The following is a 55837-nucleotide window of genomic DNA, read 5'->3' as shown; positions in this document are numbered from 1 at the left end:
CGCGGACCAGTCGAACCGGACGGTGTCGGCCAGCCCGGGCGGCGCGTCCGCGCCGTACCACCGGGCGCAGGAGGCCCGGGCGAACTCGCCGACCCGCAACCCGTGCAGCCGCGCCGCGCCGAGCGGGGTCTCCTCGGTGCGTCCCTCGTCCACCAGCAGGTCCCGGCGGACGTCGGCGGCGGGGACGTAGTACTGCGGGTAGGGCGGCCACTCCCAGACGTACCGCGCCCGGCCGGTGTCCAGGACCAGTTCGCCGGCCAGGAAGGCGCGGACCCGGCGGGGCGCCGGCTCGATCCGGCCCACCTCGGCGGCCGGTTGGGGATAGTCGGGCACGGTTTCTCCTCCCGTGAAAAGTGCGGCGGACGGTTCAACGAGCCGGTGTGACCTGGGGCACCTTCGGCGAGGGCGGGAATGAGATCCGCCCTCGGTGATTTGCTGCCAGGTGTGACCACTGCGCAGTCCTCTCCCGCCCCGACCACCGACACACCGGGTGACCTGATGAGCCGCGGGCAGCAGCTGCGCCTCGTGCTGGTGCTCGGCTCGCTGATCGCGATCGGCCCGCTGACGATCGACATGTACCTGCCCGCGCTGCCGGCCATCACCGCGGACCTGGAGACCACCTCGGCGGCCGTGCAGCTCACCCTCACCGGCACCCTCGCCGGGCTCGCCCTCGGCCAGCTCCTGATCGGCCCGCTCTCCGACGCGGTGGGCCGGCGCCTGCCGCTGCTCGCCGGGATCGCGCTGCACATCGTGGCCTCGCTGCTCTGCGTGGTCGCACCGACCGTGCAGGTGGTGGGCGTGCTCCGGGTCCTCCAGGGGCTGGGCGTGGCGGCCACCTCGGTCGTCGCGACGGCCGTGGTCCGCGACCTGTTCAGCGGCGCCGCCTTCGCCCGGCTCTTCTCCCGGCTCATGCTGGTGATGGGCGCGGCGCCGATCCTGGCGCCCACCCTCGGCAGCGCGCTGCTGCGCTGGTCGGACTGGCGGGGCGTGTTCGTGGCCCTCGCCGTCTTCGGGCTGCTGCTGGTCGTGGTCGCGGCGGTCGGGCTCCGGGAGACCCTGCCGCCGGAGCGCCGCCGTCACGGCGGCGTCGCCGCCGTCGGCCGGGACTACCGCGCGCTGCTGCGGGACCGGACGTTCGTCGGGCTCGTGCTGGTCACCGGACTCGCCATGGCGGCGCTCTTCGCGTACGTGGCCGGGTCGTCGTTCGTCTTCCAGCAGCGGTACGGGCTGGACGAGCAGCAGTTCGGCCTGGCGTTCGGCGCCGGGGCGGTCGGGCTCATCGCCGCCACCCAGCTCAACGTGCGGCTGCTGCGCCGGTACACCCCGCAACGGATCCTGATCACCGCGCTCACCGTCGGCACCGCGGCCGGGCTGGTGCTGGTGGGCTTCGCCGCCACCGGCGTCGGTGGCCTGCCGGCCGTGCTGGCCACCCTCTGGGTGGTGCTCGCCGCGGCCGGGCTCGCCATGCCGAACGCGCCGGCCCTGGCGTTGTCCCGGCACGGTGAGGCGGCCGGCACGGCCGCCGCGCTGCTGGGCGCCGTCCAGTTCGGCGTCGGCGCGCTCGCCGCGCCGCTGGTCGGCGTGCTGGGCACCGGCAGCGTGGCGATGGCCGCCGTGGTGGCCGGTGGCATGGCCGTGGCCCTGGTCGTGCTGCTCGCCGTGGTCCGGCCGGCGCGGCTGGCCGCGGTCGACCCGGCCGCGGTCGCCGTCGCCGTGCACTGACCGCCGCGTCGCGCCAGGGTCAGCGGGGGGCCGGCCCGCCCATGGCCGCGCCCAGTTCGGCGCGGGTGGAGATGCCGAGCTTCCGGTAGACCCGGGCGAGGTTCGCCTCCACGGTCTTCGGGCTGATGAACAGCGCGTCGGCGATGGCCCGGTTCGTCTGCCCCCGGGCGGCGAGCCGGGCCACCCGCTCCTCCGTGGCGGTCAGCGCGGTCGACGTCGGGGCCCGCCGGCCGACCCGGGCCAGTTCCGCCTGCGCCCGTTCGGCGAAGGCGACGGCCCCCAGCGTGTCGAACTCGGCGACCGCCGCCTCCAGGGCCTCCCGGGCCTCCCGCCGGCGGCGGGCCCGCCGGTGCGCCCGGCCGGCGACCAGCAGGCAGCGGGCCCGGTCCAGGGGCAGCACGTCCGCCGGTACGGCGGCACGGGCGGCGGCCAGCGCGGCCAGCGCCGGGGCCGGGTCGGCGCCGCTCGCGCTGTCCAGCAGCACCCGGCTGCGGGCGAGGCCGAGGGCGGTCCACGGGCGGGCCAGCCGCGTGTGCCGCTCGGCGAGCCGGCCGTACGCCGTCGCCGCCGTCGCCAGGTCGCCCGCGCCGACGCACGCCTCGATCCAGTCCGGTTCGAAGCGCTGCGCCACCGGCTCGGCGATGCCCGAGAGGTCCAGCTCGCCGGCGAGCGCCCCGTACGCGGCCGCGGCCGCCCCCCACTCGCCGGCGGAGAGCGCGACCAGGCCGGCGAGCTGCCGGTGGATGCGGCGGCACCAGGCATCGTCGAACTCGTCGGCCCGGCGCAGCCCTGCCTCGGCCACCGCGCCGGCCTCGGCGAGACGCCCCCGGTACGCGTCCAGCATCCCGGCCAGCCAGGTCTCGCCGACCAGCCCGGTGCCGAGCTGCTCACCCAGGTCCCGGGCGGCGGCGATGTGGGTGCCGGCGGCGGCGAAGCGGCCGGCCAGCAGCTCCGCCTCGCCGAGGTGGGTGAGCGTCTCGTGCTGCCAGGGTTCGTCGCCGCGGGCCACGGCCCGGTCCAGCATCCGGTGCAGCCGGGACCGCGCCCGGTCGTGGTCGTCGATCGCCTTCCACCAGATGGCCGGGATCGAGCCGGCCAGGAAGGACGGTTCGCCGGCCTCCAGGGCCAGCGCCCGGTCGAGCAGGTCGGTGCGGGCCGGCCGGCCGGCGCGTACCTCGTGGAAGAAGAGCAGCAGCAGCGCGGCGGTGAGCAGCGGGCGGTGCTGGTCCCCGTCGGCGAGCCGGGCGATGGCCGCCTCGGCGTGCCGGCGGGCGGGCTCCGGCGTGTCGTGGAACATGGTCAGGTGAGCGTGGATCCGCCCGGCCAGCCGGCCGTCGGGATCCGCGGCGGCCAGCGCCCGCTCGGCGACGGAGAGTGCGCCGGGCAGGTCGTCGACGCACCAGGCGACCAGGGCGCGCAGCAGCAGCGCCTCGGCGTGGGCCGGGCCGGCCAGCTCGGCGGCAGCGGCCTCGGCGGCCCGGCCGGCCGCCGCGTAGTCGCCGCTGTCCAGGCGGCACTGCACCGCGTCGAGGCGGCGCCGGTCCCGCTCGGCCGTCGCCTCGGGCGGGGTGAGCCCGGCGGCGCGGTCGTACCACTCGGCGGCCAGGGCGGGCGCGCCGCGCTGCCGGTGCCGCGCCGCGGCGGCGGCCAGGTCGGCGGCGACGACGGCGTCCGGCGCGACGGCGCAGCGGGCGAGCTGCCGCGCCCGTTCGTCCGGGTCGGACACCGCGTCGGCCAGCACACCGTGCAGCCGGCGTCGCACCCCGGGCGGGATGCTCTCGCGCACCGCGGCGGCGTAGCGGGGATGGACGAACTCGATCCGGTCCGGCGTGACGGCGATCAGCCCGGCGTCCTCGGCCGCGTCCAGCGCCTCGGCCGGCACGCCCGCCGCGGCCAGGTCCTTGGCGGTGGGCACGGTCAGCAGCGCGGCCAGGCGCACCGCGTCGCGGCCGGTGCGGGGCAGCGCCCGCAGGGTGTCGGCGAGCAGGTGGCGCAGTGAGGACGGCACGGGCAGGTCCTCGTCCGGCCCGGGTGGCCGGGGCAGCCGCAGCACCGCGCGGGCCAGCTCGATGGCCAGCAGCGGGTTGCCGTCGGCGTCCCGGGCCAGCCGGGCGAGCAGCGGACGGCTGAGCGTGCCGCCGAGCCGGGCCCGGACGATGCGGTGCAGCTCGCCGGCCCCGAGCGGCGGCAGGCCCACCCGGCTCAGCGGGTGATGGCCGCTCGGGTCGTCGTCGAGGCCCAGCGGCACCGCGGGCGGTCCGGCCGCCCCGGTGCGGTGGGCGACCAGCACGGCGGGCCGGCGGGTCAGGCGGCGCAGCGCGAACCGCAGCGCGCGTTCGCTCGCCGGGTCCAGCCAGGGCGCGTCGTCCAGGGCGAGCATGACCTGGGTGTCGCCGTCGGTCGCGGCGTCCAGCAGGGTACGGGTGGCCGCGCCCACGGCCCGCTCGTCGACCGCCTCGTCGTGGTCGCCGGTCAGCAGCACCACGTCGGCGGCGGCCCGCTGCGGCGGGGGCAGGTCCGGCACCCGATCGGCCAGCGGCCGCAGCACGTCGGCCAGCGCCGCGTACGGCAGGGCCGCCTCGGCCTCGGTCGGCATGCCGGTCAGCACCGTCCAGCCGGCCCGCCGGGCGCGCGCCACCAGCGCCCGCCACACGGTGGTCTTGCCGATCCCGCTGGCGCCCTCCAGCAGCACCGGCGCCCCGCCGGCCAGGGCGCGCCACACCCGCTCGACCACCGCGTCTCGGCCGACCAGGGAGGCGTCCATGGCGGGATCCTGGCACAGCGGCGCCACCCGGCCCAGTGCCGGCCGGTGTCAGCGCGGGGCGTGTCCGCAGATCGGGACGCTCGGCACCACCTCCTCGTTGCGGTAGACCTCGCTGTGCCAGCTCGGGCCGGCGGTCGCCGCGACGGGTGGGATCGCCGGCGCGCGGGACGGGCTGAGCAGGCGGAGGAACCTGTTGATCACCTGGACGACCGGTTCCAGGATGCGGTAGCCGACGCCGAAGGTCGCCCGCACCCCGATACCGACCCCACGGCACTGGGCGTACGCGGCGCCGAGGGCCGAGCCCAGCGTGGCCCCGTACGAGGTGGTCAGCTCGAAGTAGACGCCGGCCGTGAACAGGAAGGCGCTGATGCCGACGGTGAACCGGACGCCGTGGCGGATGAGCAGGCCCATCACGCCCACGGGCACGCCGGTGAGCGAGTTGAGCAGGCTGCTGCGGCGCTGGAACGACTTCGTCACCCGGGGGCCGACGCGGCCGTCCGCCCAGCCGAAGCCGAGCTTCCCGGCCAGCGCGTACTCGCCCGAGCCCTTCACCGTGCCGCTGCGGGCGCCGAACGCGGTGGTCACCTCCAGCGTCTGGGTCACCGTCAACGACAGCGGGACGCCCGCCGCGTGTCCGATGGGGAAGGAGATGTCGACCGGGACCTGAAACACCTTCCTGTGGTTGCGCCCGTCGGAGATGCCGCCCTCGAAGGCCACCTTGATCCCGAACCCGCCGCCGATCTCCAGCTCGGCCCGGCTCACCGTGCCGCCCCCGATGTCCAGTCGGAAGGAGGCGTCCGGCCGGGCGAAGGTGAGCGTCACCGTCCCGACCAGGCGCACCCCACCGTCGTCGTACGCGAAGTGCGCACCGACGCCGTCGGTGCAGCAGGTGGTGTAGAGCTGGTAGCCCTGCGACCGGGCGGCGCCCCGGCCGCCGCGCTGCGGCGCCGGCTGGCTGGGCGGGGTGGCCGGTGCCAGCATCGGGCGGCTGCGGCCGAAGGTGCCGCGCGGCGCCGGCGGTTCCTCGGCCCACGAGGGCTCGCCCGCCGGGTAGACGACCGGATCGTCGAGGGTCAGGCCCCGGGCCGCGAAGCTGCCGTCCCGGACCACCTCGGTGATGTCCACCGGGCCGATGGTCACCAGCAGGTCGCCGCCGGACTCGGCCAGGTCCAGCACCCGGCCCACGCCCCGTCCGGTGACGAACATGACCACGCCGGGTGCGAGCCGGTCGGCGTTGCGGGCGGCGGCGTCCAGCCGCCAGGTGAGCCCGTCGGCGCTGACCGACCGCACCGACCGGCCGCCCCCGCCGACGATCACCACGTCGGGTTGCAGGGTCACGTCCGGTCCCGGTGCGGGCGCCGCCCCGTAGCGCAGGTCGGCGTCGCGGTCCGCGCCCGTGGCGCCGCCGGCCGCGCGGGGGCTGTCGCACCCGGTCAGCGCGAGCAGCACCACCGTCGCGGCGGCGAGCAGCCGGCGGCCGCGCACCGGCGGGCTCACATCCGTCCGGCGACGGTGCGGGCGAGGGCCCGCAGCGGCTCGCGGTTCTCCTGCGGGTCGTTGAGCCGCATGAGCCGCACCGCCACCCAGACGTCGCCCTTCCGGATGAAGAACGCCTCCGCGGTGAGGTGCGCCTCGTCGCCCACCCCGGCCAGCGGCAGCACCTCGTGTCCCAGCTCCCGCTCGATGTCGAGGTACTTCTTCGCGCCGTCGCCGACGTACACCTCCACCTGGGCGGTGGGGCCGGTCACCGGAGCGGTGTAGGTGCAGGACTCCCGGACCGGCACCGCGGCGTTCACGGGTGTGCCGGCCAGCCGCTGCGCGTCGGCCCGGGACACCAGGGCGCAGGCGTCGGGCGGCGCGGCGGACGGAGGCGCCTCGGTCGCCTCGGTCGACTCGGGTTCGGGCTGCGCGGGCGCCGCGGCTACCGGCGCGTCGGCGGCGGCCGGCGGGTCGTCGGCGCCGCAACCGGCGATCGGCGCGAGGAGGGCCACCGCGAGGGCGAGCGCGGGCAGAAGGCGGCTACGCATCACCGGCTCCCCTCACGCCGGGATCGCGTCGAGCAGGCGCCGCAGCGTCTGCTCGTAGCCGGCCACGTCGGCGCCGATGCTGCTCAGGGTCAGGGTGTACGCGCCCTTGTCGCTGATCAGCACGGCCTCACCGGCGACGTCCTTGGCGGCCAGGTACGACTGGTCACCCAGGTCCAGGTCGACCACCCGCTCGTACCGCTTGCCGGCCTGCTCGTGCTCGTAGTCGAAGGTCGCCCTGCCGGCCAACGTGGAGGCCGTGGTGACGGTCAGGCTGGCCACCCCCTTGCCGTCACCGAACAGGCAGTTGCCCTCGTCCCGCATCGGCTGTTCGAGCAGGTCGGACACCTGGGCCGCGGTGAACGGGCACGGCGGCCGGACGCTGTTCACCGCACCGGCATCGTCGGCGCCGGCCGCGTCGTCCCCGGCGTCGGCGTCCACTCCGGCCGTTCCGGCCGTCGGCGTGTCGCCCGCGTCGTCGCAGGCGGCCGGCCCGAGCAGGGCCAGCAGGAGCAGGGGCAGCACCCCGAGCCGCGCGGCGCGGGAGGTGCGGGGTCGGGTGCCGGTCCGGGCCGGCGGGAGCGCGTGACGTGCCATGCGGCCGACGCTAGGGCGACGGTGACCCCCGGGTAATCGGGTGTTTCCCTACGTCGTGACCCGCCGGCGGGGCCGGACGGCGGATAGGGTCGGGAACCGTGCGGACCAAGCAGGAGCTGGGAGCGGCGATCCGGGAACGGCGGCGGGCGGCCCTGGTCGTCAACGCACACTCCCGGCGGGGCCGCCGGCTCTACGAGGCCGTCCACTCCCGACTGCGCGCGGCGGGGTTCGAGCTGCTCGGCGCGTACCCGGTCGACCGGCCCGGCGAACTGGACCGGGTGCTCGCCGAGGCCGCCGGCCTCGGGCCTGACCTGCTGGTCGCGGGGGGCGGTGACGGCACCATCGGCACCGCCGCGCGGCTGCTCGCCCACCGGGACATGGCGCTGGGCCTGCTGCCGCTGGGCACCACCAACAACTTCGCCCGCACCGTCGGCGTCCCGCTCGACCTCGACGCCGCCGTCGGGCTCCTGACCGACGGCAAGGTGATCGACGTCGACCTGGGCCTGATCGGTGACACACGGTTCACCAACCACGTCGGGATCGGGCTGTCGGCCGACATCATGCTGAGCGCACCGCCGCGCCTGAAGCGGGTGGTCGGCCGGCTCGCGTACCCGCTGACGGCGCTGGGGTTGCTGGCCCGGCACCGGCCGCTGCGGGTCACCGTGCGCGCCGAGGGACGGGAGCACGGCTTCGACACCCACCAGGTGTACGTGGCCAACGGCGGCTTCCACGCCGGCCGGCCGATCACCGCGGACGCCAACGCCGACGACCGGCTGCTGGTCGCGTACCCGGTGGGTGGGCCGACCCGGCGCGGCCTGCTGCGGGAGACGGCGCGCAACGCGGCGGCCGGGCGCCGCCGCACCCTGGGCGACGAGCCGTTCCTGGCGGTCCGCCAGCTCTGGCTGGAGACGGACCGGCCGGCCCGGATCGAGGTCGACGGCGAGCCCTACGGCGAGACGCCGGTGCGCATCGGCCTGGACCCGAACGCGCTGCGCCTCATGGCCGCGGCGGACAGCCCGGACCGCTGAGCGTCAGGCCCGGCGGTCCTCGTCGGGGAGCGGGATCTCCTGGTTCTGCTCCACGGCGTCGGCCGGCGTGAGGTCGTCTCGGATTGCGTCGGGCAGGCCGGTCTGGTCGCTGGGCGGGCTCAGCACTCCCTGCTCGGCCAGGTCCGCCTCGGTCGCCTCCGGCACCGCGTCCACGATCCGGTCCGGCGGGCCGACCACCGTCTCGTCCTCCCGCTGCTCCTGCGCGTCGGCCTCCGGCGGCCGGCGCAGCGGGTCCTCGTCAGCCACGCTCATGGTCCGGCGCCCGTCACCGGCTGCGCTGAACGTACGGCGCGGTCTGGTCGGCCACGTCGCCGTACTCCGCCGGGAGTTGGGCGACCACGTCCGCGTAGCCGACCGGGTCGACGGCGTCGCGGAGCACGTCGAACACGGCCGTGACGCCGTCCCGGGCCCGCTCCGGGTCCAGGTCGGCGCGCCCGCTGACCCGCGCCACGAAGACGTCGAGCCCGAACCGCTCGCCGGTCTCGCTGCCGCCGAACGCGTACGCCCGCAGCGCCTCGGGGAGCCGGTCGGCCAGGTCCCGGGCCTCCCCGCCGTCGATCCGTTCCGCCAGTGTGGCCAACGTGGCGTGCGTGACGGCCGCGGCCTGCTCCGGCGACATGCCGCAGCGCTTGGCCACCGAGCCGATGAACTCGTCCTGGTCCACCTCGACGCCTCCCTCTCGGCTGGAGGAAGGCGTCTTCCCGCGCTCCATCGCCGCAAACGACCCGCGCGGCCCCGGCGTACCGGGGCCGGGCGGTCAGCGGTAGACGTGCACCGGGGTGCCGATGCGGATGGTGGCCCAGAGCCGGTTCATCGCCGGGACGGGCACCCGGACGCAACCGTGGCTGGCCGGGTAGGTGGGCACGGAGGTCGCGCCGTGCACCGCGTAGCCGCGGTAGAAGTAGTTCGGCCGCCACAGCAGGCCGAGGTCGCTCTGCCGCCACCCGTCGATGCGCCGTTGCACCGTCCAGTTGCCGGTCGGCGTGGGGGTGCTGGCCTTGCCGCTGGAGGCGTCCAGGATGCGAACCACGACCCCGTTCTTGGCCAGGTAGAGCACCTGCCGGGTGAGGTTGGCCTCGACCGAGTAGCCGGGATGGGTGTACTTCGGCTTCGGGACGACCGGCCGGTCGAGCGCCGCCCAGGTGCGCGGCCCCACGATGCCGTCGCGGACCAGGCCGTTGACCTTCTGGAAGGCGACGACCGCGTGGTGCGTCGACGGCCCGAAGATGCCGTCGACCCCGCCCACGTCGTAGTGCAGGGCGGTGAGCCGGGTTTGGAGCGTGGTGACCGCCGCGCCGCGGGAGCCCTCCCGCAACGTCGGCTGGCTGCTGGCGGCGAGCGTGCCGGCCGTGGCGGCGGCCGGGGCCGAGGCGGCCGTGGCGGGTGCGGCCGCGGCGGGCGCCGCCGGGACGGCCAGGCCGACGAGGCCGACGAGGAGCGCTGTCCCGAGCGCGGCGCGCGAGGCGGGACGGCGGTGACGACCGGTGTGTGACGAAGCGGGAAGCATCGTCCCTCCCTTCCGAAATCCTCTTCAGAAGGTAGTTCGCGGAAGGGGAAAAGTCCCCACCTTTGTCCGGTTGTGGCCCGGTCAGGCGACCCGGGGCGCCGGCACGGCCGGCAGGGCCACGCGCCGGGCCGTACCGGAGATGTCGCCGGTCCGCTCCACGGCCGGCTCGCCGACCGGGGTCGCCACCTCGACGGCGGCCGTCCCCGGCCCGTCCGGGTCGCCCTCGTCGGCGGCGGCCCGGACGGCGGTGAGCAGCCCGACCAGCCGGTCCACGTCGTCGGCGGGCATCCGGAACGAGCCGCGGCAGAGGGTGCCGCTCCACAGCGACAGCACCACGGCGCCGCGGTCCGGGTGGTAGCTGACCCGCAGGGTCCGGTCCTCACCGCGCAGGTCGGTGAACAGGTCTCCGAAACTGGGCATCGGTCGCACCTCTCCCATCAACCCAGGATGCCCCACCGCTCGCGTCCCCCGGAAGCCCTTGCCGTGCCGGTCCGCCGGCACGGGGGTAGCGTGCAGCGCGGAACGCGCAGCGCAGGGAGGTCCGGACAGTGCAGACGACGACCGTGGACGTGCCGACCGCCGACGGGGTGGCGGACGCCCTGCTCGCCCGACCCGACGGGGACGGGCCCTTCCCGGGCGTCCTGGTCTTCATGGACGCGTTCGGGCTGCGGCCGAGGATGGCCGAGATGGCCGGGACGATCGCCGCCCGCGGGTACGTCGTGCTGGTGCCGAACCTGTTCCACCGCTTCGGCCGCGCCCCGCTGGTCGATCTCTCCGGCCTGGCCGACGATCAGCGGCGCGGCGAGCTGTTCGCCAAGGTCGGCCCGATGATCGGCTCGCTGACCCCGGACGTCGTCGCCCGGGACACCGCCGCCTACCTGGACTTCCTCGCCGCGCAGCCCGGCGTCGCGCCCGGCCCGGCGGCGGTCGCCGGCTACTGCATGGGCGGCACCAACGCCCTGCGTGCCATCGAGGCGCACCCGGACCGGCTCGCCGCGGCGGCCGCGTTCCACGCCGGGCGCGTGGTCACCGACGCCCCGGACAGCCCGCACCTGGGCGTCGGCGCGGTCACCGGCGAGCTGTACTTCGGTCACGCCGACCAGGACGCGTCGATGACCGCCGAGCAGATCGCCACGCTGGAGAAGGCGCTCGACGCGGCCGGCGTCACCTACCGCTCGGAGGTCTACGCCGGCGCCCGCCACGGCTACACCCAGGCCGACACCCCCATGTACGACGAGGGGGCCACCGAGCGGCACTGGGCCGCCCTGTTCGACCTGCTCGACCGCACCTTCCGGCGCTGACCGCGGCGCCGGTCGGGGCGGACGGTTCACCCGCGCCGGGCCGGGTAAGCGCCGCCATGGCCGACGAGCGCCCCGACACCGTCCGCTCGCCGCTGGACCGGGCCGCCGCGCGGACCGGACGCGAACTGACCCAGCTGCGCGCCGAGGGTGGCGCCGCCGGCCGGCTGCGGCTGCGCCAGCTGGAGATCACCGTCGTGATCGCCGGCCAGGCCGGGCTGGCCGCCGCTCTCGCCGCCCTGCTCGCCCAGCACCTGCTCGGCCCCGGCGCGCACGTCTTCGCGCCCGCCGCCGCGGTCGGCACCATCGCCACCGCCATCGGCCAGCGGGCCCGGCGCACCCTCGAACTGCTGGTCGGGGTGGGGCTCGGCATCGTGGTCGGCGACGTGCTGCGCGACCTGCTCGGCTCCGGGTCGTGGCAGACCGGCCTGGTGGTCGCCCTGGCCGTCGCGACCGCGCTGCTCGTCGCCGGGCGCGGCGGTGCCCTGGTCGGCCAGGCCGGCGGTACGGCCGTGCTGATCGCCACCCTCGCCCCGGTCGAACCGGGCCTGGAGCTGCCCCGGATCTTCGACGCTCTGGTCGGCGGCGTGGTCGGCCTCCTGGTGGTGGCGCTGCTGCTGCCGGTCAACCCGCTGCGGGTGCTGGATCGGGCGACCGAACCGATCGTCGCGGTGCTCACCACCGAACTCGACGCCGTCGCCGGGGCACTGACCACCCGGGACGCCGACGCGGCGGTCCGCGCCCTGGAGCGGATGCGGGGGCTCAACGCCGACGTGGGACGGCTCAACGATGCGCTCAGCGGGGCCGAGGAGGTGGTCACGATCGCGCCGGTCCGCTGGCGCCGCCGCGACCAGTTCCACCGGTACGCGGCCGCCGCGCAGCACCTGGAGCGGATGGTCCTGTACGCCCGCTCGGTGGCCCGCCGCTCCGCCACCGCGCTCCAGTACGGCGAACCGATCCCGCCGGCCCTCGCCGACGCCGTGACCCGTCTCAGCCAGGCCGTCCGTGTCATGCGCCGCGAGTACCGCGAGGGCACGGGGGACCTGTCGGACACCCGGCGGCTGGTCCGGGAGAGCGCCGAGCTGGCCGGCCGGGCCTGGGCGCAGGGGGTCCACTCCTTCGGCGACGGCGTGATCACCGACCTGCGGACGGCGGACAGCGAGCTGCTGCGAGCCACCGGGTGCGACCCGGACGACGCCAACCGGATGGTGCGCACGGCGGCCGGCGCGGGGGAGGCGGAGCTGCGCCCGCCGCCGCGGGCACACATGGACCGGGCGGTCCGGCACGGCCCGCGGGCCCGGCGGCGGAGCCGGATGGTCCGGCGCGGCCGGAGCCGTCCCGCCGCGTTCCGCCCGCCGACGCGCACGCCCCGCCCGAACTGACCACGGGCTGTCCGGGTGGCGAGCCGGGGCCACGAGCCCGGAACTGGCCACTCCCACGGCCGCGCCCGGTGGCTAGCGTCGGCCCATGAGCATCGATCGAGCGGAGCTGTCCCGGCGGTTCGCCGCGCTGACCACCGCCCACGTCGCCGACGCCTGCCTGCGGGCCGCCGTTCCGGTGCGCTGCGCCCCGGCCGCCGTCCGGCCGGTGCTGGCCGGCGGCCGGTTGGCCGGCCGGGTGCTGCCGGCCCGGCACGTCGGCAGCGTCGACATCTTCCTGGAGGCGATCGACCGGGCGGCCCCCGGCGACGTCCTGGTGGTGGACAACGACGGCCGCACCGACGAGGCGTGCGTCGGCGACCTCGTGGTGCTGGAGGCGCAGGCCGCGGGCCTGGCCGGCCTGGTGGTCTGGGGCCTGCACCGGGACACCGGCGACATCCGGGCGGTCGGGCTGCCGGTGTTCAGCCTCGGCGCCACCCCCACCGGGCCGCAGCGGCTGGACCCGCGGCCGGTCGAGGCGCTGGCCTCGGCGCGCGTCGGGCCGTGGACGGTCGACCCGGGCGACGTGGTCCTGGCCGACGAGGACGGGGTGCTGTTCGTGCCGGCCGGCCGGGTCGGCGAGCTGTTCGGCCTCGCGGAGTCCATCCGGGACACCGAGCGGCGGCAGGCCGACCGGATCCGGGCCGGTGAGCCGTTGCGGGCGCAGGTCGGGTTCGGGGCGTACCTGGCGGGCCGGGCGGAGAACCCGGGGCTCACCTTCCGGGAGCACCTGCGCGCGGTGGGCGGCGCCATCGAGGAGTGAGACCGGCGCGGCTCAGGCGCCGCGGGCCCACAGGGCCAGGCGTACCCGGTTGGGGCTCCCGCTCTTGGTCATGAGGCTGGTGATGTGGGTCTTCACGGTGGTGACGCCGATGTGCAGCCGGTCGGCGATCTCGGTGTTGGACAGGCCCTCGCCCACCAGGTTCAGCACGTCCCGCTCGCGCCCGGTCAGGCCCTGCACCGGCCGGGGCGCCTCGGCCCGCGCGTGCACCGCCCGCTGGACGAGCCGCCGCAGCACGTCCGGGCTGAACGGGCTGTCGCCGGCGGCCGCCCGGCGCACCCCGTCGAGCAGGTCGGCGGGGGGTGCGTCCTTGAGCAGGAACCCGCAGGCGCCGGCGGTCAGCGCGGGATAGAGGTGGTCGTCGTCCCCGAACGTGGTGAGCACCAGTACCCGGGTGGCGGGACGCTCGGCGAGGATCCGGCTGGTCGCGGTGATGCCGTCGACGCCGGGCATCCGCAGGTCCATCACGACCACGTCGGGCAGCAGCCGCGCGGCCAGGGTGACCGCCTCCCGGCCGTTGTCGGCCTCGCCGACCACCTCCAGGTCGGGCTGGGCCTCGCCGAGCATGCGCAGGCCGGCGCGGATGAGGTGCTGGTCGTCGACCAGCAGGACGCGGATCACGCCGGCTCCGGCGCGTGCGGGCCGGCGGGCCGCGGCCGGGGCGCCGCCGGCTCCGGCGAGTGGGCCGGGGACCCGGAGGGCCCGGCCGGTGCGGCGCCCGCGACCGGCAGGACGGTCCGGACCCGCCAGCCGGCGCCGGTGGGCCCGGCCTCCAGCCGGCCGCCGAGCACCTCGACCCGCTCCCGCATCCCGGTGAGGCCGTGGCCGCCGCCGGCCGGCACCGCGGCCGGCGTCGCGCCCCGCCCGTCGTCCGACACCTCCCAGTGGACGGATCCGTCGACCACCGCCACGGTCAGCCGGGCCCGCGCCGCGGTGCCCGCGTGCTTGGCCACGTTGGTCAGCGCCTCCTGGGTCAGGCGCAGGATCGCCTGGCCCCGCACCGCGTCCAGCGACCCGACCGCCGGGTCGACGTCGGCCTCCACGGTGACCCCGGCCTGGCGTGCCCGGTCCACCGCCGCGTCCAGCGCCGCCGGGACCGCCGACGGCTCGATCGCGGTCAGCGAGGCGTCGCGCACCCCGTCGGGGTCGCGCAGCACCGCCACGAGGCGGCGCAGATCGGTCAGCGCCGCCGTCCCGGTGCCGTGCACGTCGTCGAACACCGCGCCCACCCGTGGATCCAGGTCCGGCAGCACGTGCCGGGCCACGCCGACGCGCAGCACCATCGACGCGACGTGGTGTGCCACGACGTCGTGCAGTTCCCGGGCGATGGCGGTGCGCTCGTCGGCGCGGGCGGCGCGGCTCTCCGACTCCCGCCGGCGCTGCTCCGCCGCCGCCCGCTCCTCGGCCTGGCGGGCCAGCTCCCGGGTGGTCCGGATGACAAGGCCGAGCAGCAGGGGCAGGCCGACCTCGACGGTCAGCCCGAAGGCGCCGGACAGCATCCGCCGGACCGGGTCACCGATCGAGTCGGTCAGGTCGACCGCGACCAGCAGGCCCGCGGCCAGCCAGATGGTCCGGGACCGTTCGGCCCACATGGTCAGCTCCAGCAGCGCCCAGCTGGCGCCGACCTGGTTGATCGTCACGTCGTCGACCAGCGGGAAGGCGACCGCCAGCAGGGCGGCCTGTGCCACCAGGTTCACCAGCGGTCGGCGGTGGCACAGCGGCGCGACGGCGAACGCGACCAGGGCCAGCGCCCACTGGGTGGCTGTTGGGGCGCGGTGGCTCTGGGTCCCGAAGACCAGGTAGCCGAGGCCGCTGAGGTCCAGCAGCAGCATCCGCGCGAGCGTGTCCCGCGCGTCGAACAGGCGCCCCACCCAGCTCACGACGCCAGCCTAGGCGCTGCGGCCGGCGGCCGGGGTGACGGCCCGCCGCTCCCGGCCGGGAGGCGGGGCCGCGGCCGGCCGCCACGCGGCGCGCAGTCCCAGGTGGACGGCCAGGCCGAGCGGTCCGAGGAGGATGGTCAGCACCAGCAGCGGCGCCATGACGAGTGCCGGCACGCCCCGCTCCAGGCCGTCCCGCCACATCCACCGGCCCACGAACAGGTCGAACCCGATCATGTGGGCCCAGGCCGCCGCCGCGCCGTCCACGCTGCCCAGCAGGTCCCGGACACCGGCCAGGGTCGGTGCGGTGACCACTGGCAGCACCCGGCCGAGCGCCGGGAGGACCAGGATCGCGTAGATCAGCAGGACCGGGAGCACGATCAGCGGCGATCCGACGATCCGGGCCGTCCAGGACCAGCGGGGCGTCAGGATCATCAGCGCCCAGAACGGCGCGGCGACGGCGAACGTCAGGGTGAACAGCGTCCCGGTCACGCCGCCACCACCGCGGTCGGGCGGCGCTGGCCGCGGGCCAGGACCGCACCGGCGGCCGTCGCGGTCGCCGCCACCAGGGCCGCCGCGACGGTCAGGGTGAGCGCGTCCGGGCGCAGCAGCGGCTGCCCGCGCAGCGCCTGCCAGGTGAGCAGCAGCGTGGCCGCGCCGTACGCCGCGCCGGCGACGAGCAGCAGGCGGGCCCGGGTCGGCTCGTCCAGCCGGGTGCCGAGGAAGCGGTTGACCAGGATCGCCAGCAGCGGCAGCGCCTGGAGGGCGTGCAGCCCGACGAAGTGCCCGATGCGCAGGTCGCCGCCGGTGGTGCTCCAGCCGACCAGGGGCAGCCCCGGCCCGCCGTCGGCCACGCCGACGCTGTGCGCCCCGCTGATCCCCTCGGCTGCCGAGTCCGGGGTACGGGCCACCATCGGGACGGCGACCAGCATGCCGAGCAGGGACAGGCCGAGGCCCAGCCGGACGGCGTACCCGGCCACCCGGTCCGCGGTGGGCCGCAGCAGCGCCACGACGCCGATGACCAGCTGGGCCATGAACAGCACCATGATCGCCGCGCCCATCGCCGAGAAGAGGGCGCCGTTCAGCGGCGTGGTGCCGTTGAAGTGGCTGGTGGTGCCGCGCAGCACCTGCGTCACGATGATCGCCATCTCCACCACGGACATCGCCACGATCACGGTGGCCGCCCACTCGGCGACCCGGCTGCGGCGCGGCAGCAGGGTGAGCATCCAGGCGAGGGTGGCGCCGTACAGCACGAACGAGACGGCGAACTTCAGCGGCTTGAGCCAGATCGGTGCGCCGGTGAGCACCCGCGGGTCGGCGACGGCGCCGACGGCCGCGACGACGGCGAGCACCGCCATCGCCGCGACGAAGAGCATCAGGGGGCGGTGCCAGCGCGCCGCCCGGTTCCACACGGTAGTCATGCCTGTAGATGCTGGTCAGCAGGCCGCCCGGTCGCGCCCGACCGCAGGCCCCGATGTCGGCCGCAGGTGCGGGGTGCGTCTCCTACCCAGGGAGGAGGCGCCGCGGTCGCGCGCTCATGCCGGGTCGGCGGGCAGGTGCTGGACGAGCTGGACGGGGTTGCCGTCCGGGTCGGCCGTCCAGGCGATGAGCAGCCGGTCCAGCCAGACGTGCGGGGCGGCGAGCGCCGGCGCGCCGGCGGCGGTCAGCGTCGCGTACGCGGCCGCGGTGTCGTCGGTCCAGAGCACGACGGCGGCGCGCTGCCCGCTCGGCACCGGATCCAGGCCGTGGTCGTCCCGGGTGGAGGTCACCGAGGCGATGCCGATGCGATAGCCGTCCAGCGTCAGGTCGACGTGGATCGGCGTGCCCTCGGCGGGCACCCGGAAGGTCTCGGTGAAGCCCAGTCCGGCGTAGAAGGCGGCCGCCCGGGGCACGTCCTCGCTGAACAGGATCACCTGCGGGGTGCGGAACATCGGCATCGGGGGACCGTACCGTCAGTCGGGCAGCATCGGCATCTCGAGACCGGGGTCCCGGCCGAGCAGCACCCCGCGGGTCAGCGCCCGCGATCCGAAGCGGTCCCGCACCGCGTCCACGGCGGCGTCCAGCGCCGGCCCGGGGTCGCGGGTGAACGGCAGGGTGAGCTGCACGTGCCCGTCGTCCAGGTTCCCGACGGCGACCCCGATGAGGGTCACGCCGCGGGTCTCGATCTCCGGCAGCGCGGCGCGCAGCAGCGACCGGGCGGTGGCCCGCAGCGGTCCGGTCTGGGCGGTGGGCTTGTCCAGGGTGTGCGCGCGGGTGGCCCGGGTGTAGTCGCCGAAGCGCAGCCGCAGGGTCACCGTGCGGCCGGTGCGCCGGGCGGCCCGCATCCGCCCCGTGACGCGGTCGACCAGCCCGGCCAGGACGGCGTCCAGTTCGGCGGGGGAGTGCGGCTCGCGGCCCAGCGCGTGCTGGGCGCCCATCGAGGAGCGCCGCCGGCCCACCTGCACGGCCCGCGGGTCACGGTTGTGGGCGAGGGCGTGCAGGTGGCGGCCGGCGCCCGCGCCGAGCAGCGACACCAGGGTCGGCTCGTCGAGGCGGGCCACCTGCCCGACGGTGCGCAGGCCCCGTTCGCGCAGCTTCGCGGCGGTGACCGGGCCGACTCCCCAGAGCCGCTCCACCGGCAGCGGGTGCAGGAAGGCCAGCTCGCCCTCCGGCGCGACGACCAGGAGCCCGTCCGGCTTGGCAACGCCACTGGCGACCTTGGCGAGGAACTTGGTCCGGGCCACGCCCACGGTGATCGGCAGGCCGACCTGCCGGCGTACCTCCCGGCGCAGCTCGGCCGCGATCCCGGCGGGCGGGCCGACGAGGCGACGCAGCCCGCCCACGTCCAGGAACGCCTCGTCGATGCTGAGCCCCTCGACCAGCGGGGTGGTGCGCCGGAAGATCTCGAACACCGCCCGGCTGGCCGCCGTGTAGGCCGCCATCCGGGGTGGCACCACGACGGCGTCCGGGCAGAGCCGCCGGGCCTGCCGGCCGCCCATGGCGCTGCGCACCCCGCGTGCCTTGGCCTCGTAGCTGGCGGCGAGCACCACACCGCCGCCGACGATCACCGGCCGGCCCCGCAGCCGGGGGTCGTCGCGCTGCTCGACCGAGGCGTAGAACGCGTCCAGGTCGGCGTGCAGGATGGTGGCCTCGCTCGACACGACCACATGTTCGCACAGATGTTCGAAGAATGGGCCGGTCAGGGCATGCTGACCGCGAGTTTGCCCAGCGTGCCGCCGAACTCGGCCAGCGCCCGGGGCACCTCGGCCAGCTCGTAGCGGCGCTCGACCGGCACCCGGACGCGGCCGGCCAGCACGTCGTCGGCGAGCCGGTCCAGCGTCGTCCGCTCCGGCCTGCTGAAGATCGACACGGCCGCCGGGTGCTGGTCGGGCCCGAAGCCGATGGTCGACGCCAGCCGCCCGCCGGCGGCGAGCAGCCCGGCCAGTGGCGCGCCCTCGCCGGCCAGGTGCACGACCCCGGAGACGCCGTCCGGGGCGAGCGCGCGCACCTGCCCGGTCAGGTCGCCCGTGTAGTCGACCACCTCGGCCGCGCCCAGGTCCCGGACGAAGTCGGTGGGCGGCCCGGGGCGGGCGGTGGCGACGACCCGGGCGCCGGCGAGCCGGGCGTACTGGACGGCCAGCGCGCCGACGCCGCCGGTCGCCCCGGCCACCAGCACCGTGTCGCCGGGGCGGACGGCCAGCGCGTCGAGCGTGTCGAGCGCGGTGGCACCGGCCAGCCCGAGCACGCCCGCCGTGGCGAGTTCGACGCCGTCGGGGACGCGGGCGAGGCCGTCGGCCCCGCCCACCGTCACGTACTCGGCCCACGTGCCGTCGCCCAGGTAGGGGCGCATGAGCACCCCGAACACCGGGTCGCCGACCCGGAACTCGCTGGTGCCGCCGATCGCCTCGACCTCGCCGGCGAAGTCCTTGCCGAGCACCACCGGGTACCGGTAGTCCATCGCCCCCCGCATCGCCCCGGCCGCCGCCTTCACGTCGAAGCCGTTGATCGAGGACGCCCGTACCCGGACCAGCACCTCGTCCGGGCCGGGACCAGGCCGGGCCAGGTCGTCCCGGGCGGTCGCCGGCGCCCCGTCCCGGTCGAGAGTGATCGCCTGCATCCGCTCGTCCCTTCCGCGTCAGGCGCCGCGGGCGCGGGGCCGGTGGGACAGCGAGCTCGGCGCGTTCACGCCCGCGTCGTCGCTCACGCTCATCCCCAGCCGCTCCACCAGCTCGCCGCCGAGCCACCCGGTGAACCCGGCCAGGATGATGCCGGCGAAGCTGCACACCAGCGCGCCGGCGTTCGGGTCCCAGTTGTCCGCGCCCCGGCGCAGCAGCCAGCTCACCGCGAACAGCACCAGCACGACCACGTTGCCGAGGCCGTGCGTCGCACCGACCCGCTTGGCGCGGGTGCCGGCCGGAATGGCCATCCAGTCGATCAGGCCGAACACCGCCGCGACCAGGCCGCCGATCACGCCGGCGGCGATGGTGTACGCGGCGGAGACCTGAAAGCCCGTCCGGTCGGTGATCAGGTACAGGATGTCGAAGATCACCGAGGTGGCGAGCAGTCCGAGCGGGAACACGATCAGGATGGGGTGGATTGCGTGCCCCATCGACTTCGCGCGACTCTCCATGCCGGTCCTTCCTTCTCGGCCCCCAGGCCGCGGCCGGTTTCCCCGTCCGGCGCCGGCTACACCTCGCGGCGGGCGAGGGCGACGGCCTGCCGGGGCGGCCGGCGGACCACCACGAGCCGATCGCCGTGCACCCGCAGCGAGGTACGCCCGCCGCGCCGCCGCCGCACCGTGAGATCCACCGTCGCGCCGCCCACCCGTACGCCCTCCAGCCGCAGGTCGGGCAGCCACTCGGGCAGGTGCGGGTCGACGAGGAGGGTGCGCAGCGGCGCGGCCGGGCGCAGCGCCAGCAGGGCCTGCACCAGGGCCACCACCGCGCTGGCCGACCAGGCCTGCGGGGAGCACGAGTTGGGGTAGACGCCCGGGTGCGGGTGGGCCGCGTCCCGGGGCAGGCCGCTGAGCACCTCGGGCAGCCGGTGCTCGGCGAACAGCGCCGCGGCGCCGAACATGCCCTCGGCCAGCCGGTGCAGGTGCGGCCAGCACCCGTACCGGGCCAACCCCAGCCCGATGGTGCCCGCCTCGACCGGCCAGACGCTGCCGCGGTGGTAGCTGAACGGGTTGTAGGCCGGGTGCTCCGCCGACAGGGTCCGCACCCCCCAGCCGCTGAACAGGTCCGGGGCGAGCAGCCGGTCGGCCACCCGCGCGGCGACCCGGGTGGGCACGATGCCCGTGGCGAGCAGGTGACCGTCGTTGGAGTTGGCCGAGCGGACCGGCCGCTTGTCCGGGCCCAGCGCCATCGCGTAGCAGCCCCGGTCCGGCAGCCAGTACGCGCCGTGGAACCGCCGGCGCAGCGCCCGGGCCCGGGCCAGCAGGGCGACGCCCCGGGCCGGGTGCCCGGCCACCGTGAACACCACGGCGGCGTGCCGCAGGGCGGCGTACCAGTAGCCCTGGAGCTCGCTGCTGGCGATCGGGTTCGGCACCACCTCGCCCCGCTCGTCGACGATCGCCGTGTCCGAGTCCTTCCAGCCCTGGTTCTTCAGCCCGCCGGGGGAGCGGCAGTGGTAGTCGAGGAAGCCGTCGCCGTCCGGGTCGCCGTACCGGTCGAGCCACGCCAGCGCCCGGCCGGCCGTGGGCAGCAGGTCCCGCACCGTGTCCAGGTCGCCGGTCCAGGCCAGGTACTGGCCCAGGAACACCAGGAAGTCCGGCGCCGTGGACCAGTCGCCGTAGTAGGCGGTGAAGGGGTTGAGCCCGAGCAGCGAGACGGGCCCCTGCCGGGCCTCGTGCAGCGGCTTGCCGGGTTCCTCGTCCCGCCAGTCGTCCAGCCGCCGGCCCAGGTGCTCGGCGTTGAGCCGGAGGCTGTCGGCCAGCATGGTGGGGCCCGCCAGCAGCGCCTGCCAGGAGGCGGTCATCGTGTCCCGACCGAAGATCTCCTGGTAGATCGGGAGGCCGGCGATGGGCGCCGCCGGGCCGGCCGGCTCGCCGAGCGGCAGCACGGCCAGGTCGCGTACGGCGCACCGCCAGGCCGCCGTGACGTCGAAGTTGCTGCTGGACAGCCGGGCCAGCTCGGCGTCCAGCCGGGCCCGGGCCCGGGCCGCCGGGTCGCCGGGCTCGGCGAAGGTGGCCGGGGGCGCGGGTAGCCGGTCCCCGTCGAAGACCGGCTCGACGAGCAGTTCCGTCCCGGCGCGGCCGCCCGGCGGCACGGCCAGGTCGACCGTGAACCCGCCGTCGGCGTACGTCACCGGGGCGTCCGCGCGCAGCCGGACCGCCACCGCCCGGTCCAGGCCCTCGTGCCGGTAGATGAGCCGCAGCTCGGCGGCATCCGGATCCCACACGCTGTCCACCTCGCCGACCTGGAGCCGGTGGCCCGCCTCGGCCTCGCTGGTGTCGGCGAAGTCCGCGTCGACCGCCAGCCCCAGCCGGAAGCGCAGCGGCCGGGCGGCGTAGCTCACGATCGTGAACCGGCTGCGCAGGCCGGGACCGACGAACCGCTCGACGGTCAGGTACGCGGCCCGCGACGGCAGCGCCTCCCCATCGCCCAACTCGGCGTAGGAGAGCTGGGCGTGCCCGCCCACGTCGGCGGTGGCGAACGGCACCGGCTCCCGGCCGTCCACGGTGATCCGCTCCCGGCTGAGCACCCGGGTGTTGCGGGCGAAGAAGCCCTGGGGGTCCGCGCCGGCGATCCGGCCGCGCACGTCGGTGACCAGGGTGCTCCACCCGCTCGCCACGTAGAGCAGGTCGGGCCGGACGCGCAGGTTGCCCACCCAGGTCATCCGCCCGCCGTTACCCCTTCGCGCCCCCGCTACACGGGGCGCGGTCAGGGTTGGGTGCGGGCCCGTCCCGGACGAGCAGCTCGACGGCCACCGCGATGGCCACCGCCTCCACGGCCAGCAGGGTGAGCAGGATCAGCAGCTGGGTGGCCCCGGCGCGGACCGGACCGGCCCCGCCGAGCAGCACGCCGACGAACGCGCCGGGCAGGGTGACCAGCCCGACCGTGCGGGTCTGGTCCAGCGCCGGGACGAGGGCCTGCCCGGCGGCCGGGCGGCAGATCTCCAGCGCGGCGTCGCGGGGGAGCAGCCCCAGGGCCAGCCCGGCCTCGTACTCGCCGTGCCGGGTGCGCAGCTCGTCGAGGGTCCGCCGGCCGGCCAGGCTGGTCGCGGTCATCGCCCCGCCGATCAGGATGCCGGCGGTCGGCAGCACCACCAGCGGGGTCGCCGGCAGGGCCCGGCTCGCCAGGAGAACGGCCAGGCTGGGCACCACCCCGGCGGCGATGGCCAGCGGGGCGACCCGGGCGGGCGCTCCGGCACCGATCCGCCGGCGTGCCGTGAAACCGGCGACGGCGTACATGAGCAGCACGAACGCGGTGGTGCTCCACCAGGCGCGGAGCACCGCGACGATGATCAGCGAGACGGCGCCGAGCTGGACGGTGGCCCGGGCCGCCGCGGTGAGCACGGTCCGGGCCCGGCCGAGGCCGGTGAGCCGCAGCACGGCGGCGCCGGCCAGGGTGAGCGCGGTGAGCGCGACGACCAGCGCCGGGCCGATCGGTACGGTGCCGCCGCTCACCCGATGATCGTATGCCGAGGGCCGGCCGGCGGGTGCGGTCCCGCCGGCCGGCCGCCCGGGTGTCACCGGCCGTAGACCTCGAACTCGTAGAGCGAGAAGCCGTACGAGGTGGCCCGCTTGACCCCGTACACCCGCACGTAGCGGGCGGTGACCGGGGCGAGGGTGACGTTGTCCGTCCCGCCGTTGCCGGCGGTGGTGCTGAACGCCGGCTGCCAGGCGCTGCCGTCGGCGGAGACCTCGATCCGGTACGCGCTGCCGTACGCGGCCTCCCAGCGCAGCACCACCCGGCCGATGGTGCGGGCGGCGCCCAGGTCCACCCGGAGCCACTGGTTGTCGTTGTAGCTGCTGGCCCAGCGGCTGCCCAGGCTGCCGTCGACCGCCTTGTCCGGGGTGTAGCTGGTGAGGAACTGGGTGCTCGACGCGGTCGCGGCGCGCCCCTGGGCCAGGTTGGTGACGTCGTCGCCGCGGCGCGCCGGGAACGAGACGACCTGCTGGTAGGTGGGGCGGTTCTGCCAGGCGATCAGCGGGTGGGTGATGCCGCCCAGACCGGACTGGGCGATGGCGTCGGCGCACCACTGGTCGCCCGCCCCGCAGGACTTGTCGCCCGGGTAGACGGTGGTGCCCGGCGCCGCGGCCGCCTGCGAGAGGGTGTCGAGCAGGCCCTGCCGGCAGGTGCCGAGGTCGCCGTTGCCGCAGTACGTCCGGCCCAGCCCGCCGGCCACCGGGTCGCCGAGCACGGCGCGGATGTCCTTGTCGACGTAGCCCCACCAGCCGTACTGGAAGGAGGAGCCCTTGTGCGGCTGGCCCGCGAGGGCCCAGACGGCGCTGCCGTCGCGGCCACCGTTCTGGCCGCCGGACGGCGCCTCGTTCACCTCGATGGCGTCCACGAGCGCGGCGTAGAGGTCGGGGCCGAGGCCGGGCCGGAACTCCGCGGCGGCCAGCAGCGGCCACCAGGCGTCGAAGATCCGGATGGCGTCGGCGTGCTGGTAGACCTTGGAACCGGGCGCGGTCTCCACCCGGCGGGCGCCGGCCTGCTGCCAGGCCCGCAGCTTGGCCACGGCGTCGGCCAGCGCCGGGTCGGTGACCGGCGCGCTGCCGAGCACCCGGAGCAGGTCGCCGAGGACCTGCTGGCCCCGCAGGTCGGTGACCGCGGCGTCGGCCATGATCCGCACGACGTCGGCCCGGCCCAGCTTTCGCTGGGCGATCGCGGCGCGCACCGGCCCGTCGAGGAGCTGGCCCCGGTGCACCGACCCGAAGCTGAAGTTGCCGTCGGCCGCGCCGAAGTCTCGGGCCTGCTTGTTGTTCCAGCTGACGTAGTAGTCCTGGTTCACCGACTGCGGGTGGGCGGCGGCCGGCGTGTAGGTGGCGGTGTTGGTGTCCGGGTTCCAGCCGACCCACTCGTTGGCCGCCTCGGCCCGGGTGGGCAGGTTGGGGTCGGCCGTGGCCGGCCGGACCGGGTTGGACCCGGAGTTGAAGTAGGCCGCCTCGGTCGAGTTGACGTAGAACCAGTTGAACGCGTACCCGACGTTCGCGGCGGACTGCTGGAACGCCGCCGCCGAGCCCATCGCGGCCGGGTCGTTGTACGCCTGGAAGCCGATCGCCGAGTCGGCCTCGTGCCGGTAGGTGGAGCGCAGCTTGGTGAACGCGGTGGGCTGCCCGTTCACCAGGCCGCGGTGTGCGACGAGCCCGTACCGGGTGCGCAGGGCGCGCAGCGTGTACGAGCCGGCCGGCGTGGAGTCGGCCAGCGTTGGCGACCAGGAGTTGCGGTGTTCGATGACCTCCATGGCCACGCACTGCCCGTGCCACAGGTAGCGGTTCGACGCGAGCGTCGGTGCGCTGCCGTCGGTGGTGCACAGCGGCACCGCGTACGTGTCGGTGAGGTCCTGGGAGGCGGAGGTGGCGCTCCACGCGTAGTCCTGGCCCCGGCCGAGCAGCACGTAGAGGTTCAGCCCGGCGAAGGCGGCGCCGCGGGCGCTGACCCCCGGCCCCTGGAGTTCCTGGAGCATGAGCAGTTGCGGGGCGAAGTAGCCGGTCTGCGGGCCGAACACGGCGACCGGGTTGCCGGTGGTGGTGTGCCGGCCGGAGATCACCACGGCGTTGGACATGCCGTGTGAGCGCAGCCCGGCGAGGCCGCTGAGCAGGCCGTCCGTGCCGGCGCTGCCGCCGCCGGCCTTGGCGGTGGTCGCTCCACCGGTCGGGTCGTAGGCGAGCGGCTCGGCCACGACGCTGCCGGCGTCGGGGAGCACCGCGCCGGTCGCGCCCGGCGGGGTGGCGCCGTAGGGGAAGCTCTGCCCGTCGTGCAGGGTGAGCACGGTCTCCGGGTCGTTCTGCGACCGGAACGCCTGCCAGACCCGGTCGCCCTCGGTCGCGCCGTACTTGGCCCGGGCGGCCACCCGGACCAGGGCGGACTGGATCTCGGAGCCGCCGCCACCGCCGAACAGCCCGCCGATGACGCCGGCCGTGGCGATGAGGTCGGTCATGGTGAAGTGCGTCGGCTTGCCCGCGCCGGCCAGCACGTACTCGCCGGGGTAGTTGTCGGCGCTGATGGACTGGTCGATGTAGGCGTTGACGCCGGCGATGTAGTCGGTGACGTCGTCGTAGAGCTGCTGGCCGCGGGTGCCCTTCTGGCGCAGCGCGTCGACCTGGGCCTGGAGGTCCGCCTCGGTGTAGGGCGAGTTGGCCCAGATGCTCTGCTCCAGCTCCCGGTTGCCCGGCGCGCCGCCGGCGAAGGAGGTGAGCGTGCCGCGGCCGGCGTGCCGGAGCAGGTCCATCACCCAGAGCCGATCCTGCGCCCCGGCGTAGCCGGCGCCGAACATGGTGCCCGAGCGGGTGGTGCCGGTGACGTGCGGGACGCCGGTCGCCCGGTCGCGCACGATGGTGACGTCGGCGCGGGGCCGCACGCTGCTCTCCACCTGCCCGTCGGGCACGCCGAACGAGGCGTCGTTGTAGAACTGCGCGATCTGCTCGTCGGTGAGTCCGGCGTAGCCGTAGACCAGGTTCGCGTACTCGTCGAGCTGGTCGCTGGAGTGCGCCGGCCGGGTGCCGAGCGCCTGGTGGGCGAGGATCGCGGCGAGGGTGGCGTTGCCGTTCTCGCCGGGCGGCAGGATGTCGGCGCACTGGCCGAGGCAGTAGTCGTTCGGCGCGAAGGTGGTGGCGGCGAGCGCCGGTGACGGTGGGACGACCGTCAGGGCGCTCGCCGCCGCGGTGAGGGCTGCGGCCAGGGCCGCGAGCCGGCTGCGGGTGGTGGGTCGGGGCATGGCGGATCCTCCGGGATGGACGGAGTCGGGCCGGGACTGCGCCCGGCTACCGCTTGCCGACGTCTCGCCCTCCGCGCCCGGGCGTCACACCCGGAGGTGAGAGTGACTCATGTCTACCTCCCGGTAATGATTGATGGCGTTCCATGCCTCGGGATAGGTGCCGTTCACCACGCGCGAATGCCGACGTTTCGGATTGCTCAGGACAGCGCGAGCGCGGCCTCGTGTCCCAGGTGGTCGGAGGCCCACCGGCCGCCGGGCGTCTGCCGCTCGTTGCCGAAGACCGCGCTGGACACCGGCACCACCGCGCCGCGGACCAGCACCATGTCGATCCGGTGCTCGACGTCGTCGGCCGGCTCGGTCAGGTCGTCGCCCAACCCCGAGGTGTAGCCGGGGTCGCCCGGGTGCAGGATCGGCCAGGTGTCGACCATCCCGCCGGCGACCAGGGCGAGGTAGGCCAGCCGGTTGTTCGGGTCGGGCAGCTCGGGCCCGCTGTTCAGGTCGCCCAGGAGGATCAGCCGGCCGGGCACGCTCAGCGGGCCGCGCAGCAGCTCCTGCGCCTGCAGCAGGCGCACGCCGGGGTGGAACGCCTCCAGGTGGGTGTTGACGAACCGGAAGGTGCGGTTGCCCAGCACGGCGTCCACGGCCGTCCAGCCGCGGGTGCTCGTGGCGGTGCCGCCGGTGGCGGCGAGCGGGAAGACCAGGTTGTTGACGAAGTTGCCCGACGAGCTGGCGTTCACCTTGACCCGGCCGCCGTGTCGCACCAGGATCACGTCGCGCATGGTGAGCCGGACGTCCCGCAGGTGGGGCGCCCCGGCCGGACCTTCCAGGTCCGCCTCCTCCTGCACCACCGCGACGTCGTACCGGTGGCCGGACCCGGCCAGCTGCGCCATCAACAGAGCCAGGTAGTCGTAGCGGACCTCGGTGGCCGGTGCCGGGTCGCCGAGCGGCCCGGTGCGCCAGAGCGCCACCTCCTGAAGCCCGACCAGGTCGGGCTTGCGCTCCCGGATCTCGTCGGCGATCAGCGCCGCCCGGGCCGGGAAGTCGACCAGGTCCACGTGGCTCAGCAGGGCCGCGTTCGCGGCCAGGAACGCCGGCAGGGTCGGCGCCCCGATCGACGGCGTGAGGTCGCCGCCGAGGTAGAGGTTGCGGGTCAGCACGGAGACCTTGGGCCCGGCCTCCGCCTGTGCCGGTGGGGCGACGAGCCCCAGGCCGGCCACCACGAGGGCGGCCGCGGTGGCCAGCCTGGCGAGGCGTCGGAGATGTGCGCGAAGGCTGCCGTCCATGGCTGTCGTCCTTCCGGCGGATTCCGTTGATCGGCGTACGCTAACGCCGGTCACACCACCGTGGACACCGCCGTTCGGGCCCCCTCCGCCCGGCGGTCAGGCCTGGGAGCCGGCGATGTTGACCATCCAGCCGATGCCGAACCGGTCGACGCACATGCCGAACTCGTCGCCCCACATCTGCTTCTCCAGCGGGACCGCGACCGTGCCGCCCTCGGTGAGCTGCTGCCAGTAGCCGCGCAGCTCGTCGGCGTCGTCGCCGCTGAGACTGATCGAGATGTTGGTGCCGGGCTGGTATTCCATCTCCGGCGGCGTGTCGGAGGCCATCAGCGTGTAGCCGCGGTCGGTCTCCAGCTGCGCGTGCATGACGTTGTCGGCCACCGACGGATCCGGGTTGCCGAACTCGCCGAAGGTGCTCAGGGTCAGGTTGCCGCCGAACACCTTCTGGTAGAACTCCATGGCCTGCCGCGCGTTGTCGCGGAAGTTGAGGTACGGGTTGAGCCGAGACGCCATCGTGCGACCCTCCTTCGTCCTTGGACGAGGGCCATCGTCGCAGGCGGGTCCGACGGTCACAACGATGCGTGACCGGTGAGTCGCAGCAGGTGCGACGGGAGCGGTGGAGGTGGCGCCGTTGCCACCCCCACCGCCTTTTCCCCGCCGGTGCGCCGTCAGTTCTCCTGGAACGACTGACGCACCACACCCCCCACCAGGGCGCACCAGGTGGTGGTGCTGACCTTGCCGTTCGTGTCGAGACCGTGCAGTTCCTGCAGGTCCTGGAGGGCCTTCTTGGTCGGGTGGTCGTACTCGCCGGTGATCGCCACGTCGGCGTAGCCCTTGGAGTTGAGCATGAACTGCACCGCCTGCACGGGGATGCCGGTGGCGTCCTTGCCCAGCTCCGGAGCCAGGGTCTCCCAGGTCGGCGCCGTGAGGGTGGCGTCGATGTCGACCGGGATGCCGTTGCGGGCCTGCCAGTCCTGCACGGCCGCCACGGTGGCGGCGTCGAACACGCCGGTGACCGGGACGGTGTAGCCGCGGAAGGTGAGCAGGTACTGCGCCACCTTCACCACCGGGCCGCCGACGAAGCGCCAGATGTCCGGCCAGCGGCGCGCCGGCACGTCGCCCAGGTCGGTGCCGAGCTTGGCGAACACCCGGCGGCGCAGGGCCGGGAACTCCCGGTAGAACATCGCCCCCGGGCACTGGGTGGCCCGGAAGTCCCAGTGGCCGAAGATGTCGTGCGCGTGCAGGCCGTACTGCCGGCAGATGGCGGTGCAGAGCTTCACCAGCGAGTCGAGCAGCTCGTCGGGCGGCGTGTCGGTGACGTAGGTGCCCTCGTTCTCGATGCCGATGGCCCGGCCGTTCTCGCCGGGGCAGTGCGCCGAGATCATCTGCCGGTCGCCGGCCTGCAACCGCTCCAGGCTGCCGTGCCGGCCCTCCAGGACGTGGCCGCCCCGGCTGACCGTGAAGTGCTGCCCCGTGTCCGACCAGCGGTTCACGTCCATGTGCAGGTCCTGGCAGTCGCGGGCGAGCTGCTTGGCGTGCTCCTCGGAGTAGTCCGTGCTGTTCGGGAACGCCATGTGGTGCACGATGATCTTGTTGGTCGCGATCGCGCTGATGGACAGCGGGTCCGCGGGCGGGCGGGCGGCCCACTCGTCGCAGCTGATGATCCAGTCGAGGTCCGCGCCCGGCGCCGCCTGCGCGGCGGCCGGGAAGGCGAGTTCGCTCCCGACGACCGCCACCGCGGCGGCGCCGAGGCCGGCCCGCAGCAGGGTACGACGGTCGAGCTCGGGGTGGTCGAAGTGCATGGCATCTCCTCGGTGGCCCGACGGGTGTGCGGGCATGTAAAGGAACTCCAAGTGCTGCGCGCGAAGTGGAGAATATTGCCAGGATCGGCCGGCGCGCCAGAGGACAAATGCGACGACCACCGATCGCCGGGACACCATTCCCACCACCGGGGTAGGCGATGTCACGTCCGGTGGATGGGACGGCGGCGCCCGCGGGGCGGGCCGTCGTGGCAGCCTGGACCCCGTGCAGCCACCTCGCCTGACCGGTCTCCTGGTGCTCGTCGCGGTGCTCGCGGCCGCGGGCGCCTTCGGCTGGTGGCGCCGGCGTCGCGACGGCCGGCTGCGGGCCGTGTCCCCGGACGGCGACGCGTCGCAGCGGGCCGCACTGGCTGCTCTCGGCGTCCGCACCGGCGCGGTCACGCTGGTCCAGTTCTCCGCCCCGGTCTGCGCGCCCTGCCGGGCCGCCCGCCGGGTGCTCGAGGACGTGGCGGGGCGGCTCGACGGGGTCACCCTGCTGGAGGTCGGCGTCGAGGAGCACCTCGACCGGGCCCGTGAGCTGGACGTCTGGCGCACCCCGACGGTGCTGCTGGTGGACCCCGCCGGCCGGATCGTCCGGCGGGCCGCCGGCGTGCCGGACCGGGCGGACCTGCTCGCCGCGCTCGCGCCGCTGGTCGCCGGGGCGCGGGCGTGACCGGCGTTCGACTGATCCGGCGGCGGGTGGTGGACCACGGGCGGCTCGCGGCGAGCCTCTGTGCGTCGGTCGCCAACCCCTGACCGACTCCCTCCGCCACCCGAACGGAAGCCGCCATGCTGCTCGACCCTCGCGGGCCGCGGTTCGCCGCCGCCCTCACCACCGTCGTCCTCGCCGCCGCCCTGGTCACCGGCTCCGGCTGGCTCGTCCTGGCCCAGGCCGTCGTCTTCGCGCTGACCGCCGTCGATCCGCGCCGCGGCCCGTACGGCCTGCTGTTCCGCGCGCTGGTCGCGCCTCGGCTGGCCCCGCCGGCCGAGCTGGAGCCGGTGGCCCCGGTCCGCTTCGCCCAGCTCGTCGGACTCGCCTTCGCCGCGGCCGGCGCGGTCGGCTGGCTGGCCGGCGTGCCGCTGCTCGGCCTGGTCGCCACCGCCGCCGCACTCGCCGCCGCCTTCCTCAACGCGGCCTTCGGGCTCTGCCTCGGCTGCGAGGGCTACCTGGCGATCCGCCGCCTCACCGGCCGCCCCCTGGCCGCGCGGACGCCGGCCCGGCCCGGCTGACCGGTCCCCGCCCAGCTCACCCCGCTTGGAAACGTTTTCGTAACGAGCCCTTGACCTGACCGTCGGGTCGGGCGCAGACTCCCGGAAACGTTTACAGCAGAGCAGCTGGAGGTGCGGGCGTGGGTCGTAAACGTTTACAGGAGTCGGCCGACGGCCGGCCCACCGTCCACACCGTCGCCGCCCGCGCCGGTGTCTCCATCGCCTCCGCCTCGCGCGTGCTCAACGGCGTCGGCGGCAGCCCGGAGACCATCCGCAAGGTGCGCGAGGCCGCGGCCGAGGTCGGGTACGTGCCCAACGCCATCGCCCGCTCGCTCCAGTCCCAGCGCACCGGCCTGGTGGCGCTCGCCGTCGAGGACATCGGCAACCCGGTGTACGTCGAGATGATGCGGGCCATCGAGTCCGTGGTCGCCGCCTCCGGCCGGCAGCTGCTGGTGCACGCCACCGGCGGGCGGATCGACAACGAGACCGCCCTGCTGCGCCGGCTGGCCCACCGCTACGTCGACGGCATGATCGTCTCCCCGATCCGGGTCACCGACGACCACCTGGCCGCGCTGGTCGACAGCCCGGTCCCGGTGGTCGTGGTCGGCCAGCTCCCCGCCGACGCGCCGGTGGACAACGTCCGCACCGACTCGCGTACCGGCGTGGGACTGGCCGTCGACCACCTGGTCGCGGCCGGGCGGCGGCGGATCGGCTTCGTCAACGGCCCGCTGGACACCGTGCCCGGCGCGGCCCGTGACGCCGGGTTCCGGGCCGCCCTCGCCGGGCACGGCCTCGCGCTCGACGAGCGCCTGGTCGAGATCGGCGACTTCCGCTACGCGGCCGGCCGGGCCGCCGCCGAACGCCTCCTGGCCCGCGCCGAGCCCGACGCGCTGGTCTGCGCCAACGACCTCATCGCCGTCGGCGCGCTGCACGCCCTGCTCGCCGCCGGCCGGCGCGTCCCCGACGACGTGGCGCTGGTCGGCATGGACGACACCGAGCTGGCCCAGATGACGTTCCCGCAGCTCTCCAGCGTCTCCCTCGGCTCGGCCGAGCGCGGTCGCCGCGCCGCCGAACTGCTGCTCCAGCGGATCGCCGACCCGGCCCTGCCGCCGCGCCGCGAGCAGGTCGCCCCCAGCCTCGCCGTGCGCGCCTCCAGCGCCGCGACCCCCCTGTTCCTCCCCGCGCCGGCCGAGCCGGCGCCCGCGCCGCGTACCCCGGAGGTGACGGCATGACCACGGTGGCCGAACGGCCCGACGTCGCCCGCGCCGACGGGCCCCGCAGGGCCCGGTCCCGGTCCGACCGGCTCGGCATCTACCTGCTGCTGCTCCCGTCGCTGCTGCCCATCGTGGTGCTGTCGGTCTTCCCGCTGGTGCGCGGCATCTACCTCGGCTTCACCGACGCCCGGGCCGGGCGCAACGTCGAGATCAGCTTCACCGGGCTGGACAACTACCGGGAGCTGCTCGGCGACGAGCTGTTCTGGAACTCGTTCAAGATCGGCCTGCTCTGGGCGGTCGGGGTGACCGTGCTCCAGTTCGTGCTCGCCCTCGGCCTGGCGTTGCTGCTCAACCAGCAACTGCGCTTCCGCGGACTGGCCCGGGTGCTCGCCGTGGTGCCGTGGGCGATGCCCCCGGTGGTGGTCGGCATCCTCTGGAAGCTGGTCTACCACCCGGACGCCGGCCTGCTGAACGAGTTCTTCTACCGCGTCGGCGCGGACGGGCTGCGCACCAACTGGCTCGGCGACTTCAGCACCGCCCTGCCCGCGGTCATCATCGTCGGCGTCTGGGCCGGCATGCCGCAGACCACCGTCGTCCTCCTGGCCGGCCTGCAGGGAGTGCCGCGCGAGCTGCACGAGGCGGCGGCCGTCGACGGGGCCAGCACCTGGCACCGGTTCCGCAACGTCACGCTGCCCGCCATCGCGCCCGTCGTCGTGGCGATCACCTCGCTCGACTTCATCTGGAACTTCAACTCGTTCGGCCTGGTCTACGTGCTCACCGCGGGCGGGCCGGGCGGCAAGACCATGCTGCCGATGCTCTTCGCCTACGAGGAGGCGTTCCGCTACGGCAACTACGGCTACGCCGCGGCCCTCGGCAACGTCATGGTCGTGATCATCGTCGCGCTGCTCGCGGTCTACCTGCGGCGCCGACTCCGGGAGGCGAACTGACATGTTCGGAAAGCCGAGCCGCACCGGGCGGACGCTCCAGTACGTCGCGCTGACCGGCTACCTGATCTTCCTCGGGTTCCCGCTGGTCTGGCTGCTCTCGACCGCGTTCAAGCCGCCGCGCGAACTGGTGCAGCTGCACCCCACGCTCATCCCGAGCAACCCCACGGTGCAGAACTTCGTGCAGGCGTTCACCGAGCAGCAGCTGGGCCGGGCCGCGCTGAACAGTCTCCAGGTGTCGCTCGCCTCGGCGGTGCTCACCGTGCTCGTCGCGCTGCCCGCCTCGTACGCCCTCGCGCGGTTCCGCACCAAGCTCGGCACCGTCGCGCTGGGCTGGGTGCTGCTGTCGCAGCTCTTCCCGTTCGTGCTGCTGATCATCCCGATCTTCCTGATCCTGCGGCAGGTCGGGCTGGCCAACACGCACGCCGGGCTGGTGCTGATCTACGTGGTCTGGGCCCTGCCGTTCGCGCTGTGGATGCTCCAGGGCTTCGTCCGCAACATTCCGCGCGAGCTGGAGGAGGCGGCCAGCGTCGACGGCGCCACCCGGCTCCAGGTGCTGCGCCGGGTGGTCTTCCCGCTGCTCGCGCCGGGCATCGTGGCGACCGCGCTGTTCTCCTTCATCTCCGCCTGGAACGAGTTCTTCTTCGCGCTGGTGCTGGTCAAGACGCCGGAGCTGGCGACCCTGCCGGTCGCCCTGGCCCGGTTCGTCGGCATCGAGGGCACCGCCCGCCTGGGTCCCCTGGCGGCCGGTTCCCTACTGGCCACCCTGCCGAGCCTGATCTTCTTCGCGGTCATGCAACGCCGCCTCTCGTCCGGGTCGCTCGCCGGCGCGGTCAAGGGCTGACCACACCCCCAACCACCACCACCAAGGAGGAATCCCCCATGCTCCGTAGCAGGTTCCGTCGACTCGCCGCGGCCGCCGCGGTCGCGGTCGTCGGGCTCGGCGCCCTCACCGCGTGCGGTGACGGCGGCGGCGAGGACGAGGCGTCGTCCGGCCCGGTCAAGCTGCGCTTCCTGAGCCTCGCCTGGCAGAAGGAGTCGCTGCAGGCCAACAAGGACCTGGTCGCCAAGTGGAACGCCGAGCACCCGGACATCCAGGTCGAGTACGTCCAGGGCGACTGGAACTCCATCCACGACCAGCTCGTCACCTCGTTCGAGGGCGGCGACGTGGCCGACATCGTGCACTACGAGGCCTCGGCCATCGGCGAGTTCAGCAAGCAGGGCTACCTGGCCGACGTCTCCAAGCTGCTCAGCGACGACTTCAAGGGCCAGATCGACCAGGGCGTCTGGGACACCGCGACCTTCGACGGCAAGGTCACCGGCGTGCCGTTCCTGCTGGAGTCGCAGGTCGTCATCGCCAACAAGAAGCTGCTCGACGCCGCCGGGATCGCCGTGCCGCCCGCCGACGGCGGCTGGACCTGGGACGAGTTCCAGGCCAACGCCCAGAAGCTCACCAAGCCCGGCCAGTACGGCGCCGCGTGGGCGCTCAAGTCGCCCACGAACCGGGTGCTGAACCTGGCGCTGAACTACGACGGCAAGTTCTTCTACAGCGACGGCGGCAAGACCGAGGTCAAGGTCGGCGACGCGGAGAAGGAGGTGCCGAAGCGGATCCACGACATGCTCTACACCACCAAGTCGGCGTCCCCGGAGGCGCTGGGCATGAGCGGCGCGGACACCCTGCCCGGCTTCTTCGGCGGCAAGTACGCGATGCTCCCCGGCTCGGTCTCGCTGCGCCAGCAGATGGTCGAGCAGGCCCCCGCCGGCTTCGAGTGGGTGACCCTCCCGCCGATCAAGGGCCTGTCCGCCAAGCAGGCGGCCAACCCGCAGACCCTGTCCATCGCCGAGGACAGTAAGCACAAGAAGCAGGCCGCGCAGTTCCTGGAGTGGTTCCTCAACCCGGCCAACATGGCCGCCCTGGCCAAGGGTGACTGGCTGGTGCCCACCGGCAAGCAGGCCAACGAGGAACTCGTCAAGCTCACGAACGGCAAGCAGGGCTGGGACGTCGCCGCGGACAGCGCCGCCGACCTGACCGTCGCCCCGTTCCAGAAGGCCGACGGCTACCCGGAGTGGAAGACCAAGTACGCCACCCCGGCCCTCCAGCAGTATTTCGCCAACAAGATCACCCTGGACCAGCTCGGCACGCAGCTGGTCGACGGTGGCAAGCAGGTTCTGAGGTAACCATGTCACTCTTGCTCGACACGTCGGTCGGATGCCTGGTCGGCGCCGCGGTGGGCGACGCCCTCGGCGGGGCCACCGAGACGGCCCTTCCGGAGCAGATCCGCGCCCGCTTCGGCGGCTGGGTCGAGGGGATCGTCCCCCCGTACCACGCCGACTGGGCCACCGCGCGGCCACTCGCGCCGTACCACAAGGGCGACGGGCACATCACCGACGACACGTTGATGACCCACGCCCTGGTCCGGGCGTACGCGGCCAAGCGGGACCACCTCGACGCGTACGACGTGGTGGAACTGCTCGTCCCCGACCTGATCGAGCGGGTGGTGTACATCCCGGACCTGGAGCGGGAGGGGGTGACCTTCCACCGCCTGGCCGCGGCCGAGCGGTGGCTGGTCACCCGCCTGCACCACGCCCACGCCGACCCGCGCGAGGCGGGCGTCGGCAACATCGTCAACTGCGGCGCCGCCATGTACATGGCGCCGGTCGGCATCGTCAACGCCGGTGACCCGGCCGGGGCGTACGCCGAGGCCGTGGAGATCGCCGGGGCGCACCAGCACAGCTACGGCCGGGAGGCCGCGGCGGTCTTCGCCGCCGCGGTCGCCGCCGCCGCGACCCCCGGAGCGGGCGTCGACGACGTCGTGGCCGCCGCCCTCGACCTGGCCCGCGACGGCACCCGCGCCGCCATCGACGCAGTGGTCAAGGAGGCCCGCGGGCACGACGACTGGAAGGCCGCCATCCCAGCGCTGCGCGCCGCGGTGGCCCCCTACGACACGGTGGGGGAGGAGTACCGCAGCCCCGGCCTGGGCGCCCGCCGCCCGAGCCGGCTGCACGCCATCGAGGAGCTTCCCGTGGCGCTGGGCATGCTCGTGGTGGCCGGCGGCGACTACCGGTCGGCCGTGCTCGGCTCGGTGAACTACGGCCGGGACGCCGACTCCACGGCCACCATGGCCGGCGCCATCGCCGGTGCCCTCGGCGGCGCCGCGGCCGTGCCGGCCGAATGGTCCGAGGTGGTCGCGACGGCGTCCCGCACCGACCTCATCGAGCCCGCCCGGGTCCTCGCCCAGGTCGCCACCGAGGTGTTCGACCGCGACCGGGAGCGCTTCGCCCGGCGCGCCGAGCGGTTCGGCGGCCTGGCGTGAGCGCTGCGGACGCGGCGGTCGCCGGCCGGCCGAGGGGGACGGCCGGCGGCCTGCGGCTGACCTGGGTACAGCCGGAGGACCTGCTGCCGCACGAACTGGCCGCGAGCCGCGACGAGGGCCGCGACGTCACCGCCCTGGCCGACCGCTGGGCGGCGGCCGGCGGCGACGTCACCGCCCCGGTCAGCGGGGCCTCGCCGGTGCCGGCGCCACCGGAGCTGCGCGCCCTCGCCGTCGACCTGCTCGATGCCGCCGACGCGCTGCCCGGCCCGGACGCCGCCGACGAGCCCGCCGACCTCGATGGTGTCCGCAAGACCTGGCCGGGCGCCTGGGACCTGCCGACCACCGTCGAGCGGGACCGGCTGCACGGCGCCTGGCTCGGCCGGGCGGCCGGCTGCCTGCTCGGCAAGCCGGTGGAGAAGATCCCCCGCCACGGGATCCGGGAGATCCTCTCCGCCACCGGCCGGTGGCCCCTGCGTGACTGGTTCACGGCGCAGGGGCTGCCGGCCGACGTGGCCGCCCGGTGGCCGTGGAACCGGCGCAGCGCCCCGACCAGCCTGGCCGAGAACATCGCCGGCATGCCGGAGGACGACGACCTCAACTTCCCGCTGCTGGCGCTGCGGATCCTGGAGACCCACGGGCCCGGCTTCACCAGCGCCGACGTGGCCCAGGCCTGGCTGGACTGGCTGCCCGCCGGGCGGGTCTTCACCGCCGAGCGGGTCGCCTACCGCAACCTGCTGCTCGGCCTCACCCCGCCGGACACCGCCCGCCGGCACAACCCGTTCCGGGAGTGGATCGGCGCGCAGATCCGCACCGACGTGTACGGCTGGACCAACCCCGGCCGCCCGGACCGGGCCGCCGAGGCCGCCTGGCGCGACGCGGCCGTCAGCCACGTCCGGGCCGGGGCGTACGGAGCGATCTGGGTGGCCGCCATGGCCGCGGCGGCGCCGGTGGCCGGCGACGTCGACACGGTGCTGGACGCGGGCGAGTCGGTGCTGCCCCCGGGCAGCCGGTTCACCGCCGCCGTCCGCGAGGCGCGCGCCCTCGGCGCCGCCGGCGACGACTGGGAGAGCGTCGTGGACACCCTCTACGCGCGGCACGGCCACCTGCACTGGGTGCACGTCCGCAACAACGCCGCCCTGGTCGCGGCGGCCCTGGCGTACGGGCGGGGCGACCTGGAACGGTCCATCTGCGCGGTGGTCGCGGGCGGCTGGGACACCGACTCCAACGGCGCGACCGTCGGCGCGGTCACCGGGGCGCTCACCGGCGCCGCCCGGCTGCCGGGGCGCTGGGTCGCGCCGCTGCGCAACCGGCTGGCCAGCAGCATCGCCGGCTTCGACGGCATCGGCTTCGACACCCTCGCCGACCGCACCCTCGCCCTGGCCCACGGGAGCCGGGCATGAGCGCGCGGGTGGTGGTGGTCGGCAGCGCCAACCTGGACCTCGTGGTCACCGCCCCGCAGCTGCCCCGCCCCGGCGAGACGGTGCTCGGCGACGACTTCCGGATGGTCCCCGGCGGCAAGGGCGCCAACCAGGCGGTGGCCGCCGCCCGGGCCGGCGCGGACTGCGCCTTCGTCGGCGCGATCGGCGGCGACGGGTTCGGCGGGCTGCTGCGGGACAACCTGGCCGCCGCGGATGTCGACGTCACCCGCCTGCGCACCGTCGACGGGCCGTCCGGGGTCGCGCTGATCGCCGTGGACCACGCGGCGGAGAACTGCATCGTCGTCGCACCCGGGGCGAACGGCGCGCTGACCCTCGACGACGGCGACCGCGACGTGGTGGCGGCGGCCGGGGTGCTGCTGCTGCAACTGGAGGTGCCGCTGGCCGAGGTCACCCGGGCCGCCGGCTGGGCCCGCGCCGGCGGCGCCGCCGTGGTGCTCAACGCCGCCCCGGCCCGGCCGCTGCCCACCGAGCTGCTCGACGTGGTCGACGTGCTGGTGGTCAACGAGCACGAGGCGGCGGTCGTCGCCGGGGTGTTCACCGACGAGCCGGCCGCGCTGCTCGACGCCCTGGTCGGCCTCGTGCCCCGGGTGGTGCTCACGCTCGGCGCGCGCGGCGCCGCCTACGCCGACCGCGACGGCGCCCGGATCGAGGTGCCGGCCCCGACGATCGACGCCGTGGACACCACGGCTTCCGGCGACGCGTTCACCGGCGCGCTCGCGGTCGCCCTGGCCGAGCGCGGCGGGCTCACCGGGGACACCGCCACCCCCGTGCTGCGCTGGGCGTGCGCGGCCGGCGCGGCCTGCGCCCAGCGCCCCGGCGCGTCCACCGCCCTGCCCGAGCGGGCCGCCATCGACGCGCTCGCCGCCGCCACCTACGGAGAGGTCCAGTGAGTTTCAACCCGTACGTGCCGCGGCCGATCGACCGGCCCACCGAGGTTCCGCTCGGCGCGCACGCCGACCTGACCACCCTGGACGAGGCGAAGATCTTCGCCGCCCCCGACGACCCCGCCGACTGGCCGGCCTGGCGGGAGCAGCTCACCCGGTGGCGGGCCGACGCGCGCGCCCGCATCGGCTACACCGGCGAGCACTACGACGAGATCGCCGGGGACTGCTTCAGCGTCTGCCTCGCCTGGCTCTGGGACGAGACGCTCTACGACCACGACCGCGGCGAGTTCACCGTCGCGGCGTTCCTCGACGCGGCGCGGCGGGACTTCGGCGGCTTCGACGGGGTGGTGCTCTGGCACGCGTACCCGGTGATCGGCCTGGACGAGCGCAACCAGTTCGACTGGTACCGCGACGTGCCCGAGTTGCCCGAGGTGGTCCGCGCGTTCCAGGACGCCGGGGTGCGGGTGTTCGTCGACTACAACCCGTGGGACACCGGCACGCGGCGGGAGCCCGGCGCCGACGCCGAGGAGGTCGCCGCGCTGGCCGGCCGGCTCGGCGTCGACGGGGTCTTCCTGGACACCCTCAAGGAGGGCGCCGGCGAGCTGCGCAAGGCCCTCGACGCGGTGCGTCCCGGCATGGTCCTGGAGGGGGAGAGCCGGGTGCCGCTGGCCCGGATCGCCGACCACGCCATGTCCTGGGCGCAGTGGTTCGCCGACTCCGACACCCCCGGCGTGCTGCGGGCCAAGTGGTTCGAGCGCCGGCACATCCTGCACCACACCCGCCGCTGGCACCGCGACCACCTCGACGAGCTGCACTCGGCCTGGCTCAACGGCTGCGGCGTGCTGGTCTGGGAGAGCGTCTTCGGCGTCTGGGTCGGCTGGAACGAGCGGGACCGGGCCGTGCTGCGGGCCATGCGCCGGGTGCAGGCCAGCCACGCCGCGTGGTTGCGCGCCGAGGACTGGGTCCCGCTCGCCGACCACCCCGGCGCCGGCCAGGTGTACGCGTCCCGCTGGACCCACGACGACCAGCCGCTGTGGACGGTGGTCAACCGGGGCGCCGACCACGACGGCCCGTGGCTGCTCACCGAGGCCCGGCCGGGGCGCTTCGTCGACCTGGTCACCGGCGCCGAGCTGACCGTCACCGAACTCGAGGGCGGCCGGGTCGCGGTCGGCGGGGCGCTGCCCGCCGGGGCGATCGCCGCCGTGGTCGCCACCGACACCCCGGTGCCGCGGAACGAGCCGCCGACCGGGGACCCGTCCTTCCCGGCCCGCGCCGCCGTGCGCACCCGCACCCCGTGGTCGCCCCTCGCGGCCCTGCCGGACGGCATGGTCACCGTCGACGGTGGCCGGCACGAGCTGACCGTGCGCCACCGGGTCCGGGAGACCGGCCTCTACGGCGAGGCCCCGTACGTCGACGAGTGGAAGCCGCTGCCGCCCCGCCTGCACCACACCGGCACGCTGCGCCGCCAGGTCCGGCTCGGCCGCTTCGCCATCGACACCCACGAGGTCACCCACGGCGAGTACGCCCGCTTCCTGGCCGCCACCGGCTACCGGCCGACGCGGCCGGAACGGTTCACCGCCGGGCAGGGACCGGCCGACGCCCCGGTCACCGGGGTCGACCTCGCCGACGCCCGCGCGTACGCCGACTGGGCCGGGCTGCGGCTGCCCACCGAGGACGAGTGGCAGGTGGCCGCCGAGGCGGGCCTGCTGGTCCGGCGGGAACCCCTGGTGTGGAACCTGACCGAGAGCGAGCACTCCGACGGGCGTACCCGGTTCGTCATCCTCAAGGGCGGCTGCGCCTACCGGGCGGAGGGTTCCGACTGGTATCTCGACGGCGGCCCGCAGCCGCCGGAGGTGTCGGTGAAGCTGCTGCTCACCGGCGCCGGCCTCGCCCGCTCCACCTCGATCGGCTTCCGCTGCGCCGCCGACCTGCCCGAAGGAGCCCTCGGATGAGAAGAGCCTGGCGCCCCGGCGCCGCCCTCGTCGCCCTGCTGACCGCCGTCGGGCTGGCCGGCCTCGCGCCGGAGACCGCCGTCGCCGGCAAGGAGCGGTCCGGCACCCTGACCACCGCCACCGCCCCCTCGCCGGCCCTCGGCGCCGGCATCGACTACACCGTCTACGTGCCCGACGGCTACGCCGACGCGGCGAACGCCGGCACCCGCTACCCGGTGCTCTACCTGCTGCACGGGCGCGGCGACACCATGCAGGCGTGGACGCGGGTGAAGAGCGACCTGGACCGGCTCATCGCCGACGGCGAGGTGCCGCCGGTGATCGCCGTGCTGCCCGACGCGCCGTGGAGCGAGCGCGGCAACTGGTACGTCGACTCCACGTACACCGGCGCCGACCGCCCCGGCCGGCCGGTGGAGACCGCGCTCACCCGCGACCTCGTGGCGCACGTCGACGCCACCTACCGCACCGCCGCGCACCGGAACGCCCGGCTGATCGGCGGCTACTCGATGGGCGGCGCCGGCGCGCTGCGCTACGCCCTCGCCCACCAGGACCTCTTCGCCAACGCGCTGGTGCTCAGCCCCGCCGTCTACCGGCCCCTGCCGCCGGCCGATTCCTCGGCCCGCGAGTACGGCGCGTTCGGCGACGGCGACCAGCCCTTCTCCGACGCGGTGTACCAGCGGCTGAACTACCCGGCCCTGCTGCCCGGCCTCGACCCGGAGTCCCCGGTGCGGATGTTCATCGCCGTGGGCGACGACGAGTGGGTCAACCCCGACCCGGCCGACGCCGCGCACGACCTCGACTACGAGGCCGCCACCCTCTACAACACCGTCCGCCGCGCCGACGGCGTCGCCGCCGAGTTCCGCGTCCTCGACGGCGGGCACGACTGGGACGTCTGGCGGCCCGCGTTCGTCGACGGCCTGAAGCACCTGGCCGCCACGCTCAGCGTCACCCCGCCGGCCGGGCTGCCCGCCCCGCTGCACGGCACCGCCGGCGCCGACTGGGCCGGCGGGGTCGCCGCCCATCCCGACGGCGACGTCACCCTCGGCTACGCGGCCTCGGCCGCCGTCGCCGGCCAGCCGTACGCCGGCGGCCTCGACGCCGTGGTCACCCGGCTCGCCGCCGACCACCGCACGGTCCGGTGGACCAGCCAGTTCGGCACCACCGCCAACGACCGGCTCTACGGCACCGTGCCCCTGCCCGACGGCGGCGTGCTCACCGCCGGGTACACCCGCGGCGACCTCGACGGCCGGCACCCGGGCGGCCCCGCCGACGACGCGTTCGTGGCGAAGCTGACGGCCACCGGGCAGCGGGCCTGGCTCACCCAGACCGGCGACCCCGCCAAGGCCGACCGGTTCTACGCGATCGCCGCCGCCCCCGACGGCGGGGCCTACGTCGCCGGCTACACCAGCGGCGCGTTCGGCGGGACCAGCGCCGGCGACAAGGACGCGGTGCTCGCCCGGATCGCCCCGGACGGCACCCTCGCGTGGACCCGGCAGTTCGGCGGCCCCGGCGAGGACAAGGCGTACGCGGTCGCGGCCGACGCGAACGGCGTCTACGTGGCCGGCGGCACCTCCGGCGCGCTGCCCGGGACCACGCCGCTCGGCGGCGCCGACGGCTGGCTCGCCCGGTTCACCCCGGACGGCACCCGCGACTGGCTCACCGTGGCCGGCGGCACGGGTGACGACCTGCTCGGCGGCGTCACCGTCACCGGCGCCGGCCAGGTGGTGGCCACCGGCGCCACGGCGGGCGACGTGCTCACCGTGGCGTACACGGCGAAGGGCGCGCAGCGCTGGCGGACCGTCACCGGCGGGCGCGGCGCGGACGCCGGCACCGACGCGCTGGCCCTCGCCGACGGCACCGTCGCGGTGGTCGGCTTCACCGGCAGCACCCTCGGCGTGCCGGCCGGCGGCGCGGACGTGCTCACCCTGCGCCTCGACGCCAAGGGCCGGCAGGTCGCCGTCGCCCAGTACGGCACCGCCCGCGACGACGCGGCCGACCCGTTCGGCGAGGAGAACGTCTACGCCACCGTCGGGCCCGACGGCCGGCTGCTGGTCAGCGGCCGCACCGCCGGCACACCCACCGGCGGCGCCGCGCTCGGCAACGGGGACGTGTTCCTCGCCGCCGTCGACCCGGCGAAGGGGACCCCGTGACCACGACCGCCCCGCTGCACGGCATCAAGGTCGTCGACCTGGCCACCCTCTTCGCCGGCCCGCTGGCCGCCGCGTTCCTCGGCGACTTCGGCGCCGACGTGGTCAAGGTGGAGCACCCCGCCAAGCCGGACCCGTCGCGGGGCCACGGCCCCGCCAAGGACGGGGTCGGCCTGTGGTGGAAGGTGCTCGGCCGCAACAAGCGGGCCGTCACGCTCAACCTCTCGCAGCCGGAGGGCGCCGACCTGCTGCGCCGGCTGCTCGCCGACGCCGACGTGCTGGTGGAGAACTTCCGCCCCGGCACGCTGGAACGCTGGGGGCTCGGCCCGGACGAGTTGCACGCCGTCAACCCGCGGCTGGTCATCGCCCGGATCAGCGGCTTCGGGCAGATCGGCCCGTACGCGCCCCGGCCCGGGTTCGGCACCCTCGCCGAGGCCATGAGCGGTTTCGCCGCCGCCACCGGGGAACCCGACGGACCGCCGACGCTGCCCCCGTTCGGGCTGGCCGACTCGGTCACCGCGCTCGCCGCGGCGTACGCCGTCATGCTGGCCCTGCGCGGCCGCGACCTGACCGGCCGGGGCCAGGTGGTCGACCTCGCCATCATCGAGCCGATCATGGCGATGCTGGGCCCGCAGATCACCTGGTACGACCAGCTCGGCTACGTGCAGCCCCGGCTGGGCAACCGGTCCAACAACAACGCCCCCCGCAACACCTACCGCTGCGCGGATGGGCGGTGGGTGGCCGTGTCCACCAGCGCGCAGAGCATCGCCGAGCGGGTGGTCCGGCTCGTCGGCCGCCCGGAACTGGTGGACGAGCCGTGGTTCGCCACCGGCAGCGGCCGGGCCGCGCACGCCGACGAGCTCGACGCGGCGGTCGGCGCGTGGGTGGCGAAGCGGGACCGCGACGAGGTGGTGGCCGCGTTCGAGGCGGCCCAGGCCGCCGTGGCTCCCGTCTACGACGTGCGGGACATCCTCGCCGATCCGCAGTACGCGGCGCTCGGCACCGTGGTCAGCGTGCCCGATGAGGAACTGGGCGAGGTGCGGATGCAGAACGTGCCGTTCCGGATGTCGGACAGCCCGGGGGAGATCCGGCACGCCGGCCGCCGCCACGGCCAGGACACCGAGGCGGTGCTCGGCGCGCTCGGCCTGACCGCCGACGAGCTGGCCGCGCTGCGCGAGCGTGGGGTGATCTGATGCTGCTCACCTGGCTCTACGTGCCCGGCGACCGGCCCGACCGGTTCGCCAAGGCGGTCGCCGCCGGCGCCGACGCGGTCATCCTCGACCTGGAGGACGCCGTGGTCGCCGGCCGCAAGGCGTACGCCCGGGACGCCGTCGCCGACTTCCTCGCCGACCCGCAGCCGCTGCCCGTGCAGGTCCGGGTCAACGAGTTGACCGGCCCGGACCTCGACGCCGACCTGGCCGCCGTCGCGGGCCGGCCCGGGCTGGCCGGGCTGCGACTGCCCAAGGTGGAGTCCCCGGCCGCCGTGGCCGCCGTGGCCGCCCGGGCCGACAGCCCGCTGCACCCGCTGGTCGAGTCGGCCGTCGGGCTGGAGTCCGCGTACGCCATCGCGGCCGCCCACCCGGCGGTGGCCTCGCTCGGGCTCGGCGAGGCCGACCTCCGCTCCGACCTGGGCGTCGCCGACGACGAGGGCCTGCTCTGGGCCCGCGGCCGGATCGTGGTCGCGGCCCGCGCGGCCGGCCTGCCGCCGCCGGCCATGTCGGTGTACGCCGACGTGGCCGACCTCGACGGCCTGGCCGCCTCCTGCGTGGCCGGCCGGCGGCTCGGCTTCCTCGGCCGGGCCGCCATCCACCCGCGCCAGGTGCCGGTCATCGCCGCTGCCTTCCGACCCGGCGAACGGGAGGTGGACCGGGCCCGCGAGCTGCTGGCCGCGGTCGCCGACGCGCAGACCCGCGAATCCGGGACCGTGGTGCTGCCCGACGGGCGGTTCGCCGACCGGGCCATGGTGGCCGCCGCCCGCCGGGTCGTCGACCTCGCCGCCCGCTACGCCGCCTGACCCGGCAACCATTCCCGGCTGCTGCTCCACCTGGCTCGGCGGCCTCCGCCGTCCGCACGATCGCCGGATGCCGGGGCGGCGCCGGCGCCCGTAGGCTGGCCCGGGCCGGCACGGGAGCGGGGGAGCGGCATGGGCGAGCGGGCGCGGCTGGACCGGCGGAGCCTGCTCGCCGCCGCCGGTGGCCTCGCGGTCGCCGGGATCGGCGTGCCGGTCGGCCTGGCCGCCACCGGCGACCCGCCGCCGGTCGCCCGCGGACGGCGGCCGATCAGCATGGCCATGCACCTGCACGCCTCGTTCAGCGAGGGCGTCGCCAGCTACGCCGCCCACCTCGACCAGGCCCGCCGCAACGCCGTCGACGTGCTCTGGTGGACCGACCACGACTTCCGCGTCGCCGCCCACGACCACCGCCGGACCGTCCATTTCGACGGGCCCGAGGAGCCCGAGGGCGGGCTCGCCTGGACCTGGACGGCCTCCACCGACGGTCGGCTCACCGCCTCCGCCGCCGACTTCGTGCCCACGCCGCGTGCCGCCGACGACCCCGGCCGCGCGCTGCGGCTCACCGCCGAGGGCGCCGGCACCCTCTGGTACGCCGGCAAGGCCTGGAACTGGACGCACACCGGGAACATCTCCGACACCACCCTGCACCTCGACGTCCTGCCCGAGGCCGCCGGCCCGGACGCCGTGCTGATCGTCGAGATCGCGCTGTCCCACCACCCGGCCGGCGCCGGCCGCCCCGCCGGACAGCTCGTCCTCCGCTACCGCCTCGGGGCGGCGCCGGCGCCGCGGCACCGCGCCGACGGCCGGCACGGGACGGTCGACCTGCCCGCACCGGCCGGCGCCTGGCGGCGGCACACCCTCGACCTGCTCGCCGACGTGCGCCGGCTCTGGCCCGACCTGGTCGCCGGGGACAACTCGCTGCGCGGGCTGCGCCTCGGAGTGCAGGTCGCGGCCGGCGCACGCGGCGCGTACGTGGTGGACCGGCTGGTCTTCGACCGCGCGCGGCGTGCCGGGCAGGCCGGCGAGGAACTGCGCGCCGAGGTGCTGCGCGGCTACGCCGGAAAGTATCCCGGAGTCACCCACCATCGCGCCTACGAGGTGTCGATGGTCCGGCACCTCAACTGGTTCGGCGGCGACCAGACGCTGCCGACCTTCCCGTCGCCGCCGTACCGGGACAACGACGCCGGGGCGACCGAGCGGATGGTGGAGTTCCTGCACGGCCACGGCGGGGTGGTCTGCTGGAACCACCCGCTCGACGTGGAACGGCGCGAGTCCCTCGCCCGCCTCCTCGTGGGGCGGCACGCGCTCGGCGCTGACCTGATCGAGATCGGTCGCAACCCGGTCGACGACCACCTCTGGGCGTACGACGTGGCGGCCCGCAACGCGATCCCGCTGACCGCCGTCGGGGTGACCGACGACCACGACGGCACCGACTGGCGGACGGGGCGGGACCGGCACGTCACGTACGTCTGGGCGGCGTCCACCGGCCGCGACGACCTGGTGGCGGCGCTGCGTGCCGGGCAGGCGTGGTTCACCGACCTGGCCCGCTACCGGGGAGCCCTCGACCTGGAGCTCGGCGGCCGCAGCGCGATGGGCGCCGTGGTCACCACCGGCGCCGCCGAGGTGACCGTGCGGGTGCGCGCCACCGACCTGCCGGCCGGCGCGACCCTGGAGGTGGTCACCGGCGCGGTGGACCGCGCCGGCGTAGCGGACCCGACCCCGGCGATCAGGATCGGACAGGTCCCGTGGCGGCAACTCCGCCAGGGCTGGCACGACCTGCGGGTGTCCCCCGATGCGGGCACCTACCTGCGCACCCAGGTGCGGGGGCGCGACGGCGAGATCGTCGGCGCGAGCAACCCGCTCTGGCTGCTGCGCGAGCGCCCACCCCGCGGCATCCCGGCCGCCCGCCGCCTCTGAACCCGACGCGACGAGGGCTCACTCGACCAGCCGTCGCCTCGTCCAGCCCACGAATCGCACATACAAGGCATCGGCACCGGGCATGTCGTCCGGGTTGAGGCGGTACAGGTCGCCCGCGGCGTCGAACAGGCAGCCGGCCATGTGTACGGCCAGTCCCACCGGATCGCCGTCGTAGCTCGCCCGCAGGGCGAGCCTCGCCGTCGGGCACGGCCAGGTCCCGCAGCCTCGTCGGCAGTGCCAGAACGGACGGATGGCCTGGTGCACGAGCAGGGCGGGGAGGGCATGGACGCCGGATGAGTCGTCTAACCGGGGCATGTCCCTCATGCTTCCCGTCGCTGTAGTCATCTGTCAACGTCTTATGACGTTGACGGACGCATAACACACGCCGCTGTCTACTGTCAATGTCATGGACCTCGTCGGCGCGGCGGAGATTCGGGACATGCTCGGCGGCATCAGCCGCCAGCGCGTCAACGTCATCACGAACGCCAAGGGATTCCCCGACCCGGTCGCCGTTCTCCAGATGGGCAAGGTCTGGCGCAAGCGAGACGTGGAGCGGTGGATCGCCGAGCATCGCCCGGCGCAGGACTGACCAGGGCGCACGTGAGCCTGCACTACGAGGTCGTCTTCAGCTGTTTCCTGAACGACGAGGCGCCGCCCGAGGTGCTCGACGTGCTTCAATGGCATCTCGGGCTGCGCGACGAGCGGCCCGCCGGGCTGGACCCGGGCGAGCACCCGTACCCGCTGCTGTCACCGGACCCGGACAGCTACCTGCCCGGCGGCGACGTGGCGTCACTGCGGCGGCAGCGGGTCGGCTTCACGGCGGCCGGCGACGTATACCGGTGGGGTCTGCACAGCCGCAACTACTGGCTCGACGACGACCTGGGCGAACTGGTTACCATCCTCGACCTCCTCGCGCCGCACGTCGTCGACGACGGGTACGGCGGCCACTTCCGCGAGGTGTACGACACCGACCTCGTCGTCTTCGAATTCCGCGACCGGTCCTACGTGCGCAACCCCGCCCGCTGACCCCGGCCCGCTGGCTAGACCTCGGATCTTGGCGAGTTTCCGTTCGCTGGTGACGGTAGCTCGCCAAGATCGGCGAACGGCCGGTGCGCGTGGGCACCAAGGCGTGAAGTGCGGGGGAGTGGGTACGCGCGCGGCCGGGAGGCGGGCGCCTCCGGGATCGAGGGGGACCATGGCAGCCGCCGCCGTCGTCGCGCTGGTCATCGTCGTCGTGCTCGTGGTGCTGGTGGCCTCGCTGAGCATCCGGCTCGTGCAGCAGTACCAGCGCGGCGTCGTCTTCCGCTTCGGCCGGGTGCTGGAGCGCATCCGGCAGCCCGGCTTCCAGCTGATCATCCCGGTCGCCGACCGGATGGTGCGGGTGAGCATGCAGACCACGGTGATCGGGGTGCCCGCACAGGGCGTGATCACCCGGGACAACGTGACGCTCACCGTCGACGCGGTCGTCTACTACCGGGTGGTCGACCCCGTGAAGGTGCTGGTCAACGTCCGCGACTACCCGTCGGCGGTGCTCCAGGTCGCGCAGACCGCGCTGCGGTCGGTGATCGGCAAGGCCGACCTGGACACCCTGCTGCGCGACCGGGACCGGATCAACGCCGAGCTCAAGTCGGTCATCGACGCGCCCACCGAGAAGCCGTGGGGCCTGCTCATCGAGCGGGTGGAGGTCAAGGACGTGTCGCTGCCCGAGGGGATGAAGCGGTCGATGTCCCGGCAGGCCGAGGCGGAGCGGGAACGCCGGGCGCGGGTCATCGCGGCGGACGGCGAGTTCCAGGCGTCCCGCCGGCTCGCCGACGCCTCCCGGGCGATGGCCAACACGCCGGGGGCCTACCAGCTCCGGCTGCTCCAGACGGTGGTGGACGTGGCGGCCGAGAAGAACAGCACGCTGGTCATGCCGTTTCCGGTGGAGCTGCTGAGCTTCTTCGACCGGCTGGCCGGCGGCGGACGCCCGCCGGCCGTGCCGACCGGGCAGGCCGCGCCAGGCCTGACGGAGCAGGCCGGGCAGGCCGGCCGGGGCCCGACGGAGCAGGCCACGCCCGTCGGGCCGGTGCTCGGGCCGGTCACCGAGAACGTCGCGGCGGCGGCGGCCGACGGGGACGGACGGCGACCGGCCGAGTGACGGGTGGCGTGCATATACCGATAGCCGGTATATGCTCGTCCGCGTGACCGACAGCCCCCTACGGGAACCGACGTTCCTGATCCTCACCGCGCTGGCCGAGACACCACGTCACGGCTACGCGGTCATCGAGGACGTGCTGCGCATCTCCGACGGCCGGGTCCGGCTGCGCGCCGGCACCCTCTACGCCGTCCTCGACCGGCTGCGCGCCGACGGCCTCATCGAGGTCGACCGTGAGGAGGTGGTGCAGTCCCGGCTGCGCCGCTACTACCGGCTCACCGCGCTGGGCGCGACCCGGCTCGCCGACGAGGTGGCCCGCCTGCGCCGCCACGCCGACACGGCCGGCCGCCGGCTGCGCGCCGCCGGCCTGCTGCCCGGGGGAGGGGTGGCGTGAGCGCCGCCGAGCTGGAGCGCCGATACCGCCGGCTGCTCGCCGTCCATCCCTGGGAACACCGCCGGGTGTACGAGGAGGAGATGGTGGCCGTCCTCCTGGCCGGCGCGCGGCCGGGGCAGACCCGGCCCGGACTGCGGGACACGGTCGACCTGGTCGGTGCCGGCCTGCGGGCCCGGCTGCGCGTGGGCGCACGGGGGTTCACCGAGCCGGCCTGGGCCGACGCGGCCGCCGTCACCGGCGTCCTGGTGGCGCTGGTGCTCTGCGTCGCGGCCGGGCGGCACCTGCTCGACCAGCTTCTGGTCGACCCGTCTCTGCCGCCGTTCCGACCTCCCGCTGCCGACCCGGTCGACTGGCTGCGCGTGGCCGGCTGGGCGGCGGTGGCGGTCACCGCGCTGGCCGGGTTGCCCCGGGTGGCCGCGGGCCTGGCCTGGGCCGGGGTGGCGGGCTGGGCGGTGCTGGTCGGGCCGGGCGTCGCCGACCAACCCGGATACGTCGTGGACACCCTTCCGCAGGCCGCCCTCGCCGTGGTGGCCGCCGCCGCGCTGACCCTGCCGGCGCCGCCGCGCCGGGCGCTCGCGGTGCTGCGGCCACGGCGGGTTGCCACTCTGGTGGCCGGCCCGGTCGCGGCGCTCGCCCTGCTGGAGCTGAACCGGGTCACCAGCCCGCTGTTCGACGCGACGGACACCTCGACGACCTACCAGAGTTTCTACGGACTGGAGGCCCGCAGCGAGCTGGTGATCTGGCTCTACGTGGCCGGGCTCGGCGCGGCGGCGCTTGCCGTCGTGGTCGCCGTGGCCACGCTCGCCGCCCCGGTACGCCGGCGGATCGCCGTCCTGCTGGCGCCGGTCGTCGCGCTGGCCCTCGTCATCGACACCACGCTGGCCGGGTGGGCGGTGTCCACCGTGCACATGGGGCACGCCATCCCGCTGGTGCCGGCCCAGTGGCTCATCCTGGTGCTCGTGCCGCCGGTGACCTTCCTGGCCGGGGTGCTGCTGGTGCGCCGGCGCGAGGAGACGCTGCGGATGGTCGCGCTGGGCCGGGCCGCCGACCGGGAACACCCCGCCGGCTGAGCCGCCGCCGGTGGCCCCGGGCTTGCGCCGGGGCCACCGGCGCCCGCCCGCCCGGCCGCCTGCTCCGTCGCGGCGACCGTCGCGGCGGGCTTCGGCAGAGTGATCACCAACCGGGGGCCGCCGGCGTTGGCGTCGTCCGGCCGTAGCGGCGCTCAGTCGAGCAGGCCGCCGCCGGTAGGCAGTGGCAGTTCGGGCAGCGGCAGCCCGGAGATCGACACCGAGGGCAGCGGGAGCGGCGGCTTGGGCAGCGGCAGCAGCGGGCTGTCCGCCGGGGCCGGCGAACCGCTCGACCCGGGCCTCGGCGCACCGCCCGAGGTGGCGGGGCCGGGCCGGGGCGTACCCCTGGTGGTGGGGCTCGGCACGGCGGTGGGCGCGGGGGTGGCCGGGGCGGCGGTGGTGGCGGCCGGCGCGGTGCTCGGCGGCGCGGTCACCGCCCGGGCCGCGGCCAGGTCGCGGGCCAGGACGTCGAGCGCGGCGCCCAGGCGGGTGACGTCCGCCGGGTCCTCGACCCGGGCGAGATCCCGCCGGCCCTGCGCGACCAGCACGTCGGCGTCGTCGAGCCGGCCGGCGTCCAGGGCCGTGCGGGCCCGGTCGATGGTGTCCTCGATGCCACGCACCTCGGCCTGCTGGGGGTGCAGCAGCCGGGTCAGCGAGAAGAGCGGGCTGCCCGGTCCGGCGTCGCGGCTGCCGATGCCGAGGCCGGAGACCAGGGCCAGCAGCGCCACGGCGGCGGCCGCCAGCCGCAGCGTCCAGGGGCGGGGACGGCGGATCACCCGTCGCGGGGACGGCTCGTCGGCGGGGGCGGGTGCGCCGGGGCGTACCGCGGTCGCCGGCTCCTCGGCGAGCTCGGAGCGCCAGGCGGCGAGCAGCCCGGCGAGCGCGTCGTCCGCGGGCACGGCCTCGCCACGGCCGAGCGCGTCGAGCAGCGCGTCGTCGCGGGCGATGGTCCCCAGGTCCATCGCCTCGTCGCCGTCGCCCGACGTCCGCCCGGTCATGCCGCCACCTCGTCCAGAGAGCCCCCGGCCAGCGTACGGAGCCGGGCCAGGGCGCGGGACTGGGCCATCCGGACCGCGGCCGCCGACATGCCGACGATGCCGCCGACCTCATCCGCGGACAGCCCCGCCGCGACCCGCAGCAGGATGATCTCCCGCTGCACGTCGGGGAGCCGGTCGAGCAGGGCGGAGAGCCGCCGGGCCAGGTCGCTCGCCATGGCCTGCTGTTCGGGGCCGGGCGCGGCGTCCGGCCGGTCGACCGGAGTGTCGGTGGGCGTGACCGCGGCGTCGCGGACGGCGGAGCGCTGGGCGTCGGCCACCTTGTGCGCGGCGATGCCGTAGACGAACGCGGCGAACGGGGCGCCCTGCTCGCGGTAGCGGGGGAGGGCGCGCAGCACGGCCACGCAGACCTCCTGGGCCACGTCGTCGGCGGTGGTGTACGCCCCACCCACCCGGCCCAGCCGGGCCCGGCAGTAGCGGACCAGCCCCGGGCGTACGCCGACGAGCAACTCCTCGACCGCCGCCGGGTCGCCCGCGGCGGCCCGGCGGACGAGCTCGGACTCGATCACTGTCGTCATGGCGTTCGTGGAACATCCTCATCGCCGGCCGGTTTCCGGCACGTTATCGACACCTCCGGGGTTTTGCATAGCTCGCCGGTCGTCCTCGAAGGGTCACGGAAAGTAGTTGTTGCGTCCGTCCGGCCCCGCCCGATGTCCCAGTGAGACACGAAGGGAGGGGAACGATGGGCGTCGAGGTCGCGGTACGCGGACTGACCAAGTCCTTCGGCGGGCACCCGGTCTGGTCGGACCTCACCCTGACCCTGCCCGCCGGGGAGATCTCCGTCCTGTTGGGACCCTCCGGCACGGGCAAGTCGGTGTTCCTCAAGACCCTGGTCGGCCTGCTGAAGCCGGACCGGGGCTCCGTCGTCATCGAGGGCCGGGACCTGCCGAAGCTCTCCGAGCGCGAGCTGTACGAGGTGCGCAAGCTGTTCGGCGTGCTGTTCCAGGACGGCGCCCTGTTCGGCTCGATGACCATCTACGACAACGTGGCGTTCCCGCTGCGCGAGCACACGCGCCGGTCCGAGTCGGAGATCCGGGCCGTGGTCACCGAGAAGCTGGAGATGGTCGGCCTGGTCGGGGCCGAGCACAAGCTGCCCGGCGAGATCTCCGGCGGGATGCGCAAGCGGGCCGGGCTGGCCCGGGCGCTGGTCCTCGACCCGCAGATCATCCTCTTCGACGAGCCGGACTCCGGGTTGGACCCGGTGCGCACCGCCTACCTGAACCAGCTCATCGTCGACCTCAACCAGCGCACCGGGGCGACCTTCCTGATCGTCACCCACGACATCAACACCGCCCGGACCGTGCCGGACAACATCGGCCTCATCTACCACGGGCACCTGGCCATGTTCGGGCCGCGGGAGATGCTGCTGTCCAGCACGGAGCCGGTGGTCCGGCAGTTCCTCAACGCCCAGCGGATCGGCCCGATCGGCATGGCCGAGGAGAAGGACGCCGAGGAACTCGCGGCCGAGGCCCAGTCCGGCGCGGAACTCCCGCCGCTGCCGCCGATCCCGCTGCAACTGCCCCCGTCGGACGGCCGGCCGCGCGCGGCCGAGCGCCCACCGGGCCAGTGGTGCCGCGAGCACGGCGTCACCCCGCCACCCGGGTCGTTCGAGGGCCGCTGGGCGGCCGACCCGAGCGAGGAGGTGGCCGTATGAGCGCGCCCGTCGCCGCCGTGCGGAACACCGGCGAGTTCTTCGCGTTCTGCCTGGACACCCTCCGCGGGCTGGGCCGCCGGCCGGTGCAGGTCCGCGAGTTCGTGCAGCAGGCGTGGTTCATCAGCTCGGTGTCCATCCTGCCCGCCGCCCTGGTCTCCATCCCGTTCGGCGCGGTGATCGCGCTCCAGCTCGGCTCGCTGGTCCGCCAGCTCGGCGCGCAGTCGTTCACGGGCGCGGCCTCGGTGCTCGCCGTGGTCCGCGAGGCCGGCCCCATCGTCACCGCGCTGATCATCGCCGGCGCCGGTGGCTCGGCCATCTGCGCCGACCTCGGCTCCCGCAAGATCCGCGAGGAGCTGGACGCCATGCAGGTGCTCGGCATCGACCCGATCCACCGCCTCGTGGTACCCCGGGTGCTCGCCTCGATGCTGGTCGCGGTGCTGCTCAACGGCCTGGTCAGCGTCGTCGGGGTGACCGGCGGCTACGCGTTCAACGTGGTGCTCCAGGGCGGCACGCCCGGGGCCTACCTGGCCAGCTTCCAGGCCCTCGGGCAACTGCCCGACCTGCTGGTCGGCGAGGTGAAGGCGCTGTTGTTCGGCGCCGCCGCCGCGCTGGTCGCCAGCCATCAGGGGATGACCGCGAAGGGCGGGCCGAAGGGCGTCGGTGACGCGGTCAACCGCAGCGTGGTGATCACCTTCATGCTGCTGTTCGCGCTGAACTTCGTGGTCACGGCCGTGTACTTCCAGGTCGTCCCGCAGAAGGGGAGCTGACGTGGCGGTCCTGCGGTATCTCGACGACCTGGGCGGGCAGCTCGCCTTCCACCTGCGCGCGCTGGCCTGGGCGCCGCGCACCCTGCGCCGCTACCGGCGTGAGGTGGTCCGGCTGCTGGCCGAGGTCAGCTTCGGCACCGGCGCGCTTGCCGTGCTCGGCGGCACCGTCGGGGTGATCTGCTTCCTCACCTTCTTCACCGGCACCGAGGTCGGGCTCCAGGGCTACCAGGCGCTCGACCAGATCGGCAGCAGCGCCTTCACCGGCTTCGTGTCGGCGTACTTCAACACCCGGGAGATCTCGCCGCTGGTCGCCGCGCTGGCCCTGTCGGCCACCGTCGGTTGCGGCTTCACGGCCCAGCTCGGCGCCATGCGGATCTCCGAGGAGGTCGACGCGCTGGAGGTGATGGGCGTGCCCTCGTTGCCGTTCCTCGTCACCACCCGCATGATCGCCGGCTTCATCGCGGTCATCCCGCTGTACGTGCTGGGCCTGCTCGCCAGCTACCTGGCCACCCGCACCATCGCGGTCGGCTACTTCGGACAGTCCGCCGGCACCTACGACTACTACTTCCACCTGTTCCTGCCGCCCGCGGACGTGCTCTGGTCCTTCGGCAAGGTGCTGGTGTTCAGCGTGATCGTGGTGCTCGTGCACTGCTGGTACGGCTACACCGCCCAGGGCGGGCCGGCCGCGGTCGGCGTCGCCGTCGGCCGGGCCGTGCGGACCGCGATCGTCGCGGTCAACGTCGTGGACTTCTTCCTGTCCCTGGCCATCTGGGGCGCCACCACCACCGTCCGGATCGCGGGGTGACCATGCGACACCGTCTTCTCGGCCTCGTCTTCGTCGCCCTGCTCACCGCGGCGCTGACCGCCGCCGTCCTTCAGTACCGCGGGGCGTTCACCCCGGTCGATCGGGTCACCCTCCGCGCCGACCGCGCCGGCCTGCACCTTCTGGAAGGCGCCGACGTGAAGGTACGCGGAGTGGTGGTCGGCGGCGTCCGCTCGGTGCGCAGCGACGGGCACGGCGCGGTGATCGGGCTGGCCCTCGACCCGGCCACCACCGGCCGGATCCCCGCCGACGTGACCGCCCGGCTGCTGCCCAAGACCCTCTTCGGCGAGCGGTACGTGGAACTCGTCCCGCCCCCGGGCAGCACCGCCGGGCCGATCCGCGACGGCGCGGTGATCAGCCAGGACCGCAGCCGCACCGCCGTGGAGCTGGAACGGGTGCTCGACGAGGCGCTGCCTCTGCTCCAGTCCGTCCGCCCCGACCAGCTCGCCACCACCCTCGGCGCGATCACCACCGCCCTGGAGGGGCGCGGCGACCGGCTCGGCGCCAACCTGGTCCGGCTCGGCGCCTACCTGCGGCAGCTCAACCCGCAACTCCCGACCGTCGCCGAGGACCTGCGGCAGCTCGCCGTCGTGCTGGACAGCTACGACGCGGCGCTGCCCGACCTGCTGGCCCTGCTGCGGGACGTGACCGTCACCGCGCGCACCGTCGGCGACCAGCGCGACCAGCTCGCCGCGTTCCTCGCCGACACCACCGACACGGCCGACACCGCCCGCGGGTTCCTGGACCGGAACGGCGACCAGCTCATCCGGGTCGGCCAGGTCAGCCGCCCGGTGCTGGAACTGCTCGCCGCCTACGCGCCCGAGTACCCGTGCCTCGTGCACGGCCTGGTCGACCTGCAACCCCGGGTCGAGGAGGTCTTCAGCGGCGGCCGGATGCACATCACCCTGGAGGTCACCCGCGACGGCGGCCCCTACGAGCGGGGCCGCGACGAGCCGGTCTACGGCGCGCAGAACGGCCCGGACTGCCACGGCCTGCCGAACCCGAAGGTGCCCGCACCGGAGGTGGCCGTCGCCGACGGCTACGACTACGGCGGGACCCGTACCCCGAAACCCCTGCCCGTGGGCGTGCCGGCCGGCGGGGCCTCCGCGGCGCCGGCCTCCCCGGCGATGGGCCGGGCCGGCACCGGCGAGGAGCGGGCGCTGGTGAAGCCGCTCGTCGGCGGGATCACGGGGACACCGCCCGCCGAGGTGCCCGACATCGCGGTGCTGCTCTGGGGCCCGCTGCTGCGCGGAGCGGTGGTGACCGCCCGATGACCGGGAAGACGACCCCCGCACTGGTCAAGCTGCTGGTGTTCGCGGCGATCACGCTGCTGGCCACCGCGCTGCTCGCGCAGACCCTCGGCGCGTTCCCGCCCGGCGGCACCACCTACCGGGCCCGGTTCACCGACGTGACCGGGCTGCTCCCCGGCGACGACGTGCGGATCGCCGGGGTGCGGGTGGGCAAGGTCTCCGGCATCCGGGTGGTCGACGACACGACCGCCGAGGTGTCCTTCACCGTCGACCGGACGGTGCCGGTGGCCGTCGGCGTGCGCGCCGCCGTCCGCTACCGCAACCTGGTCGGCCAGCGCTACCTGGCGCTGACCGAGGGCCCCGGTGACCCCCGCCCGCTGCGTGCCGACGGCCTCATCCCGCTCGCCCAGACCAAACCGGCGCTGGACCTGACCGTGCTGTTCAACGGCTTCCGGCCGCTGTTCACCGCCCTCGACCCCGCCGAGGTCAACAAGCTGGCGTACGAGATCGTCCAGGTGCTCCAGGGCGAGGGCGGCACGGTGGCCAGCCTGCTGCGGCGCACCGCCTCGCTGACCAGCACCCTGGCCGACCGGGACGCGGTGATCGGCCGCGTGGTCACCAACCTCAACCAGGTGCTCGGCACCCTGGCGGGCCACGACCGGGAACTGGACCAGAGCGTCACCCAG

General features: G+C 75.3%; 55 protein-coding genes (2 of these 55 only partly in view). 29 read left to right on the top strand and 26 right to left on the bottom strand.

Features of this window, described 5'->3' with window-relative positions; all coding sequences use genetic code 11:
• A protein-coding gene (locus ABZW14_RS13735) for a DUF427 domain-containing protein (protein ID WP_355344862.1) crosses the window boundary here: on the bottom strand, window positions 1-333 show its 5' end (the start). 432 nt of this gene lie to the left of the window's left edge; 333 of the gene's 765 nt are visible here — the first part of the coding sequence; it begins with the start codon at window positions 331-333; its stop codon lies beyond the left edge, outside the window.
• A gap of 165 nt (window positions 334-498) precedes the next feature.
• Here ABZW14_RS13735 and ABZW14_RS13730 point away from each other — a divergent pair, with 165 nt between their 5' ends.
• On the top strand, window positions 499-1722 hold the full coding sequence (locus ABZW14_RS13730) for a multidrug effflux MFS transporter (protein WP_355344859.1): 1224 nt from the start codon (window positions 499-501) through the stop codon (window positions 1720-1722).
• Window positions 1723-1741: 19 nt separating this feature from the next.
• On the opposite strand, the gene ABZW14_RS13725 is transcribed toward ABZW14_RS13730, so the two are convergent.
• The 4 genes from ABZW14_RS13725 to ABZW14_RS13710 are packed head-to-tail and all read right to left on the bottom strand — an operon-like array spanning window position 1742 to window position 7107.
• Complete coding sequence (locus tag ABZW14_RS13725) at window positions 1742-4486, bottom strand: AAA family ATPase (protein ID WP_355344856.1); 2745 nt, start codon at window positions 4484-4486, stop codon at window positions 1742-1744.
• Window positions 4487-4534: 48 nt separating this feature from the next.
• Window positions 4535-5971: a hypothetical protein gene (locus ABZW14_RS13720; RefSeq protein ID WP_355344853.1), complete on the bottom strand. Its 1437-nt coding sequence runs from the start codon at window positions 5969-5971 to the stop codon at window positions 4535-4537.
• Between the two features lie 8 nt (window positions 5972-5979).
• Window positions 5980-6513, bottom strand: coding sequence for a hypothetical protein (locus tag ABZW14_RS13715; protein ID WP_355344850.1), 534 nt, complete (start codon window positions 6511-6513; stop codon window positions 5980-5982).
• Window positions 6514-6525: 12 nt separating this feature from the next.
• Window positions 6526-7107 carry a hypothetical protein gene (locus ABZW14_RS13710; protein ID WP_355344847.1) on the bottom strand — a complete coding sequence of 194 codons (582 nt, stop codon included), beginning with the start codon at window positions 7105-7107 and terminating at the stop codon, window positions 6526-6528.
• 98 nt (window positions 7108-7205) lie between these two features.
• Here ABZW14_RS13710 and ABZW14_RS13705 point away from each other — a divergent pair, with 98 nt between their 5' ends.
• Window positions 7206-8135, top strand: coding sequence for a YegS/Rv2252/BmrU family lipid kinase (locus tag ABZW14_RS13705; protein WP_355344844.1), 930 nt, complete (start codon window positions 7206-7208; stop codon window positions 8133-8135).
• 3 nt (window positions 8136-8138) lie between these two features.
• On the opposite strand, the gene ABZW14_RS13700 is transcribed toward ABZW14_RS13705, so the two are convergent.
• The 4 genes from ABZW14_RS13700 to ABZW14_RS13685 form a co-directional block, all read right to left on the bottom strand.
• The gene (locus ABZW14_RS13700) at window positions 8139-8402 is read right to left on the bottom strand and encodes a hypothetical protein (protein ID WP_355344841.1); all 264 of its coding nucleotides are present in this window, start codon (window positions 8400-8402) and stop codon (window positions 8139-8141) included.
• Window positions 8403-8421: 19 nt separating this feature from the next.
• Window positions 8422-8820: a DUF2267 domain-containing protein gene (locus tag ABZW14_RS13695; protein WP_355344838.1), complete on the bottom strand. Its 399-nt coding sequence runs from the start codon at window positions 8818-8820 to the stop codon at window positions 8422-8424.
• A 93-nt stretch (window positions 8821-8913) separates the two neighbouring features.
• Window positions 8914-9663: a L,D-transpeptidase family protein gene (locus tag ABZW14_RS13690; protein WP_355344835.1), complete on the bottom strand. Its 750-nt coding sequence runs from the start codon at window positions 9661-9663 to the stop codon at window positions 8914-8916.
• Window positions 9664-9744: 81 nt separating this feature from the next.
• On the bottom strand, window positions 9745-10083 hold the full coding sequence (locus tag ABZW14_RS13685) for a hypothetical protein (protein ID WP_355344832.1): 339 nt from the start codon (window positions 10081-10083) through the stop codon (window positions 9745-9747).
• 128 nt (window positions 10084-10211) lie between these two features.
• Between ABZW14_RS13685 and ABZW14_RS13680 the strand changes: the two genes are divergently transcribed.
• The 3 genes from ABZW14_RS13680 (at window position 10212) to ABZW14_RS13670 (ending at window position 13142) form a co-directional block, all read left to right on the top strand.
• Window positions 10212-10964, top strand: coding sequence for a dienelactone hydrolase family protein (locus ABZW14_RS13680; protein WP_355344829.1), 753 nt, complete (start codon window positions 10212-10214; stop codon window positions 10962-10964).
• A 56-nt stretch (window positions 10965-11020) separates the two neighbouring features.
• The gene (locus ABZW14_RS13675) at window positions 11021-12343 is read left to right on the top strand and encodes an FUSC family protein (protein ID WP_355344826.1); all 1323 of its coding nucleotides are present in this window, start codon (window positions 11021-11023) and stop codon (window positions 12341-12343) included.
• Window positions 12344-12428: 85 nt separating this feature from the next.
• Window positions 12429-13142 (top strand): RraA family protein, encoded by a 714-nt coding sequence (locus ABZW14_RS13670; protein ID WP_355344823.1) that lies wholly within the window; start codon window positions 12429-12431, stop codon window positions 13140-13142.
• A 12-nt stretch (window positions 13143-13154) separates the two neighbouring features.
• Here the strand turns inward: ABZW14_RS13670 and ABZW14_RS13665 are convergent, their stop codons facing one another.
• The 14 genes from ABZW14_RS13665 to ABZW14_RS13600 all read right to left on the bottom strand — a co-directional run bounded on the left by ABZW14_RS13665 (window position 13155) and on the right by ABZW14_RS13600 (window position 28982).
• Window positions 13155-13781, bottom strand: coding sequence for a response regulator transcription factor (locus ABZW14_RS13665; RefSeq protein WP_355344820.1), 627 nt, complete (start codon window positions 13779-13781; stop codon window positions 13155-13157).
• A complete protein-coding gene (locus tag ABZW14_RS13660) occupies window positions 13778-15040 on the bottom strand; it encodes a histidine kinase (protein ID WP_355344817.1) in 1263 nt (420 codons plus the stop codon). Before ABZW14_RS13660 ends, ABZW14_RS13665 begins: the two co-directional genes overlap by 4 nt.
• A 9-nt stretch (window positions 15041-15049) precedes the next feature.
• The gene (locus ABZW14_RS13655) at window positions 15050-15529 is read right to left on the bottom strand and encodes an ABA4-like family protein (protein ID WP_355344814.1); all 480 of its coding nucleotides are present in this window, start codon (window positions 15527-15529) and stop codon (window positions 15050-15052) included.
• Entirely contained in the window at window positions 15526-16458 is a 933-nt protein-coding gene (locus ABZW14_RS13650) for a hypothetical protein (RefSeq protein ID WP_355344811.1), read from the bottom strand. The genes ABZW14_RS13655 and ABZW14_RS13650 overlap by 4 nt, the downstream gene beginning before the upstream one ends.
• A 114-nt stretch (window positions 16459-16572) precedes the next feature.
• Window positions 16573-16974, bottom strand: a complete 402-nt coding sequence (locus ABZW14_RS13645; RefSeq protein ID WP_355344808.1) for a VOC family protein — start codon at window positions 16972-16974, stop codon at window positions 16573-16575.
• A 15-nt stretch (window positions 16975-16989) separates the two neighbouring features.
• On the bottom strand, window positions 16990-18177 hold the full coding sequence (gene dinB, locus ABZW14_RS13640; protein ID WP_355344805.1) for a DNA polymerase IV: 1188 nt from the start codon (window positions 18175-18177) through the stop codon (window positions 16990-16992).
• Between the two features lie 38 nt (window positions 18178-18215).
• On the bottom strand, window positions 18216-19133 hold the full coding sequence (locus ABZW14_RS13635; protein WP_355344802.1) for an NADP-dependent oxidoreductase: 918 nt from the start codon (window positions 19131-19133) through the stop codon (window positions 18216-18218).
• An 18-nt stretch (window positions 19134-19151) separates the two neighbouring features.
• Window positions 19152-19646, bottom strand: a complete 495-nt coding sequence (locus ABZW14_RS13630; protein ID WP_355344799.1) for a DUF2231 domain-containing protein — start codon at window positions 19644-19646, stop codon at window positions 19152-19154.
• 56 nt (window positions 19647-19702) lie between these two features.
• Entirely contained in the window at window positions 19703-21853 is a 2151-nt protein-coding gene (locus ABZW14_RS13625; protein ID WP_355344796.1) for a glycogen debranching N-terminal domain-containing protein, read from the bottom strand.
• A 10-nt stretch (window positions 21854-21863) separates the two neighbouring features.
• Window positions 21864-22643 (bottom strand): ABC transporter permease, encoded by a 780-nt coding sequence (locus tag ABZW14_RS13620; RefSeq protein ID WP_355344793.1) that lies wholly within the window; start codon window positions 22641-22643, stop codon window positions 21864-21866.
• A gap of 62 nt (window positions 22644-22705) precedes the next feature.
• Window positions 22706-25900 (bottom strand): penicillin acylase family protein, encoded by a 3195-nt coding sequence (locus ABZW14_RS13615; protein WP_355344790.1) that lies wholly within the window; start codon window positions 25898-25900, stop codon window positions 22706-22708.
• Window positions 25901-26097: 197 nt separating this feature from the next.
• Window positions 26098-27183, bottom strand: coding sequence for an endonuclease/exonuclease/phosphatase family protein (locus ABZW14_RS13610; RefSeq protein ID WP_355344787.1), 1086 nt, complete (start codon window positions 27181-27183; stop codon window positions 26098-26100).
• Window positions 27184-27279: 96 nt separating this feature from the next.
• Window positions 27280-27693, bottom strand: coding sequence for a VOC family protein (locus tag ABZW14_RS13605; RefSeq protein ID WP_355344784.1), 414 nt, complete (start codon window positions 27691-27693; stop codon window positions 27280-27282).
• Window positions 27694-27848: 155 nt separating this feature from the next.
• Complete coding sequence (locus tag ABZW14_RS13600) at window positions 27849-28982, bottom strand: N-acetylmuramoyl-L-alanine amidase (protein WP_355344781.1); 1134 nt, start codon at window positions 28980-28982, stop codon at window positions 27849-27851.
• Between the two features lie 223 nt (window positions 28983-29205).
• Between ABZW14_RS13600 and ABZW14_RS13595 the strand changes: the two genes are divergently transcribed.
• From ABZW14_RS13595 to ABZW14_RS13530, 14 genes are all read left to right on the top strand, one after another.
• Window positions 29206-29652, top strand: coding sequence for a thioredoxin family protein (locus ABZW14_RS13595; RefSeq protein ID WP_355344778.1), 447 nt, complete (start codon window positions 29206-29208; stop codon window positions 29650-29652).
• 116 nt (window positions 29653-29768) lie between these two features.
• Entirely contained in the window at window positions 29769-30209 is a 441-nt protein-coding gene (locus tag ABZW14_RS13590) for a DUF4395 domain-containing protein (protein WP_355344775.1), read from the top strand.
• 119 nt (window positions 30210-30328) lie between these two features.
• A complete protein-coding gene (locus tag ABZW14_RS13585; protein ID WP_355344772.1) occupies window positions 30329-31420 on the top strand; it encodes a LacI family DNA-binding transcriptional regulator in 1092 nt (363 codons plus the stop codon).
• On the top strand, window positions 31417-32349 hold the full coding sequence (locus ABZW14_RS13580; protein ID WP_355344769.1) for a sugar ABC transporter permease: 933 nt from the start codon (window positions 31417-31419) through the stop codon (window positions 32347-32349). Before ABZW14_RS13585 ends, ABZW14_RS13580 begins: the two co-directional genes overlap by 4 nt.
• A 1-nt stretch (window position 32350) precedes the next feature.
• Complete coding sequence (locus ABZW14_RS13575) at window positions 32351-33190, top strand: carbohydrate ABC transporter permease (protein ID WP_091306463.1); 840 nt, start codon at window positions 32351-32353, stop codon at window positions 33188-33190.
• A gap of 38 nt (window positions 33191-33228) precedes the next feature.
• Window positions 33229-34524 (top strand): sugar ABC transporter substrate-binding protein, encoded by a 1296-nt coding sequence (locus ABZW14_RS13570; protein WP_355344765.1) that lies wholly within the window; start codon window positions 33229-33231, stop codon window positions 34522-34524.
• Between the two features lie 2 nt (window positions 34525-34526).
• Window positions 34527-35660 carry an ADP-ribosylglycohydrolase family protein gene (locus tag ABZW14_RS13565; protein ID WP_355344762.1) on the top strand — a complete coding sequence of 378 codons (1134 nt, stop codon included), beginning with the start codon at window positions 34527-34529 and terminating at the stop codon, window positions 35658-35660.
• Window positions 35657-37060 (top strand): ADP-ribosylglycohydrolase family protein, encoded by a 1404-nt coding sequence (locus ABZW14_RS13560; protein ID WP_355344759.1) that lies wholly within the window; start codon window positions 35657-35659, stop codon window positions 37058-37060. Before ABZW14_RS13565 ends, ABZW14_RS13560 begins: the two co-directional genes overlap by 4 nt.
• On the top strand, window positions 37057-37989 hold the full coding sequence (locus tag ABZW14_RS13555) for a PfkB family carbohydrate kinase (protein WP_355344756.1): 933 nt from the start codon (window positions 37057-37059) through the stop codon (window positions 37987-37989). The genes ABZW14_RS13560 and ABZW14_RS13555 overlap by 4 nt, the downstream gene beginning before the upstream one ends.
• Window positions 37986-39935: an SUMF1/EgtB/PvdO family nonheme iron enzyme gene (locus ABZW14_RS13550; RefSeq protein WP_355344753.1), complete on the top strand. Its 1950-nt coding sequence runs from the start codon at window positions 37986-37988 to the stop codon at window positions 39933-39935. The genes ABZW14_RS13555 and ABZW14_RS13550 overlap by 4 nt, the downstream gene beginning before the upstream one ends.
• Window positions 39932-42082, top strand: a complete 2151-nt coding sequence (locus tag ABZW14_RS13545; RefSeq protein WP_355344750.1) for an alpha/beta hydrolase-fold protein — start codon at window positions 39932-39934, stop codon at window positions 42080-42082. The genes ABZW14_RS13550 and ABZW14_RS13545 overlap by 4 nt, the downstream gene beginning before the upstream one ends.
• Window positions 42079-43272, top strand: coding sequence for a CoA transferase (locus tag ABZW14_RS13540; RefSeq protein WP_355344747.1), 1194 nt, complete (start codon window positions 42079-42081; stop codon window positions 43270-43272). The genes ABZW14_RS13545 and ABZW14_RS13540 overlap by 4 nt, the downstream gene beginning before the upstream one ends.
• Complete coding sequence (locus ABZW14_RS13535; RefSeq protein ID WP_355344744.1) at window positions 43272-44093, top strand: CoA ester lyase; 822 nt, start codon at window positions 43272-43274, stop codon at window positions 44091-44093. Before ABZW14_RS13540 ends, ABZW14_RS13535 begins: the two co-directional genes overlap by 1 nt.
• Window positions 44094-44222: 129 nt before the next feature.
• The gene (locus ABZW14_RS13530) at window positions 44223-46007 is read left to right on the top strand and encodes a hypothetical protein (protein WP_355344741.1); all 1785 of its coding nucleotides are present in this window, start codon (window positions 44223-44225) and stop codon (window positions 46005-46007) included.
• Window positions 46008-46025: 18 nt separating this feature from the next.
• Here the strand turns inward: ABZW14_RS13530 and ABZW14_RS13525 are convergent, their stop codons facing one another.
• Window positions 46026-46322 carry a hypothetical protein gene (locus ABZW14_RS13525; RefSeq protein WP_355344738.1) on the bottom strand — a complete coding sequence of 99 codons (297 nt, stop codon included), beginning with the start codon at window positions 46320-46322 and terminating at the stop codon, window positions 46026-46028.
• Between the two features lie 91 nt (window positions 46323-46413).
• Between ABZW14_RS13525 and ABZW14_RS13520 the strand changes: the two genes are divergently transcribed.
• The 5 genes from ABZW14_RS13520 to ABZW14_RS13500 all read left to right on the top strand — a co-directional run bounded on the left by ABZW14_RS13520 (window position 46414) and on the right by ABZW14_RS13500 (window position 49605).
• Complete coding sequence (locus tag ABZW14_RS13520; RefSeq protein ID WP_355344735.1) at window positions 46414-46596, top strand: hypothetical protein; 183 nt, start codon at window positions 46414-46416, stop codon at window positions 46594-46596.
• Between the two features lie 11 nt (window positions 46597-46607).
• Complete coding sequence (locus ABZW14_RS13515; RefSeq protein ID WP_355344732.1) at window positions 46608-47033, top strand: hypothetical protein; 426 nt, start codon at window positions 46608-46610, stop codon at window positions 47031-47033.
• 169 nt (window positions 47034-47202) lie between these two features.
• Window positions 47203-48144, top strand: a complete 942-nt coding sequence (locus ABZW14_RS13510) for an SPFH domain-containing protein (RefSeq protein ID WP_355344729.1) — start codon at window positions 47203-47205, stop codon at window positions 48142-48144.
• 43 nt (window positions 48145-48187) lie between these two features.
• Window positions 48188-48535: a PadR family transcriptional regulator gene (locus ABZW14_RS13505; protein WP_355344726.1), complete on the top strand. Its 348-nt coding sequence runs from the start codon at window positions 48188-48190 to the stop codon at window positions 48533-48535.
• Window positions 48532-49605, top strand: a complete 1074-nt coding sequence (locus tag ABZW14_RS13500) for a hypothetical protein (RefSeq protein WP_355344723.1) — start codon at window positions 48532-48534, stop codon at window positions 49603-49605. Before ABZW14_RS13505 ends, ABZW14_RS13500 begins: the two co-directional genes overlap by 4 nt.
• Window positions 49606-49757: 152 nt before the next feature.
• On the opposite strand, the gene ABZW14_RS13495 is transcribed toward ABZW14_RS13500, so the two are convergent.
• Both ABZW14_RS13495 and shbA read right to left on the bottom strand, forming a co-directional pair.
• The gene (locus tag ABZW14_RS13495; RefSeq protein WP_355344720.1) at window positions 49758-50600 is read right to left on the bottom strand and encodes an anti-sigma-D factor RsdA; all 843 of its coding nucleotides are present in this window, start codon (window positions 50598-50600) and stop codon (window positions 49758-49760) included.
• Window positions 50597-51175, bottom strand: a complete 579-nt coding sequence (gene shbA / locus ABZW14_RS13490) for an RNA polymerase sigma factor ShbA (RefSeq protein WP_355344717.1) — start codon at window positions 51173-51175, stop codon at window positions 50597-50599. Before shbA ends, ABZW14_RS13495 begins: the two co-directional genes overlap by 4 nt.
• Window positions 51176-51339: 164 nt before the next feature.
• On the opposite strand from shbA, the gene ABZW14_RS13485 reads away from it, so the two are divergent.
• The 5 genes in view from ABZW14_RS13485 to ABZW14_RS13465 are tightly spaced (at most 2 nt apart) and all read left to right on the top strand, a layout consistent with a single transcriptional unit that may run on beyond the window.
• Complete coding sequence (locus ABZW14_RS13485) at window positions 51340-52311, top strand: ABC transporter ATP-binding protein (RefSeq protein ID WP_355344714.1); 972 nt, start codon at window positions 51340-51342, stop codon at window positions 52309-52311.
• Window positions 52308-53078 (top strand): ABC transporter permease, encoded by a 771-nt coding sequence (locus ABZW14_RS13480; RefSeq protein ID WP_355344711.1) that lies wholly within the window; start codon window positions 52308-52310, stop codon window positions 53076-53078. Before ABZW14_RS13485 ends, ABZW14_RS13480 begins: the two co-directional genes overlap by 4 nt.
• 1 nt (window position 53079) lies before the next feature.
• The gene (locus tag ABZW14_RS13475; RefSeq protein ID WP_355344708.1) at window positions 53080-53883 is read left to right on the top strand and encodes an ABC transporter permease; all 804 of its coding nucleotides are present in this window, start codon (window positions 53080-53082) and stop codon (window positions 53881-53883) included.
• Window positions 53884-53885: 2 nt separating this feature from the next.
• Window positions 53886-55175, top strand: coding sequence for an MCE family protein (locus tag ABZW14_RS13470; protein WP_355344705.1), 1290 nt, complete (start codon window positions 53886-53888; stop codon window positions 55173-55175).
• Window positions 55172-55837: the 5' portion of an MCE family protein gene (locus tag ABZW14_RS13465; RefSeq protein WP_355344702.1), read on the top strand. 369 nt of this gene lie beyond the right edge of the window; the window shows 666 of its 1035 coding nt (coding positions 1-666); the start codon lies at window positions 55172-55174; its stop codon lies off the right edge, out of view. Before ABZW14_RS13470 ends, ABZW14_RS13465 begins: the two co-directional genes overlap by 4 nt.

The sequence above is a fragment of the Micromonospora sp. NPDC004551 genome (assembly GCF_040609975.1).
Classification (GTDB): Bacteria; Actinomycetota; Actinomycetes; order Mycobacteriales; family Micromonosporaceae; genus Micromonospora.
Note: the sequence above shows the minus strand (reverse complement) of the source record. Positions and strands in the feature narration are given on the sequence as shown.

Bases quoted from the DNA above. Each gene is read 5' to 3' on its own strand.
- ABZW14_RS13730 (WP_355344859.1), top strand. From the start codon at position 499: ATGAGCCGCGGGCAGCAGCTGCGCCTCGTGCTGGTGCTCGGCTCGCTG.
- ABZW14_RS13725 (WP_355344856.1), bottom strand. From the start codon at position 4,486: ATGGACGCCTCCCTGGTCGGCCGAGACGCGGTGGTCGAGCGGGTGTGG.
- ABZW14_RS13715 (WP_355344850.1), bottom strand. From the start codon at position 6,513: ATGCGTAGCCGCCTTCTGCCCGCGCTCGCCCTCGCGGTGGCCCTCCTC.
- ABZW14_RS13710 (WP_355344847.1), bottom strand. From the start codon at position 7,107: ATGGCACGTCACGCGCTCCCGCCGGCCCGGACCGGCACCCGACCCCGC.
- ABZW14_RS13690 (WP_355344835.1), bottom strand. From the start codon at position 9,663: ATGCTTCCCGCTTCGTCACACACCGGTCGTCACCGCCGTCCCGCCTCG.
- ABZW14_RS13685 (WP_355344832.1), bottom strand. From the start codon at position 10,083: ATGCCCAGTTTCGGAGACCTGTTCACCGACCTGCGCGGTGAGGACCGG.
- ABZW14_RS13675 (WP_355344826.1), top strand. From the start codon at position 11,021: ATGGCCGACGAGCGCCCCGACACCGTCCGCTCGCCGCTGGACCGGGCC.
- ABZW14_RS13670 (WP_355344823.1), top strand. From the start codon at position 12,429: ATGAGCATCGATCGAGCGGAGCTGTCCCGGCGGTTCGCCGCGCTGACC.
- ABZW14_RS13650 (WP_355344811.1), bottom strand. From the start codon at position 16,458: ATGACTACCGTGTGGAACCGGGCGGCGCGCTGGCACCGCCCCCTGATG.
- ABZW14_RS13645 (WP_355344808.1), bottom strand. From the start codon at position 16,974: ATGCCGATGTTCCGCACCCCGCAGGTGATCCTGTTCAGCGAGGACGTG.
- ABZW14_RS13635 (WP_355344802.1), bottom strand. From the start codon at position 19,133: ATGCAGGCGATCACTCTCGACCGGGACGGGGCGCCGGCGACCGCCCGG.
- ABZW14_RS13630 (WP_355344799.1), bottom strand. From the start codon at position 19,646: ATGGAGAGTCGCGCGAAGTCGATGGGGCACGCAATCCACCCCATCCTG.
- ABZW14_RS13625 (WP_355344796.1), bottom strand. From the start codon at position 21,853: ATGACCTGGGTGGGCAACCTGCGCGTCCGGCCCGACCTGCTCTACGTG.
- ABZW14_RS13615 (WP_355344790.1), bottom strand. From the start codon at position 25,900: ATGCCCCGACCCACCACCCGCAGCCGGCTCGCGGCCCTGGCCGCAGCC.
- ABZW14_RS13610 (WP_355344787.1), bottom strand. From the start codon at position 27,183: ATGGACGGCAGCCTTCGCGCACATCTCCGACGCCTCGCCAGGCTGGCC.
- ABZW14_RS13605 (WP_355344784.1), bottom strand. From the start codon at position 27,693: ATGGCGTCTCGGCTCAACCCGTACCTCAACTTCCGCGACAACGCGCGG.
- ABZW14_RS13600 (WP_355344781.1), bottom strand. From the start codon at position 28,982: ATGCACTTCGACCACCCCGAGCTCGACCGTCGTACCCTGCTGCGGGCC.
- ABZW14_RS13590 (WP_355344775.1), top strand. From the start codon at position 29,769: ATGCTGCTCGACCCTCGCGGGCCGCGGTTCGCCGCCGCCCTCACCACC.
- ABZW14_RS13580 (WP_355344769.1), top strand. From the start codon at position 31,417: ATGACCACGGTGGCCGAACGGCCCGACGTCGCCCGCGCCGACGGGCCC.
- ABZW14_RS13575 (WP_091306463.1), top strand. From the start codon at position 32,351: ATGTTCGGAAAGCCGAGCCGCACCGGGCGGACGCTCCAGTACGTCGCG.
- ABZW14_RS13570 (WP_355344765.1), top strand. From the start codon at position 33,229: ATGCTCCGTAGCAGGTTCCGTCGACTCGCCGCGGCCGCCGCGGTCGCG.
- ABZW14_RS13565 (WP_355344762.1), top strand. From the start codon at position 34,527: ATGTCACTCTTGCTCGACACGTCGGTCGGATGCCTGGTCGGCGCCGCG.
- ABZW14_RS13555 (WP_355344756.1), top strand. From the start codon at position 37,057: ATGAGCGCGCGGGTGGTGGTGGTCGGCAGCGCCAACCTGGACCTCGTG.
- ABZW14_RS13545 (WP_355344750.1), top strand. From the start codon at position 39,932: ATGAGAAGAGCCTGGCGCCCCGGCGCCGCCCTCGTCGCCCTGCTGACC.
- ABZW14_RS13535 (WP_355344744.1), top strand. From the start codon at position 43,272: ATGCTGCTCACCTGGCTCTACGTGCCCGGCGACCGGCCCGACCGGTTC.
- ABZW14_RS13530 (WP_355344741.1), top strand. From the start codon at position 44,223: ATGGGCGAGCGGGCGCGGCTGGACCGGCGGAGCCTGCTCGCCGCCGCC.
- ABZW14_RS13525 (WP_355344738.1), bottom strand. From the start codon at position 46,322: ATGCCCCGGTTAGACGACTCATCCGGCGTCCATGCCCTCCCCGCCCTG.
- ABZW14_RS13520 (WP_355344735.1), top strand. From the start codon at position 46,414: ATGGACCTCGTCGGCGCGGCGGAGATTCGGGACATGCTCGGCGGCATC.
- ABZW14_RS13510 (WP_355344729.1), top strand. From the start codon at position 47,203: ATGGCAGCCGCCGCCGTCGTCGCGCTGGTCATCGTCGTCGTGCTCGTG.
- ABZW14_RS13495 (WP_355344720.1), bottom strand. From the start codon at position 50,600: ATGACCGGGCGGACGTCGGGCGACGGCGACGAGGCGATGGACCTGGGG.
- shbA (WP_355344717.1), bottom strand. From the start codon at position 51,175: ATGACGACAGTGATCGAGTCCGAGCTCGTCCGCCGGGCCGCCGCGGGC.
- ABZW14_RS13485 (WP_355344714.1), top strand. From the start codon at position 51,340: ATGGGCGTCGAGGTCGCGGTACGCGGACTGACCAAGTCCTTCGGCGGG.
- ABZW14_RS13480 (WP_355344711.1), top strand. From the start codon at position 52,308: ATGAGCGCGCCCGTCGCCGCCGTGCGGAACACCGGCGAGTTCTTCGCG.
- ABZW14_RS13470 (WP_355344705.1), top strand. From the start codon at position 53,886: ATGCGACACCGTCTTCTCGGCCTCGTCTTCGTCGCCCTGCTCACCGCG.